Annotated in this window: 48 protein-coding genes, 1 riboswitch and 1 other annotated feature (2 of these 50 running past the window's edge); of the genes, 16 read left to right on the top strand and 32 right to left on the bottom strand. The window is 43.0% G+C overall.

Features of this window, described 5'->3' with window-relative positions; all coding sequences use genetic code 11:
* Positions 1–348: the 3' portion of a carbohydrate ABC transporter permease gene (locus IGJ12_RS07125; protein ID WP_008381527.1), read on the top strand. Its footprint begins 540 nt before the window's first position; 348 of the gene's 888 nt are visible here — the last part of the coding sequence; its start codon lies off the left edge, out of view; the stop codon is at positions 346–348.
* Between the two features lie 62 nt (positions 349–410).
* On the opposite strand, the gene IGJ12_RS07120 is transcribed toward IGJ12_RS07125, so the two are convergent.
* Positions 411–2,624 carry an AraC family transcriptional regulator gene (locus IGJ12_RS07120; RefSeq protein ID WP_430619515.1) on the bottom strand — a complete coding sequence of 738 codons (2,214 nt, stop codon included), beginning with the start codon at positions 2,622–2,624 and terminating at the stop codon, positions 411–413.
* A 162-nt stretch (positions 2,625–2,786) separates the two neighbouring features.
* Between IGJ12_RS07120 and IGJ12_RS07115 the strand changes: the two genes are divergently transcribed.
* The 5 genes from IGJ12_RS07115 (at position 2,787) to IGJ12_RS07095 (ending at position 8,856) form a co-directional block, all read left to right on the top strand.
* On the top strand, positions 2,787–3,767 hold the full coding sequence (locus tag IGJ12_RS07115; RefSeq protein WP_087664232.1) for a LacI family DNA-binding transcriptional regulator: 981 nt from the start codon (positions 2,787–2,789) through the stop codon (positions 3,765–3,767).
* Positions 3,768–3,837: 70 nt separating this feature from the next.
* On the top strand, positions 3,838–5,241 hold the full coding sequence (locus IGJ12_RS07110; protein ID WP_087664233.1) for a tagaturonate reductase: 1,404 nt from the start codon (positions 3,838–3,840) through the stop codon (positions 5,239–5,241).
* 12 nt (positions 5,242–5,253) lie between these two features.
* The gene (locus tag IGJ12_RS07105) at positions 5,254–6,765 is read left to right on the top strand and encodes a UxaA family hydrolase (RefSeq protein WP_430619514.1); all 1,512 of its coding nucleotides are present in this window, start codon (positions 5,254–5,256) and stop codon (positions 6,763–6,765) included.
* Positions 6,766–6,785: 20 nt separating this feature from the next.
* Complete coding sequence (gene uxaC / locus IGJ12_RS07100) at positions 6,786–8,174, top strand: glucuronate isomerase (RefSeq protein WP_430619513.1); 1,389 nt, start codon at positions 6,786–6,788, stop codon at positions 8,172–8,174.
* Positions 8,175–8,184: 10 nt separating this feature from the next.
* A complete protein-coding gene (locus IGJ12_RS07095; protein ID WP_429967137.1) occupies positions 8,185–8,856 on the top strand; it encodes a rhamnogalacturonan acetylesterase in 672 nt (223 codons plus the stop codon).
* Between the two features lie 257 nt (positions 8,857–9,113).
* Here the strand turns inward: IGJ12_RS07095 and IGJ12_RS07090 are convergent, their stop codons facing one another.
* The 5 genes from IGJ12_RS07090 to IGJ12_RS07070 all read right to left on the bottom strand — a co-directional run bounded on the left by IGJ12_RS07090 (position 9,114) and on the right by IGJ12_RS07070 (position 13,308).
* The gene (locus IGJ12_RS07090) at positions 9,114–9,920 is read right to left on the bottom strand and encodes a gluconate 5-dehydrogenase (protein WP_005229917.1); all 807 of its coding nucleotides are present in this window, start codon (positions 9,918–9,920) and stop codon (positions 9,114–9,116) included.
* A gap of 22 nt (positions 9,921–9,942) precedes the next feature.
* Positions 9,943–10,785, bottom strand: a complete 843-nt coding sequence (kduI, locus tag IGJ12_RS07085) for a 5-dehydro-4-deoxy-D-glucuronate isomerase (RefSeq protein ID WP_005229915.1) — start codon at positions 10,783–10,785, stop codon at positions 9,943–9,945.
* A 12-nt stretch (positions 10,786–10,797) separates the two neighbouring features.
* Positions 10,798–11,796, bottom strand: coding sequence for a PfkB family carbohydrate kinase (locus IGJ12_RS07080; RefSeq protein ID WP_430617829.1), 999 nt, complete (start codon positions 11,794–11,796; stop codon positions 10,798–10,800).
* Between the two features lies 1 nt (position 11,797).
* Complete coding sequence (locus tag IGJ12_RS07075; RefSeq protein ID WP_016621203.1) at positions 11,798–12,445, bottom strand: bifunctional 4-hydroxy-2-oxoglutarate aldolase/2-dehydro-3-deoxy-phosphogluconate aldolase; 648 nt, start codon at positions 12,443–12,445, stop codon at positions 11,798–11,800.
* Positions 12,446–12,555: 110 nt separating this feature from the next.
* Positions 12,556–13,308 (bottom strand): IclR family transcriptional regulator, encoded by a 753-nt coding sequence (locus IGJ12_RS07070; protein WP_016613298.1) that lies wholly within the window; start codon positions 13,306–13,308, stop codon positions 12,556–12,558.
* Positions 13,309–13,459: 151 nt separating this feature from the next.
* Between IGJ12_RS07070 and IGJ12_RS07065 the strand changes: the two genes are divergently transcribed.
* Complete coding sequence (locus tag IGJ12_RS07065) at positions 13,460–14,200, top strand: MurR/RpiR family transcriptional regulator (RefSeq protein ID WP_008381545.1); 741 nt, start codon at positions 13,460–13,462, stop codon at positions 14,198–14,200.
* Between the two features lie 18 nt (positions 14,201–14,218).
* On the opposite strand, the gene IGJ12_RS07060 is transcribed toward IGJ12_RS07065, so the two are convergent.
* From IGJ12_RS07060 to recQ, 15 genes are all read right to left on the bottom strand, one after another.
* Positions 14,219–15,592, bottom strand: a complete 1,374-nt coding sequence (locus tag IGJ12_RS07060; protein WP_430619512.1) for a gluconokinase — start codon at positions 15,590–15,592, stop codon at positions 14,219–14,221.
* 220 nt (positions 15,593–15,812) lie between these two features.
* A complete protein-coding gene (locus tag IGJ12_RS07055) occupies positions 15,813–17,144 on the bottom strand; it encodes a 6-phospho-alpha-glucosidase (protein WP_034878889.1) in 1,332 nt (443 codons plus the stop codon).
* Positions 17,144–18,772, bottom strand: coding sequence for a PTS transporter subunit EIIC (locus IGJ12_RS07050; RefSeq protein ID WP_086299549.1), 1,629 nt, complete (start codon positions 18,770–18,772; stop codon positions 17,144–17,146). The genes IGJ12_RS07055 and IGJ12_RS07050 overlap by 1 nt, the downstream gene beginning before the upstream one ends.
* A 164-nt stretch (positions 18,773–18,936) precedes the next feature.
* Positions 18,937–19,515 (bottom strand): hypothetical protein, encoded by a 579-nt coding sequence (locus IGJ12_RS07045; RefSeq protein WP_005236526.1) that lies wholly within the window; start codon positions 19,513–19,515, stop codon positions 18,937–18,939.
* A 15-nt stretch (positions 19,516–19,530) separates the two neighbouring features.
* Positions 19,531–21,174 (bottom strand): hypothetical protein, encoded by a 1,644-nt coding sequence (locus IGJ12_RS07040; protein WP_005236527.1) that lies wholly within the window; start codon positions 21,172–21,174, stop codon positions 19,531–19,533.
* 18 nt (positions 21,175–21,192) lie between these two features.
* Positions 21,193–22,068: a carbohydrate ABC transporter permease gene (locus IGJ12_RS07035; RefSeq protein ID WP_005236529.1), complete on the bottom strand. Its 876-nt coding sequence runs from the start codon at positions 22,066–22,068 to the stop codon at positions 21,193–21,195.
* A gap of 12 nt (positions 22,069–22,080) precedes the next feature.
* A complete protein-coding gene (locus IGJ12_RS07030) occupies positions 22,081–23,028 on the bottom strand; it encodes an ABC transporter permease (protein ID WP_430619511.1) in 948 nt (315 codons plus the stop codon).
* A gap of 57 nt (positions 23,029–23,085) precedes the next feature.
* On the bottom strand, positions 23,086–24,003 hold the full coding sequence (locus IGJ12_RS07025; protein WP_430619510.1) for an ROK family protein: 918 nt from the start codon (positions 24,001–24,003) through the stop codon (positions 23,086–23,088).
* A 13-nt stretch (positions 24,004–24,016) separates the two neighbouring features.
* Positions 24,017–25,018 carry a LacI family DNA-binding transcriptional regulator gene (locus IGJ12_RS07020; protein ID WP_008381553.1) on the bottom strand — a complete coding sequence of 334 codons (1,002 nt, stop codon included), beginning with the start codon at positions 25,016–25,018 and terminating at the stop codon, positions 24,017–24,019.
* Positions 25,019–25,241: 223 nt separating this feature from the next.
* Entirely contained in the window at positions 25,242–27,386 is a 2,145-nt protein-coding gene (locus IGJ12_RS07015; RefSeq protein WP_430619509.1) for a glycoside hydrolase family 3 N-terminal domain-containing protein, read from the bottom strand.
* A gap of 303 nt (positions 27,387–27,689) precedes the next feature.
* Positions 27,690–30,005 (bottom strand): WxL domain-containing protein, encoded by a 2,316-nt coding sequence (locus tag IGJ12_RS07010; protein WP_430619508.1) that lies wholly within the window; start codon positions 30,003–30,005, stop codon positions 27,690–27,692.
* Between the two features lie 45 nt (positions 30,006–30,050).
* The gene (locus IGJ12_RS07005) at positions 30,051–30,416 is read right to left on the bottom strand and encodes a hypothetical protein (RefSeq protein WP_008381556.1); all 366 of its coding nucleotides are present in this window, start codon (positions 30,414–30,416) and stop codon (positions 30,051–30,053) included.
* Between the two features lie 544 nt (positions 30,417–30,960).
* Complete coding sequence (locus IGJ12_RS07000; RefSeq protein WP_005236546.1) at positions 30,961–31,701, bottom strand: MurR/RpiR family transcriptional regulator; 741 nt, start codon at positions 31,699–31,701, stop codon at positions 30,961–30,963.
* Positions 31,702–31,758: 57 nt separating this feature from the next.
* Positions 31,759–32,178 carry a GNAT family N-acetyltransferase gene (locus IGJ12_RS06995; RefSeq protein ID WP_005236549.1) on the bottom strand — a complete coding sequence of 140 codons (420 nt, stop codon included), beginning with the start codon at positions 32,176–32,178 and terminating at the stop codon, positions 31,759–31,761.
* A 57-nt stretch (positions 32,179–32,235) separates the two neighbouring features.
* Complete coding sequence (gene recQ / locus IGJ12_RS06990) at positions 32,236–34,002, bottom strand: DNA helicase RecQ (protein ID WP_005236551.1); 1,767 nt, start codon at positions 34,000–34,002, stop codon at positions 32,236–32,238.
* Between the two features lie 118 nt (positions 34,003–34,120).
* Between recQ and IGJ12_RS06985 the strand changes: the two genes are divergently transcribed.
* Positions 34,121–35,236 carry an NAD(P)/FAD-dependent oxidoreductase gene (locus IGJ12_RS06985; protein ID WP_430619506.1) on the top strand — a complete coding sequence of 372 codons (1,116 nt, stop codon included), beginning with the start codon at positions 34,121–34,123 and terminating at the stop codon, positions 35,234–35,236.
* A gap of 93 nt (positions 35,237–35,329) precedes the next feature.
* Here the strand turns inward: IGJ12_RS06985 and IGJ12_RS06980 are convergent, their stop codons facing one another.
* The gene (locus tag IGJ12_RS06980) at positions 35,330–36,340 is read right to left on the bottom strand and encodes a plasmid pRiA4b ORF-3 family protein (RefSeq protein WP_008381564.1); all 1,011 of its coding nucleotides are present in this window, start codon (positions 36,338–36,340) and stop codon (positions 35,330–35,332) included.
* A gap of 65 nt (positions 36,341–36,405) precedes the next feature.
* On the bottom strand, positions 36,406–37,950 hold the full coding sequence (locus IGJ12_RS06975) for a zinc ABC transporter substrate-binding protein AdcA (RefSeq protein ID WP_008381566.1): 1,545 nt from the start codon (positions 37,948–37,950) through the stop codon (positions 36,406–36,408).
* Between the two features lie 323 nt (positions 37,951–38,273).
* Positions 38,274–38,373, top strand: a riboswitch (TPP riboswitch).
* 94 nt (positions 38,374–38,467) lie between these two features.
* Here IGJ12_RS06975 and IGJ12_RS06970 point away from each other — a divergent pair.
* From IGJ12_RS06970 to IGJ12_RS06955, 4 genes are read left to right on the top strand one after another with little or no spacing between them, the layout of a single operon-like run.
* The gene (locus tag IGJ12_RS06970; RefSeq protein ID WP_005236559.1) at positions 38,468–39,091 is read left to right on the top strand and encodes a YkoF family thiamine/hydroxymethylpyrimidine-binding protein; all 624 of its coding nucleotides are present in this window, start codon (positions 38,468–38,470) and stop codon (positions 39,089–39,091) included.
* On the top strand, positions 39,084–39,686 hold the full coding sequence (locus IGJ12_RS06965; protein ID WP_005236560.1) for an ECF transporter S component: 603 nt from the start codon (positions 39,084–39,086) through the stop codon (positions 39,684–39,686). The genes IGJ12_RS06970 and IGJ12_RS06965 overlap by 8 nt, the downstream gene beginning before the upstream one ends.
* The gene (locus tag IGJ12_RS06960; RefSeq protein WP_008381568.1) at positions 39,683–41,095 is read left to right on the top strand and encodes an ABC transporter ATP-binding protein; all 1,413 of its coding nucleotides are present in this window, start codon (positions 39,683–39,685) and stop codon (positions 41,093–41,095) included. Before IGJ12_RS06965 ends, IGJ12_RS06960 begins: the two co-directional genes overlap by 4 nt.
* Complete coding sequence (locus IGJ12_RS06955) at positions 41,022–41,702, top strand: energy-coupling factor transporter transmembrane component T (protein ID WP_005236565.1); 681 nt, start codon at positions 41,022–41,024, stop codon at positions 41,700–41,702. The genes IGJ12_RS06960 and IGJ12_RS06955 overlap by 74 nt, the downstream gene beginning before the upstream one ends.
* A 62-nt stretch (positions 41,703–41,764) precedes the next feature.
* Here IGJ12_RS06955 and IGJ12_RS06950 read toward each other — a convergent pair whose 3' ends face one another.
* Complete coding sequence (locus IGJ12_RS06950) at positions 41,765–42,283, bottom strand: signal peptidase I (protein ID WP_016613282.1); 519 nt, start codon at positions 42,281–42,283, stop codon at positions 41,765–41,767.
* Positions 42,284–42,461: 178 nt separating this feature from the next.
* Between IGJ12_RS06950 and IGJ12_RS06945 the strand changes: the two genes are divergently transcribed.
* Both IGJ12_RS06945 and proS read left to right on the top strand, forming a co-directional pair.
* Complete coding sequence (locus tag IGJ12_RS06945; RefSeq protein WP_008381574.1) at positions 42,462–44,303, top strand: hypothetical protein; 1,842 nt, start codon at positions 42,462–42,464, stop codon at positions 44,301–44,303.
* 96 nt (positions 44,304–44,399) lie between these two features.
* Positions 44,400–44,604 (top strand) — a binding site (T-box leader).
* Between the two features lie 41 nt (positions 44,605–44,645).
* Positions 44,646–46,079, top strand: a complete 1,434-nt coding sequence (proS, locus tag IGJ12_RS06940) for a proline--tRNA ligase (protein ID WP_430619505.1) — start codon at positions 44,646–44,648, stop codon at positions 46,077–46,079.
* Between the two features lie 47 nt (positions 46,080–46,126).
* Here the strand turns inward: proS and IGJ12_RS06935 are convergent, their stop codons facing one another.
* The 6 genes from IGJ12_RS06935 to IGJ12_RS06910 form a co-directional block, all read right to left on the bottom strand.
* Positions 46,127–47,131 (bottom strand): lipoate--protein ligase, encoded by a 1,005-nt coding sequence (locus IGJ12_RS06935; RefSeq protein ID WP_275626183.1) that lies wholly within the window; start codon positions 47,129–47,131, stop codon positions 46,127–46,129.
* 18 nt (positions 47,132–47,149) lie between these two features.
* Positions 47,150–47,890: an MBL fold metallo-hydrolase gene (locus IGJ12_RS06930; RefSeq protein WP_005236590.1), complete on the bottom strand. Its 741-nt coding sequence runs from the start codon at positions 47,888–47,890 to the stop codon at positions 47,150–47,152.
* Positions 47,891–48,097: 207 nt separating this feature from the next.
* Positions 48,098–48,883, bottom strand: a complete 786-nt coding sequence (locus IGJ12_RS06925; RefSeq protein WP_430619504.1) for a DUF975 family protein — start codon at positions 48,881–48,883, stop codon at positions 48,098–48,100.
* Between the two features lie 9 nt (positions 48,884–48,892).
* Complete coding sequence (locus IGJ12_RS06920; RefSeq protein ID WP_008381585.1) at positions 48,893–49,975, bottom strand: M42 family metallopeptidase; 1,083 nt, start codon at positions 49,973–49,975, stop codon at positions 48,893–48,895.
* Positions 49,976–50,164: 189 nt separating this feature from the next.
* Positions 50,165–52,219 carry an FtsX-like permease family protein gene (locus IGJ12_RS06915; protein WP_005236604.1) on the bottom strand — a complete coding sequence of 685 codons (2,055 nt, stop codon included), beginning with the start codon at positions 52,217–52,219 and terminating at the stop codon, positions 50,165–50,167.
* The gene (locus tag IGJ12_RS06910; RefSeq protein ID WP_005236606.1) at positions 52,209–52,973 is read right to left on the bottom strand and encodes an ABC transporter ATP-binding protein; all 765 of its coding nucleotides are present in this window, start codon (positions 52,971–52,973) and stop codon (positions 52,209–52,211) included. The genes IGJ12_RS06915 and IGJ12_RS06910 overlap by 11 nt, the downstream gene beginning before the upstream one ends.
* Positions 52,974–53,259: 286 nt before the next feature.
* On the opposite strand from IGJ12_RS06910, the gene nrdD reads away from it, so the two are divergent.
* A complete protein-coding gene (nrdD, locus tag IGJ12_RS06905; protein WP_430619503.1) occupies positions 53,260–55,455 on the top strand; it encodes an anaerobic ribonucleoside-triphosphate reductase in 2,196 nt (731 codons plus the stop codon).
* Positions 55,456–55,535: 80 nt separating this feature from the next.
* Positions 55,536–56,132, top strand: a complete 597-nt coding sequence (gene nrdG / locus IGJ12_RS06900) for an anaerobic ribonucleoside-triphosphate reductase activating protein (protein ID WP_005236608.1) — start codon at positions 55,536–55,538, stop codon at positions 56,130–56,132.
* Positions 56,133–56,268: 136 nt separating this feature from the next.
* Here nrdG and IGJ12_RS06895 read toward each other — a convergent pair whose 3' ends face one another.
* Positions 56,269–56,925: a DNA alkylation repair protein gene (locus IGJ12_RS06895; protein ID WP_016621224.1), complete on the bottom strand. Its 657-nt coding sequence runs from the start codon at positions 56,923–56,925 to the stop codon at positions 56,269–56,271.
* A 20-nt stretch (positions 56,926–56,945) separates the two neighbouring features.
* Positions 56,946–57,671: the 3' portion of a DNA polymerase IV gene (gene dinB, locus IGJ12_RS06890; RefSeq protein WP_430619502.1), read on the bottom strand. Its footprint extends 399 nt past the window's final position; the window shows 726 of its 1,125 coding nt (coding positions 400–1,125); its start codon lies off the right edge, out of view — the gene reads right to left on this strand; its stop codon occupies positions 56,946–56,948.

The following is a 57,671-nucleotide window of genomic DNA, read 5'->3' as shown; positions in this document are numbered from 1 at the left end:
GATGGTTGCTCTGATTGGGGCGTCTTTTTCCGTATCATCTTACCTCTTTCCTTACCATCGATTGCGACGATCTCTTTGTTCTACGCTGTTAGTTATTGGAATACTTATCAATCAGCGATTTTGTACATCAATGATTCAGCGAAATGGCCGATCCAAGTGCTCCTTCGACAAATCGTGATTGTCTCCAGCGGGATGAACGCCGATGCCGCTAGTGTCGATGTTGTCCCCCCAGCACAATCCGTGAAAATGGCCGTGATCGTCGTTGCGACTTTGCCAATGTTGATCGCCTATCCATTTGTCCAGAAGTATTTCGTGAAAGGTGCCATGGTTGGTTCCGTCAAAGGGTAGCCAACAGGCAGCAAAGAAAAAAAGCGTTTTTTGATCAACGATCAAAAAACGCTTTTTTTCTTTTAATCTTTGGATCGTTTGCGATACTCTCCGGGTGTCATCTGTTCTTTCTTTTTGAAAAAGCGGATGAGGTTTTGAGAGTTGGTATATTGTAGGTTGGCGGCGATTTCTTTGATGGTCAAATCGGTTTCTCTTAACCACTTTTTCGCGACTTGCAATCGATAGTTTTGTAAGTAATCGGCAAAATTGATGGATAATTCCTTTTTAAACACATTACTTAAGTAATTGGCATTATAATGCAACTGTTCAGCAATGCTATCTAAGGAGAGATCTTGGTCGTATTGTTGGTGTACGATCAAGACCATCTTTTCAGACAAGGAGCGAATTTCTCGATCTGTTTTGGCTTGTGTCGTTTCAACGATAGGTAAAACTAACTCTTGATAGATGATTTGCTCAACTTTGAACAAACTGGTTTGGTTGAGCACGGATTGATAGACTTTACGACTATTCTGCAAGCTAGTATGATCTGCTCCTAGGAGTTGTCCTAGCTGAACGATACTGTTGATCAACTTAAACAAGGCACTTTCAATCGTCAACGGATTTTTGTTTTCATGAATGATTTCGCGTACGACTTCTGTGTAACTCGTTTTGATGGTCGCTAGATCCCCACTACGCATTGCATCCAAAAAGGTGCTTTCTGCTTCTCTAGGGTACTGAACGATCGCGTTATTGTCTAATTGTGCCGCAATGTCGTCAAAAAAGATAATGACTTCTTCCCCTAAATTCATTCGATAGTGCAAGGCTTCTTTAGCGTTATCAACCGCTAATTTGGTTTCTACGAGGCGGTCGTAGGATTGTGAGACCCCACAACTTATTTTGATTTTCAAGTAATCTTTTGCCGCTTGATGGATCTTTTGACAATAGGTCAATACTTGTTTTTGGTCAACTGATTCAGGAAGCTTTAAAATTGTTCCTTGGGTTTCTTGACTGGAGATGATTGGCTGAAAACGCAAATTGGCCGGAATGATTTCAGAAACGAGATTCTCGATGGCAAGCAAGAAAATATCAATAGTCGCTGTTTCTCGTCCACACAAATCATCGATTTGAATCAGTAATACGGCAAAGTGTTCCGTTTCGGATACTTCATACCCAAATTGTGACAGTTTTAAGTGACTATCTGCTTCTGAGATACAGCCGCGAAACAAGTTTAATAGAAACAAGGATTCTAACTCGGGCTTTTGATGTTCAACTTTAACAGCAAGATCGTGGTTTTGATGTAAGACCTGGTCGATATCGGAAATCAACTGATTAACTTCTAATTTCTGACCTTGTTTTTTTGGCTTTAAAAGCTCACCGATCCGATTGATGGGTGAGGTAGCCACGATCGCAATGCGATAGGATACTAATAAAAAGAGGATGATCAAAAGACTGCCAATCACGATCAAACCGCTTCTTAATTCACGGATTGCTTGCGAAACGCTAGCAGGTGCCAGACGGATCACATGATACCACTGATTGTAATCCGATTGTGTGACCACATACTTATTGTTTTCTTTGTCAGTGAAGATGCCATCGCCGTGGGCAGCTGCAATCATTGTTTCTTGTAAGGCAGAATCGATCACTTCACCATTATCGAAAAGCAGTTGTCCGTCCGCATGAAAAATATTCAAAAAGGAATCGTCATGATCTGCCACCAACTGCGCAATGGTATGGTCTTGGATTTCAGCGATCCCCAAAGCAGTGGTTTCCTGTCGAAAAACAGGCAGCGTCATCACCATTTTTAAATAGCCATCTTCTGGCAACCAATACAAGTAGCGTTGGTTGTCAATCAACGCTTGAAAAGCAGCGAATTCAGTATCATCGATCTGTTTTAAGGAGCCTTCTTCGATTTTCCAATGCTGATTCAAATTCACCAATTGGTAGCTGGCGTTTTCGATTCCCATCACACCAATGTAAGCCAGTTGCGAATTGATCTCTCGCACTTGTCGATAATTCGTCACGGAAAATGGCTGTTCCATCGTATCGGAAAAGCTTTGAGTACTGCTATATGTAGAAAAGGCATACTCTACCATCTGAATTTTTTGATCCAGATTTTCTTTGACTTGGTTGACCAAATTATGTTGACTTTGCAGAAACGTTTCTTGAATGTTTTGATACGTTCGATGATAAATGACCCCACTAAACCCAATGATTAAAGCGCTACCAATTAGAAAAATCAAAATAAATATTTTATAAAACAAGTTGGATGTTTGATGATAGCTTAAAAAGAATTTCATAGACTCCCTCCCATTACCTAACTATCTTCTTTTATACTAGCACATCCCAGAAAAAGTTCCTATGTTATTTCGAAAAATGTTTCACGTGTGCATCCTTGGTGTATTGACATTCTCGTGGGAACAAGCTATGCTTGAATCAAGCAAAAAGGAAGAAGGTTTTCTATGGTCACGATCAAAGATATCGCCAAAGTCGCTGGTGTTTCACATACAACTGTTTCTCGTGCGTTAAACGATAGCCCATTAATCAAGCCAGAAACAAAAAAGAAGATCGCAGCCATCGCTGAATCTTTACACTATGTGCCCAATGTCAATGCCAAAAGTCTGGTGAATCAGAAATCTTATATCATTGGTCTTTATTTTTCTCATCTATCCATTGGTACTTCCGATAGCTTTTTAGTCGAAGTGATCAAAGGAATCAGTGATACCCTACCATCCGAATATACTTTGGCGGTTCATGAATTATTGCAATCCGATACATTTGATGAAGAGCCGAATCGCCTCGATGGAGCGATCGTGATGAGTCAAAGTGATCGTGATGACGGCTTTATCGCTGCTCTTTCAAAGAAAAACATTCCCATCGTCGTTTTGAATCGTCAATTGCAGGATGCAACCTTGATGAATGTCACTAGTAATGATGCCCGAGGGGTCTATCAAATGATCACCTATGTGCTTGAACAAGGCTTTCGAAAGATCGCCATGATCGAAGGGATCGCTTCCTTTGGTTCCGCTAGAGAGCGTCGCAAAGGATTTATGAAAGCGATTCAAGAAAAGCAGCTTGTCTGCCCGAAAGAATACTTCGTTGCTGGCGACTTCTCTTTGGAAAGTGGTCAGCTGGGTGCCCAGCAACTACTCGCTTTACCTGAACCACCTGAAGTAATTTTTTGCGCCAATGATGATATGGCGATCGGTGCGATCAACGCCTGTCATCAAGCAGGACGAAAGATCCCAGAGGAGATCGGTATCATCGGTTTTGATGATAGTTCTTTTTCTCCCTATACGTATCCCCCATTAACAACGATCCGCAAACCAGTCTATGAAATGAGTCAATTGGCAGCAACTCTGCTGTTGCAAGCATTTGCCAATCAAGTAGTTGAGAAACAACATTTCTTTGATACCTCGTTAATCATTCGTCAATCGCTGTAAGCCTCTTGTTTTCAAGAGCGCTTACGCAAAAATGTTAACGTGTGCATAACTATTTTTTAAGGAGGATTCTATGAAAAAAATTACCGAACACCCCCATCAAACCTATCCAGCCCGAGTGATTCAATTCGGGGAAGGCAATTTTATGCGGGGCTTTTTTAACTGGCAGCTGCAGCAAATGAACAAACAAGGGCTTTTTAACGGCAGTGCCGTTGTGGTACAGCCGATTGATCACGGCTTGAAAGAGCTGTTGGCACAACAAGAAAATCTTTACACCGTTATCTTAGAAGGACTTGTCGATGGCGCTTTATCTCAAACATTTGAAGTCGTCTCCACCATTTATCAAGTGTTGAATCCATATCAGCAATGGGAAGACTATCTTGCTTTAGCAGAAGACGAGCAACTTGAGATCATCGTTTCTAATACGACGGAAGCAGGTATTGCGTTTCACCCAGAGGATACCTTACACGATACCCCTCCCCACAGTTTTCCCGCAAAACTGACCGCTCTTTTGTATCGTCGTTTTCAACTACGAAAAAAGGGATTTTTGATCATTCCTTGTGAATTGATCGATCGGAATGGGGAAAAACTAAAAGAGATCGTCTTACAATATGCCGCATTATGGTCTTTGGAATCAGACTTCGTCAACTGGTTAGAAAAAGAAAACACCTTCTGCTGCAGCTTAGTCGATCGGATCGTTCCAGGATATCCTCGCGACAAAGTGGCACAATACCAAGAGGTTCTTGGCTATGAAGATGCCGTAATGGTCACTGCGGAACCCTTTATGCTATGGGTGATCGAAGGAAACGGCGTAGCCGAAAAGCTCCCTTTGCAAGAAGCTGGGTTGAATGTGATCGTGACAGAAGATATGACTCCTTACCGTGAACAAAAAGTACATTTATTAAATGGTCCTCATACGGCGATGGTTCCCCTCGGTCTTTTAGCGGGTTTAGAAACCGTTGAAGAAGTAATGAACGACCGTGAATTTGCAGCCTTTTTAGATGGTCTTTTTCAGGAAGAGTTGATTCCAATGCTTGATTTGCCTAAAGCGCAGCTTGCAGCTTATGCGGAACAAATCAAAGAGCGCTTCAGAAATCCTTATGTGAAGCATCATCTGCAATCGATCGCTTTAAACAGCGTCTCAAAATTCCGTGCGCGTCTTCAACCAGTCTTAACTCGTTATGTCCAACAAAACCAGCAGTTACCAAAACGAATCACTGCCGCACTGGCAGGGTTGCTGACTTTCTATCTCACACGACCCTTTCAAGATGATGAGCTAGTGACAACCATATTTCAGCAAGTGAAACAATTACCAGCAGAAGAACAGATCGCCGCTCTATTAAAAAATGAGCAACTTTGGCATGCAGACCTGAGCTTTATGACAGCGACAATCAATGAAATGTGCACATGCCTTAAACAAGACGGACCTCGCCAGTTACTTGCGTCGATTGACACCCCTGAGCCAAGTTTGAAATAAAGGAGAATCTTTATGTCCAGCACATTAACAGAAACACCCGCTCAACTATTGAAATTGCACCCTAAAGACAATGTCGCAGTCGCATTAAAACCACTAGCTGCTAAAACGACCCTTGCATTTGAAGGCCAAACGATCACCCTTTTTGAGGATATTCCACAAGGACACAAAATCGCCCTCAAAAATCTAGCACAATCACAAGACGTGATCAAATATGGCTACCCCATTGGACATCTCTTAGCTGACGTGAAAACTGGCCAATGGTTGCATACCCACAATGTCAAAACCAACCTTTCTGGTACTTTAGCATACACCTATGCCCCCGATTTGCATCCCGTCCGATATCCAAAAAGCGCTGCGACGTTCCAAGGGTACCGTCGAGCAAACGGCAAAGTTGGAATTCGTAATGATTTACTGATCGTGCCAACAGTTGGTTGTATCAATGGCATCGCAGAGATCATTGTTGAAAACTTCAAGAAGAATCATCCAGATCTTGGCACTTTTGATCATATTACGATCCTTAAACATCCCTACGGCTGCTCTCAGTTAGGCCAAGATCATCAAAACACTCGTCAAATTTTAATTGATGCGGTGCATCATCCAAATGCCGGTGGCGTCTTGGTCTTTGGCTTAGGTTGTGAGAACAACACCGTTCCCGAGTTTAAGAAAAACCTGGGTGACTACGATCCAAAGCGCGTCAAATTTATGGTGGCACAGGAAAGCGACGATGAAATTGCGGTCGGCGAAAGCTTATTAGAAGAATTACTGGAAGCAGCAAAAGAGGATCAACGAGAAGCCGTTCCCTTGAGTGAGCTAAAGATCGGGTTAAAATGTGGGGGTTCTGACGGGTTTTCTGGGATCACCGCCAACCCTTTGTTAGGGGCATTTTCTGACTTTTTAGTTTCTCAAGGTGGCAGCACGGTCTTGACGGAAGTACCCGAAATGTTTGGCGCTGAACAAGTCTTGATGGCGCGTGCACAAGATGAAGCAACCTTTGAAAAAATCCTCCATCTAATCAACGACTTTAAAGATTATTTTCTTGCTTACGGTGAACCAGTCTATGAAAATCCTTCTCCTGGCAATAAGGCAGGCGGTATCACTACGCTAGAAGATAAGTCATTAGGCTGTACCCAAAAATCTGGGACTTCCGCTGTCGTCGATGTCTTAAAATATGGGGAAAAACTCCGTAAGCCAGGCTTGAGCCTGCTGGAAGGTCCAGGAAACGACCTTGTTGCCGCTTCTGCACTGGCTTCTGCCGATTGCCAACTCGTCTTATTTACCACTGGTCGCGGCACGCCATTTGGTGCCTATGTGCCGACCATGAAAGTTGCCACGAATCAAGAGATTTATCATAAGAAACCCCACTGGATTGATTTCAACGCTGGCCGCTTGTTGGAAGAGCCGATGGAGGTCGTGCTGGAAGACTTTATTCAAGCGATCATCGATACTGCCAGTGGAAAACCGACTCGTAATGAAGCCAACAACGTTCGTGAGATCGCCATCTTTAAAAATGGTGTGACACTATAACCAAAGAAAAGAGGTTCGACATGTTTTTAAATGAAAACTATTTACTGCCAAATGAAATTGCTCAAACCCTTTACCATGACTATGCCAAAGATCTGCCGATCATTGATTACCACTGCCACTTAGACCCGAAAGAAATCTATGAGGATCGGCCCTTTAAAACTATCACCGAGGCATGGCTAAGTGGCGATCATTACAAGTGGCGGTTGATGCGCGCTTGTGGCGTACCAGAAGAAGCGATTACGGGCAATGCCAGTGATTATGAAAAATTTTTGGCATGGTGTCAAACAGTGCCAAAATTGGTGGGAAATCCCCTTTACAGTTGGACCCATTTAGAGTTAAAGCGATTTTTTGCGATCGATCTTCCCGTTACTGAAGAAAATGCCGAAACTTTGTGGAGGCTATGCAACGAAAAATTGCAGCAAAAAGACTTTACCCGAAGAGCTTTGATTGCTCGCAGTAACGTCGAGATCGTTTGCACCACAGATGATCCAGTCGATGATCTTCACTATCATCACCAATTAAGCCAAACAGAACAACGTTTTCGGGTCTTGCCGACCTTTCGACCTGACAAAGCGTTACAAATCGACCATCCGAATTTTCTTACCTATGTTACCAAACTCGAAAAGAGTGTCGAAAACGCGATCACTACCTACGATGCTTTCTTGACAGCCTTGCGGGACCGTGTAACCTACTTTCACCAGCATCACTGCCGCTTGTCTGACCATGCGCTGGATACTTTAGTGTATGCTGCAGACGAACAGTTATCCCTTGAAACAATTTTTGCTAAAGCATTAGCTGGGGAATCTTTGGAGGAAAACGAAGTCTCGTTCTTTAAAACCAATGTTCTAGTTGAACTGATGAAGCTGTATCACGAACATGGTTGGACGATGCAACTGCATTTCCATGCGTACCGCAACTGCAATCAACGAATGTTTGAGCGCTTGGGACCAGATACGGGCTACGATGGCATCAATGATCAACCACTGACTCAAAGCTTGCAGAAATTATTGAACGCTGCTGATGCGCAGGACCATTTGCCTCAAACGATTCTCTACTCCTTAAATCCCAATGACTATGATGCACTCGTCGCTTTGATGGGGTGCTTCCAGCAAGAAGGCAATAATAAATTGCAGTTAGGATCTGGCTGGTGGTATAACGACACCCGCGCAGGCATGCGTCACCAATTGACGAAATTCGCAGATGGCAGTGTGATCTTTAACTTTGTCGGCATGCTGACGGATTCAAGAAGCTTTCTGTCTTACACCCGTCATGAATATTTCCGACGCGTCTTTTGTGAATGGCTTGCTGAGATCGTTGTACGTGGTGAAGCACCTGCTGATCTTCGTCAGCTAAAACCATTAGTAGAAAATGTCTGTTATCAAAACGCCAACAACTACTTCAAATTTTAGGAGAAAGACAATGGAAAAAATCGTCATCGTCGGTGATTCCACCGCATCGATCAAAGAGCCTAGCGCTCGTCCAGAAACGGGCTGGGGTGAAAAGATCTCACGCTATCTCCCCCAGCATCAAATCGTCAACTTGGCAAAAAATGGGCGTTCCTCCAAAAGCTTCATTGAAGATGGACGCTTGTTGCAGGCAAAAAAAGAACTATATGCTGGTGATTATCTCTTGATTCAATTTGGACACAACGATCAAAAAACAGATAGTCGTGGTACGACACCTGTAGAATATCAGCATAATTTAGCAACCTTCGTGCAAACGGCACGCCAGCAGCAAGCGACACCGATCCTATTGACCTCGATCACTCGTTTGCATTACGTGGACCAACAGCAACTTGATCCTTTGGCAGTCGGTCCTTACCCAGAAGCAATGCGTGCTTTGGCTACCTCCTTGGATGTGGTCTGTCTGGATCTTTTTGCCGCAACACAACGGTTCTTTTCAGCACTGGAACCACAACAGGCGAAACCCTATTTTCTTCATTTAGAAAAAAACCAGCACCCCAATTATCCAGCCGGCATTACGGATAACACGCATTTGAATGACCAGGGTGCTACAGCCGTTGCCAAATTAGTTGCCAAATGTTTGACAAATGCTCCATTACCGCTTGCACAACAAGTTCTTTTAGATTGAAACTCATTGTTCGTGTTGAATCTTCCCCTAACATAAATACGCTACCTGATTTTAAAAAGAGCAACTCAAGCAAAACGCTGCGAAGAACAGTTTCCTTCACAGCGTTTTGCTTTTGATTCTTTTTAAAAGGTTTGATTGCCATTCCTTTGCTTCACCCATTTATCACCAAGCTACCTTTTAAAGCCCTGCATTTCTTAGGTGTTGCACCATAAAAATGGGAACGATTGCAATCGTCCCCATCCTTACTACTGATTGTTTTATTCAGGTTGTTTCCCGATATACGCCAAGATACCGCCGTCTACATATAAGACATGGCCATTGACAAAGTTGGATGCCTCAGAAGCTAAGAAAACCGTTGGTCCTGCTAAATCTTCTGGCTCACCCCAACGGGCAGCAGGTGTTTTCGCTACGATAAATTGATCAAATGGGTGACGAGAACCGTCTGGTTGGATCTCTCGTAATGGTGCAGTTTGCGGTGTTGCAATATAACCAGGTCCGATCCCATTACATTGAATGTTAGCTGAACCAAATTCAGCACAAATGTTTTTCGTCAACATTTTCAAGCCGCCTTTAGCCGCTGCGTAACCAGCCACCGTTTCTCTTCCCAATTCACTCATCATTGAGCAAATGTTAATGATTTTTCCATGTCCTTTTTTGATCATTGACGGTAAGACTGCTTTTGAAACGATAAATGGAGCGTTCAAGTCCACGTCAACGACTTGGCGGAAGTCTTCAGCAGACATCTCCAACATCGGGATTCGTTTGATGATCCCAGCATTATTGACTAAGATATCAATCACGCCAACTTCTTCTTCGATCTGCTTGACCATTTCGTTGACTGCTTTTTCATCCGTTACATCACAGACATAGCCGTGGGCTTCGATCCCTGCTTCACGATAGTTTGCTAATCCTTTATCCACTGATTCTTGATCCAAGTTGTTAAAAACGATCGTTGCTCCTGCTGCTGCTAATGAACGAGCGATCGTAAAACCGATCCCATAGACAGCGCCTGTCACTAATGCGATCTTACCATCTAAACGAAATTGATCCATTGAAAAATCCATAATTGATAAACCCTCTTTCTTTTTATTTTAAGTCGTCCATTGCCACCATATCCATGTCGGTATAGGTGATATTTTCGCCACACATTGCCCAGATAAAGGAGTAGTTACTGGTTCCAACACCCGAATGGATCGACCAGCTTGGAGAAATAACTGCTTGTTCTTCACTAACGACTAAATGCTTCGTTTCATCTGGTTTGCCCATCATATGGAACACTTTTGTGTCTTCGTTGGCAAAATCAAAATACACATATGCTTCCATCCGACGTTCATGGGTATGACTTGGCATCGTATTCCAAGCACTGCCTGGTTCTAAGATCGTGTACCCCATTTGTAATTGACAGCTTTCACAAACATTTGGGTGAATGTATTGATAAATTTTCCGTTCATTTAATGTCAAGCCCTCGCCTGTCTCCATTGGTGTGACTTGATCGATACTGATTTTTACATTTGGGTATTTCTTATGTGCTGGCACGCAAGATAGATAGAATTTCGCTGGATTTGCTGGATCATCAGAGTGGAACAAGACTTGTTTGGTTTCCTTGCCGATATAGTAGCCGTCTTGTTTTTTCATTGGTTCTTTTTGGCCATCGATCGTGATCGCACCAGGTCCTCCAATATTGATGACGCCTAATTCGCGACGTTCTAAGAAGTATTCCACCCCTAATTCGCTGCTTAATTGCACTTCTAACGCTTCTTCCGTCGGTGTCACTCCGCCAAAGATCATCCGATCATTGTGGGTATAAGTCAGCATGATTTGTCCTGGTGTGAAAATTTTCTCTACCAAAAATTCTCTGCGTAATTCCTCGGTACTATAGTGACGAATATCAAGTGGACTATGGGTATAGCGTGTTTCCATGTGTTGCATGTTTTATTCCTCCTATCGGATAATTTTTCCTGAACCTGTTGCAATAAATTCTTGTATCTCATTGGCGCTAAACTGATTACAGTCGCCATGGATCGTATGTTTCAAAGCAGAAGCTGCAGTTGCAAAATCAATGATTTCTTGGTCTTGTTTCTTCGTGACAAGACCATGTAGGATACCAGCTGAAAAGGCATCTCCGCCTCCGACGCGATCAACGATTGGATTGATCTCATGGGTAGCAGAAACGACATAATTGCCGTTGTGCCATAGGCTTCCTGTCAATTGATTGTGACTTGCTGAGAGCACCTGACGACTAGTTGAATAAAAGAGCTGGATATTTGGGTATTTCCGATGCATTTCTTGATAATAGTAGTCATCTTCGACTTCCTCTGTTGGAGCTGATACATCCATAAAGACTTGGGCATCTAACTGTCCTGCCGAGCAATAATCGACATAGGGGAGCACTTCTTGCAAAAAGACGCGTGCTTCAGCGGTCGTCCACAGCTTTCCACGATAATTGATATCGAAACTGATTTTACAACCAGCTGCTTTCGCTTCTTTGATCAACGTCAGCAAAAGTGTCTTCCAAGTCGTTGAAAGAGCGGGCGTGATCCCTGAAAGGTGAACAATATCAACCCCATCAAAAAGGTCAGACTGCCACTCATTTTCCTTCATTTGAGCAAAGCTAGAGCCTGCGCGATCATAAACCACTCGCGCTGCTCGTTCCCCGATACCGGTTTCAATATAGTAAGTACCTAGTCGGGAACCGCCACGAAGCAAGTGACGACAATCGACGCCATAGCTTCGTAAATGATGAAAAACGGCATCTCCTAAAGCATTTTCCGGCACTTTACTAGCAAAAGAAACGTGATGACCAAAATTTGCCAAGGAAATCGCAACATTGGCTTCCCCGCCACCATAATGGGCAGCAAACGTCGAACTATGGGCGATTCGGTCGCCTAACGTTGTCGATAGACGCAACATGATTTCTCCTAGTGTCAGAATGTTTGCCATCTTACTTTCCTCGAATCTCTTTTAATTTTGCCGCATATTGTTTCGCTACTTCTGTTACTTTGTCAAAATCCCCACTTGCTGCTGGCGCTAACAAATTCCCCCCTACACCAACGGCTACAACACCCGCTGCAAACCATTCTTGCATGTTGTCTAAGCTGACACCACCGGTCGGCATAATGTTTAATTGTGGCAATGGCGCTTTGAAGGCCGAGATGATACTTGGTCCATACGCACTACCCGGGAATAGTTTAATGATATCTGCGCCTGCTTTTAAGGCGTCCTTCATTTCTGAAATGGTCATGCAACCAGGCAGATACGGGATTTGATATAAATTACATAATTCAGCCGTTTCTTGATCAAAGGTTGGGCTTACCACATATTCTGCGCCTGCCATGATCGCTAAACGAGCGGTCACTGCATCAAGAACGGTCCCCGCACCAACAACTACCTCTGGATTCTCTTTGAAGGTTGCTACTAATTCAGCGATTACATCCGCCGCTTGAGGCACTGTAAAAGTCAACTCAATGCCGGTGATCCCCCCTGCAACGATCGCTTTACTTGCTTGTAGTGCTTCTTCTTTTGAAGCGCCACGTACAACAGCGATCACACCGCTTTCCTTTAGTTTCATTAAATTCGCTACTTTTTTCATTAAGACCCTCCACTTATTTCCTATTTGGAAAATGGTATTTATTATAAAGAAACTTACACGTTCATTATACCGTTCTCGTTTTTATTTGCAAGGGCTTTCCATTAAAAAGTTTACAACGCTTGCTCAATTTGTTGTTTTGTCGCAATAATCGCATCGATCAATGTCGTTTTGTATTTTGGGGTCAAGCGGTATTTCGGTAGGCTGATAGAAAACGCCCCAACGATCTCCTGATCTTTTGTCAGTGAGGCGCCGATGCAATAGATTTCTTGTTCCATTTCTTCATCATCAAAGGCTACTTGGTTCGCTTTTGCCTGTTCCAATTCTTTCTTCAACTTCAACTGATTTGTAATGGTATTTTCGGTATAAGCGGTTAAAGGCGTTGCTGCCAAGTACTCCTCTACTTGAGGGGCATCAAACTCCGCTAAAACGGCTTTCCCCATGGCAGAGCTATACAACGGTCTTGTGATTCCTACTTTTGAAGACATGCGGATCGTTTGATTCTGAGGCTCCAATTTATTGACATAAAGAATCTCATTGGCGGTCAAGACGCCTAAGTGGATCGTTTCATCCGCCGTTTTCTGCAATGCTTCCAAGTAAGGCAAGCTGATTTCCACTAAATCAAGCTCTTGAATGTTTTGATTGGCATACTTGATCAGCTTAGACCCTAAGCGATAATTCTTCTCTTTGTCGCGTTTGACATAGCCGATCATTTGTAGCGTTTCCAATATTTTCAAAGCTGTGGATGGGGTCAGTTTCGTTGCTTCTGAAATTTCTTGCAATGGTTTACTTGGCGCTTCTGCTAGATAATCTAAAATGGTTGCTGCTTTTAGTAGTACGGTTCCATATGGTTTTTGTGTCATCATTTCTCCACCTTTATTTTCTATATAAGAAATTATAATATCTTTTTAGGAAATGCACAATCTTTTTTCCTATATATCAGCATGACGCGATTCCTATTTTACTTTCTGTCGTTATTCATTGTATGATGAAGACAAGACAAAGGAGTGCCGAACAATGGACTTAAATGTATTGATCAAAGGAAAAAAATTGACTGACAATGAGCTGCAAATTCTTGATTATTTGCTTGCAAATACCGCTGCGATCGATGGACTGCCCTTAAGAGAAATCGCTAAAACGATCTACACTTCCCCAGCAACCATCGTGCGGCTTGCGCAAAAACTAGGTTTTTCTGGCTATCTAGAGCTGCTTTACTTCTTAAAGAATCGCTTGAAAAATCAGACGATCACTGAAGCCGCCATCGATTACCAAATTGACGCTGCCAGTATTGCAGATACGATCGAAGCGATCAAAGAAATCTATGGACAAAACAAGAACAAGTTTATTACGATTTATGCCACAGGTTTTTCGGGGATCGTGGCAGAATACCTCCACAAAAAAATGCTTGTCAACGGCATCAAAACCTTATTAGTCAGTGCTTCTGACTCAGGTGGGATCATTAGTAACAACATTGAGAACATCAGTATGTTGATCACCATTTCTAAATCTGGCGAAACACAAAAAGTGCTGGAAAAGATGGCATTAGCCAATGAACATCACATACCAACTGTTTTGTTTTGTGGTAACGGTGAGCATCGCGCCAATCAACTAGCGACCTTTTCCTTTGAAGTGACAGATGAACGTCCCTACGACACCCAAAACATCCAGTACACCAGTTTCTTTGGCAAACTGCTCTTATTGATGGAATATATCGTTGACGCTTTCACGTGTGTTGAAAAAGAAAACCAGCAACCCTAGTGGATTGCTGGTTTTTGCTTATGCATGAAAATACGTTTTTGCCAGTTCTTGATAAAGCGCGTGGTTCTGCAGATCAGGAACAAATTTTTCATCTGGCTGATCTTGCCGCACAACAGAGCTTTTGTACAAATCATACAAGCCGAATATCGGTTCATTTTCATCGGAAAGATAACAGGTTAGCCCCAACACATCCGCGGTCATTTGACCTAATAGTTTTGTTTGAAAGAAACCACCACTTACAGTGACTGCCCCTTCCAACTGCGCCATTTGCTTTAATAAATCGATGTTCATCAGCATGCCTTCGAGGACTGCCCGTAACATATCTGAGCGATTGTGTTTCAGGGTCAAGCCAGAAAAGCCACCTGTGATTTCATTCGTCCAAAAGGGTGCCCGCTCGCCATTTAAATAGGGGAAAAAACGTAAACCGTTGCTGCCGATCGGTGATTCCTCCATGACTTGCGGCAGATAATGATAAAACCCATCAGGATCTTCTGATAAGGTCTCTTTTGCCCAAGCAAGCACACAACCGCCATTATTCGAAGGTGCCCCTACGACATAGAGGTCTTCTTGCAGATAGTAGCAAAAATTTTGTTTTTGGCGATCAAAGACCGTGGTCTCACTTACTTTACGAACCGCCGCACTGGTTCCGATCGTCAAGCTGTTGCGGATCCCTGTAGAAATATAGCCAGCATATGCTGCCAAACACCCATCGCTAGCCCCACACATCACTTCTACCTCAGGCTTCAAGCCACACCGCTGCGCCATCTCCTTGGTAATCAAAAAACGATCAGTCGGTGCACATAAAGGCGCTAATTGGGTTTTTGAAAGGGATAAATAGTTGAGAATCTTTTGACTCCATTGCTTTTCTTTCAAAGAAAAAAGACCGGTCGCTGATGCGGTACTATAATCGATCCGTGCTTGTCCGGTAAACAACGCCATTGCTAGTTCTTTTAAGCCTAACCATTTCGTCTCTTTGGAATATGAACCACTTGTTTGAAAATAAGCCAGTTTCGCAAAGGGAGACATCGCATGGATTGGTGTCCCTGTCTCTTCATAAAACGTTGCCGCCAGATCCGTTTGACGAAAGGCCGTCATCGTTTGATTCGCTTGATTGTCTGACCAAATGTAAATCTCTTCTGCTGTCTCACCAGCCACTGGCATCAAACTGTGCATGGCGGTACTGAACCCGATCACTGTGATTGCCGCTTTTAATTGAGTGGGAATCGTTGTGACACCACTGATTAATTGGCTACTGATCTGGGTCGCTGATTGGGTCTGTTTTAACCCGTGGCTATGGGTTTTGATTGGTAATGACTGTGAGTAAATGATTTTCCGATCTTCAATGACCCCAAATTTTATGGCTGTTGTGCCGATATCAATCCCTAAAAACATCGCATTGCTCCCTCTCATCTGATTCAATTAGCTTTATTCTACCATAGTTAGTGGCATATTCTAGCATACCTGTCTGATCGTTTTGTTGAGAAGACGTTTAGTGATGATTTTCTTCAGAGAAGTATTCTTCCACAGCAAAAATCAAAAAAAGAAAGATTCTTGGAGAATCTTCCTCTTTCCAGTTATCCCATCAGAAAATGTTTCGCAAATGTGAAACAAATCAAGACAATCCTGGCCAGTAATCACCATTTTCCGAGACCAAATCATCGAGTAACTCTTTGGCTACTTTTGCGCTAGGAATCGTTTTGGAAAGGCTTAACGCTTGCCACATTTTTTGATAGCTCTTTTCCACATATGCTTCGACCACTAATTTTTCCACAGTCACCTGTTGGAACATGAGCGCTTGTTGGAAGGCAGGAATTTTTCCTTGAGCGAGGGCTTCTGGTCCATCAGAACCGACGATACATGGCACTTCCACCATGGCATCATCCGGGAAGTTCGCAATCGCGCCGTTGTTTTCCACAATCATGACCATTCGCTCATGAGTATTAAAAGCGATGGCGCGTGCCAAATCAACGATAAAAGTTGCATGGGCATCAATCTCAAAAGCGATCCCTTCAGCAGATCCTTGTGCAGTGATCTTTTTGGCATGATCGAACACTCGTCTTTCCCGTCCTTCCATCACTTCATTGGAACGCGTATACTCTGGGTGTTCTTTCATGTGTTCGTAGACGTAATCTGGGTATAAATAATACTTCAAGTACGTATTTGGCAGATATTCTGGTGTGAGAGCCAAGAGGTCTTTGGCTTTTTTGTGGGTGTCTTGCCAACTTGGGTCTGTATGTTGGGTATCCACTTCGATCTGCGTCAAATAGCCATGTTCTGCAACATAGTCACGTATGGTTTGAATGTACTCCGTGCCTTCTTTGTCTTTGACACTAGTCCACCAGCCAAAATGATTCAAGCCAAAGTAGCGAACTTCTAACTCTTCTGGCTGCTTGCCAATGATTTGCGACATGCGCCGCAACGTGCCCACGGGCATGTCACAGATATTCAGAACCTTTGACTCAGGACGCAAGACCCGACATGCTTCAGCTACGATTGCAGCTGGATTGGAATAATTCAGCATCCAACAATCGGGGGAATACTGTTCCATGTAATCAATGATCTCCAGCATACCAGTGATGCTGCGCATCCCATAAGCGATCCCTCCTGGACCACAGGTTTCTTGACCAAAGACGCCATGACGCAAGGGGACTTTTTCATCTTTTTCCCGCATATCATACTTTCCTACTCGGATATGCGCCATACAGAAATCGACATCGCTGAAGGCTTCTTCAGGATCCGTCGTAAATGAAAATTCGATTTGAGGTGCTTGTTCTTTTAATAAAATCGCCAGGGCTTCGCCGAGGATCGCTTGGCGTGCTTCATCATTGTCGTATAGTTTCAGCTTTCTTAAAGGAAAGCGTTCTTGATTGTCAAGTAGCATCATAACGATTCCCGGGGTAAAGGTACTGCCGCCCCCTGCGATCACTACTGAAAAATTTTTCATCATTCAATCTCTCCTTCTCTTCCAAGATAATTTTCTAATTCTTCCCGCACTTTCGGCACAGTCAACCCGTAAACGACATGGACATTTTCACCATTTTTGATCACGCCTTTGGCTTGTGTTTCGTCTTTTAGTAGCGCTTCATCCACGAGTTCAGGATCCTTTAGTTTTAAACGTAAGCGGGTATAGCAGTTGTCGATAGTTTTGATATTGTCATCGCCACCTAGCGCTTTGGTGATGATTGCTGAGATACTTGTTTCACCAGTCGGACTAGTGGCGGCTTGGTCACTCGCCATGACCCCGACACCTGCTCCAGCAAGTTGTTTTTCTTTGTACTCTTTCTTCGAATACAGTTTGGTCTCTGTCCCATCTTCTTCACGCCCGACCGTTTTCAAATTCAGTTTCGTGATCAAAAAGCGGAACAAGAAGTAATAAAGAAAGAAGAAGACGACTCCGACGATCAAGTACACTGGCCAGCGAGTTTTCTCGATCCCTAAGGGCAAGTTGTACAAAAGAAAGTCGATGAAGCCATTCGGTCCGATGGCGCGAGAACCAAAGAGATTTAACGCCACCATGCTCAAGCCGCTAAGTGCAGAATGAATGACGAACAAAACAGGTGCCACGAACATAAAAGAAAATTCGATTGGTTCAGTCACACCTGCAATAAAGGAAGTGACGACAGCTGGAATCAAAATGGCTTTGACTTTGACTTTATTTTCTGGTTTTGCCGTTTGATACATCGCCAAACAGGCACCGATCAGTCCAAACATTTTTGAGATCCCACGAGCGTCCCAAATGACACTTTGCGATAATACGCGGACTGCTGGGTCAGCAATTTCCGCAAAATAAATGTTTCGTGCCCCTTCAAAGACTTGACCGCCAACTTCTGCGACACCGCCTAATGAAGTATACAAAAACGGCGTGTAGATCAAGTGATGCAAGCCAGTTGGAATCAATAAGCGTTCCAACATACCGTACAAGAAGATGCCAAAGTTGCCCGTTTGTTGAATGATGCCGCCTAAACCGTCGATGCCAGTTTGTATTACTGGCCATATAAACGTGAAAACGATGGCTAATAACACGACGACCGGAATCAAGACAATAAAGACGAAGCGCGCGCCGCCATAAACTTGAAAGGCGTTGTTAAAGGTCGTATCGATAAAACGATTATGGATCAATGCTACGACGATCCCTAAAATGATCCCCAGAAAGACCCCCATATCCAACACTTGGATTCCTAAAACGATCGCTTGTCCTGAACCTTGAAGGGCATCGGCTGGAACCAACATCCCCCGAAGTTCCATGAATTTATTCATGGCATTCAAGAAGACGAAATAACCTAACAACGCGGTAAATCCCGCTTCAGCTTTTTTCTTATTAGCTAACCCTAGAGCAATCCCGACACAAAAAATAATGCCCAAATTGGTTAAAATCGGTAATAAGGAAGCGGACAAGATACTACCAAAACCGGTGGTTATCGGATTATCCAAAAAGGGAAACTGCTCAAGCAAGCGGACATTTGTAAACACATTCCCAACGGCAATCAATATCCCTGCGATCGGCAAAATCAAAACGGGCACAAACATTGCCTTGGAGAATTTCTGCATCGCATCCATCACTTTTTCTTTCATTGAGGAAACTCCTTTGTAGTTGATTTGTAGGTTCATTATAGGAAACATTTGTTACTAATAGAATAGCAAACGTTTTCAATTCAATGCGTTTCAAAGATTGGAATGTGTTTCATCCTGTCTACTTCCTAGCTAGTGGCGATTACAAGCAACAAAAAAAGAGTGAATCAAGATTGATCCACTCTGTTTAGATGCAACACTTTTTGATAGAAATACAAGGGCCCAGACAGACAAAATAGATAGAAGATACCTGGTGCTGATTGCCATGTGAAGAAATAGCCGATCGCTGCTAGGACTAAGATTCCGATCCCTTTATGGTAGTGCATCATCGTAAAGAAAAAACTACTACGAAAAAGGTCAAACAAGTTTTGCCGATCTTGCATTTTTGATTGCATCACATACAGGTTAATGTTGTAGGACAACAAAAAAGTAAGAAAAATGATGGTCAAAAAAGAGAAAAACAATGAATTCGTCAAAGTAGCAGAACGCCACAAGCTGAGTCCGCATAAAAATGAGAAGAGATTGAAGACCCCTAGTGGCAGAGTCTTCAATAACGCGCTTTTGCTATTTTTCAAAAAGGGTTTTAGCAGTTTTGCTTCAGGATGTTCGTAAGCATCGACCACTGCTCGCAAAGCGGCTGGAAACGTGATGATCGGAAACGATACCACTAAAAACAAGAGATTCAATACCAGCATACGAAAAACGATTTCGCAAAGACGATAAAAACGACTCTCTAAAGCAAACATCACACTCACACACCTTTAGTTTAATTTTTCAATATTTTCAGCGATTTTCTCATTTCGGTAATCAACGATTGCTGACCATCCATTGTTTTCTCGTTCTTTTAGGTAGTCTTCCCAAATCTGACGGCCCGCTTCTTCCGAGTCTGCTTGAATAAAGTTGACCAACGCTTGCACTCTTGCTGTGTTGATGGAAGTGAGGTTTCTTGCTTCAGAACCGGTGCGAGGATCAATGTCTTCGATCTCAAAACGCGGCGCCAATTTGTCTTGCGACCATTCCACCATCTGCCGAATCGATGTTGCTGGTTTTTGTCCCATTTGAATGGCGTAATTGTCATTGCCAACAAACCAATAAGAACCTAAACCAATTTCCTTATCAAAGCGAGCAATATCAGAATTTCGTAACGCTTCTGTTTCTTCTGAGTACTCAACCACGCCATCCACAAGATTGTATGTTTCCCCTTCGATACCAAAGGTAGTGACCATCGTGCCATACTCACTTGCTAAATACGTCAAAAGTTCCATGGCTTTTTGGGGTTCTTTTGTCGACGTCGTGATGAAGGTTTGTGTCCATCCACCAATATTTCCGCCAGTAAAAGTGGAATCATCGCCATTCGAATTTTTCGGACCATCGACGGCAATATAGGTTTGCTCAGGATTACGGGCATTATTATCGGACATAAACTCATTGAGTCCCTTCGTATTCGTATGCAGGTAAGCAAAATAACGCCCTTGTCCTAGTTTTTCCTTCATCGTGTTGTCATTGTCTGAAAACTGGTCATTGTTGATGTATCCCTCATTGTACGCTTTTCTAAATGTCTCGATCCAAGTGATGTACTCCTCATCAGCGTCACGATCATTGAATTGACCGTCTACACTTGGTGCGATACTGAGAAAGTCTTGCAAAGTACCACCATAGGCGCCATCCCCACCATTGGAAATATCTAGTGCAGTCGAAGCAAATGGGACTAGAGCTGCACCATCATCTGCTGTCGGAAATGCTTCTTTTGCCCGTTTTAACGCATCTAAAAATCCTTCTGGCGTCGACATATCGGGTTCACCTAACGCTTCGTAAATATCTTTGCGGACAATGAAAACTTGGTCTCCCACTACATTGCCGTCCTCATAATCTTGTGCAGTCGTGGAAAAGCTCGGGTATCCATAAATGTTGCCATCTTCTAAAGTAAACCATTGAACAGATTCCGGTTTCGCTGCATGTTCTAAGAAGTAAGGGTCATATTTTTCTGCCAAAAGATTCAATGGCAAGGCAAATTTTGTCGCTTCATTTGCAGCAGACAGGTTTTTATCGAAGGTCATGATATCTGGAAGATCGCCACCAGCTAGCATCGTATTAAGGTTCTCGTCATTTCCTGAAATAAATTCGACATTGATATTCATGTCTTCTTTGATTTTTCGCGTCACAGTGTCTTTGCCCCACCCCGGCTGAGCATACCAATCAAAATTGACATACCATTTTAAGGTCGCTTCATGGTCGGTGTCTTTTTGCCAGCTTGGTGTATCTTTGTCTGCTTCAAAGCGAGCTTCTGGCAGATCTTCTACCTCAGCAGCTCCTTTTGACTCGCTGCTGGAATTACCACAGGCACCTAATACCATGACTGATGTACATACGAGACCGATCCCTAAAAATAATTTGCTTGCTTTCATTTTTTTCTCTCCTTTTGTCTATTCTTTTACTGATCCAAGAGTCATCCCTTGAATAAAGTACTTTTGTAAAAATGGGTAGATCACGACGACAGGAACCGTCGTTACCACCATGGTTGCTAATTGCAATGACTGTGAAGTTGTATTTCTGACAACATTGGTTCCGGTCGCCACTGCGGGCGATAGATTTTCCGAAACGATCCGAAATAGTAGCATTTGTAAAGGATATAAACTACGATCATCCACATAGATATTGGCGGTCATGTAGTCGTTCCACTGAAAGACGCCGTGGAATAATGCAATGGTTGCCAAAACTGGAAGGGACAATGGCAAAATGATTTTCACGAAAATAATAAAAGGATTGGCGCCATCCATCATGGCAGATTCTTCCAGCGAAAATGGAATGCTCCGGAAAAAATTCATCAAAATCACCATATCGTAAAAAGAAAATAAGACAGGAATGATGTAAACCCAAAAATTATTTAACAACCCTAATTCTTTGAATAAGAGAAAGGTTGGGATCATTCCTCCGGAAACGAACATCGTTAAAATCCCCATGTTCATGTAGATTTTCCGTCCCATTAAGTTTCTGCGACTCATCCCATAGGCGACCATCGCCGTTAATGCCGTATGCAAAACAACGCCAATCACTGTTTTTGCAACTGAGATAACAAAAGCTTTATAGATCGCAGAATCTTCAAAAACGGTGTAGTAACTTTCTAGTGAAAATTCCCGTGGCCAGAAATAGATCCCCCCTCTTGCGGCATCGGTTGCATCATTGAACGACAAAGCGACGATATTCCATAATGGCAACGCAATGATGGCTAAAAAGAATACCATGAAAATCACATTGGCGGTATTGAAGATCTTCTCATCTTTTGAAAATGTTTGTTTCATACTTTTCCTCCTCTAAAAGACTGATTCATCACTGATTTTTTTGGTCAAAAGATGACTTCCTACTACGAGGATCAAAGAAACAACCGACACAAACAGGCCAACGGCGGTCGCATAGGAGAAGTCTCCTTGTTGGATCCCCATTTTATAGACAAATGAATTAATGACTTCACTGGACTGATAATTGACAGGGTTTTGTAAGACGAGTGTCTGATCGAGGTTTGAACCCAATAACCCCCCCACTGACAAAACAAATGTCAAGGCGATAATATGACGGATCGAAGGAATCGTGATCCGCGTGATCTGCTGGAACTTCGTGGCGCCATCCATTCTAGCTGCTTCATAAAGAGCTGGATTGATCCCCGTCATAGCAGCGATGTATAAAATCGTATTCCAGCCAACTTCTTTCCAAATATCGGAAATGACTGCAATCGCCCAATATTTTTCGGGATCGGTCAAGAAGCGGATCGGTTCATCGATCAACCCAAAACCTAACAGTAGATTATTGACCAGACCGGTATCAGACAACCACGTAATAAACATGCCACCTAAGATGACCCAAGAAAGAAAGTGCGGCAAATAAGACACCGTTTGAACGACCTTCTTCAAGCGCACATGAACGATTTCATTGATCAATACCGCTAAACCAATCGCCGCTGGAAAGCCAATCAGTAGTTTAAAAAAGCTGATGCCCAATGTATTACTCATCACCGTCCAAAACATTGAATCACTAAAAAATTCTTGAAAATATTGAGTACCGACCCACTCCGCATTTGCGATCGAATCAAGAACTGAGTAATCTTTAAACGCGATAACGATCCCATACAATGGGATAAAATTAAAAATAATCATCAAGATAATACCTGGCCAAACCATCGCTTGATAAAAGCTTTGGCTTTTTAGTTTTCGCAAAAATGACCTTTTCTGTGGGGTTGCTTTTAGCATGACACCTTTTGATTCCATTTTTCCACCCTTTCTAAAACGCTTACTTTTTCACCCAAAGGAAATACATGCTTTCCTTTATTGGTTCATCAATTGATAGACCGCACCAATCATACCAGCATCATTTTTTAATTTTGCTCGTTGAATCGGTGCAATCGTGCGACCTTCTAAATAACCAATACTTTCATGGCGAGCTTTTAGCTGGCTCATGGTCTCTTCAAGCCTTGTCATGAAACCATCATTTTCACTGACCCCACCACCAACCAAAATCAGCTCGGGATCAAATGTACTGATCAAATTCAGTAAGCCCACTGATAAATCTTGGAAAAATTGAGCAATCACTTGGTTCGCTACTACTTCTCCTTGTTCTCCTCTCTGGAAGATCTCGACTGCATCTTGAGGCAGATCACTTCGCCCTTGTTGCTGAAGTGCCAGTTGATACTGATGGCAAAGACCACCCACGATGGCTGCTCGTTGATTCAAGGAAACTGACTCTAGATTTCCCTGTTCAGGCAATGTGTCGATCAGCATCCACCCAAATTCACCTGCCATGCCATGACTGCCTCGATAGAGCTGATTGTTGACGATGATCCCGCCACCAATACCAGTTCCCACAACAAGACAAAGATAGTTCTCACAAGCCTGTGCATGCCCAAGCCATTTTTCAGCAATCGCTGCAGCATTGGCATCATTTTCAATAAGGACTGGCAGCTTGACACGTTTCTCTAATTCCAACTTTAGGTTGATTCCATAAAGCGGTTTGATTGATCCTGCCGTGATCATCGTGCCATCTTTTTGGATGATGCCCGGTGCGCTAATACCGACACCTTCGATCATTGCGTCTTGCTGCAGCGATTCGATCAATGCTGTGATGGATTGCAAAAATTTTTCTTTTTCATGAATGGTTGGCATCTGTCCTTTCTTCACAATTTCACCCGTTCTCAAAATCACACCATATTTGATAGCCGTTCCTCCAACATCAATTCCAATAAACATTGCTTCACCCTCATTATTCATTTACTTGTTTTGTCGATTGATTAATACTCAATTCTCCTGGTAAAACGTAGGAGACACCACATGCATTTTCCTCAATCATTTCGATCAAGTGGTTTACTGCCGTGACCCCTTGCAATTGGATTGGATTTTTCACAGTCGTCAACCGAGGCATGAAATAGTCCAAGAGATCGATGCCATCAAAGCCAATTACGCTGAAATCATCCGGCACCCGCCACTTGGTCTCATGGATCGCCTTGACCGTTCCGATCGCACTAAGATCATTTCCCGCCAGAAACGCTGTGGGTAAATCTTTCTGCTCTAGCAAAAACTGTTGCACGCGGACTCTCGTTCGTTCTTCTTCAAAGAACCCCTGCAATTGATAGTCCGACCGTTTAGAAACCCCTGCCTCGTTTAATGCTTCTAAATACCCTCTTAAACGCTCATCACTATCATAAACACCAGTAATACCACTGATAAAGGCAATTTTTTTGTGGCCAAGTGACAAAAGATACTCGGTGGCTGCTTTCCCTTTTTCGAAAGAATCAAAGACTACACTGCCGAAGTTCTTCTCTTGAATGTTTCGATCGATAAAGACGGCTTTGATTTGTTCTCGTTCCATCGCAGCCAAATCCTGCTTCGTTAAAAAATCTTCAAATCCAATAATGCCATCAACAACACCACCTAAAATACTATTGAGGACAACGCGCTTATCTGCAGATAAAAACACGTTGACTGCATACCCATGTTTTTCTGCCTCTCTGGCAATGGCTTCAACTAGTACGCTAAAGTAGGGGCCCTTAATGCTGGTGGTGTAAAAACCAAGCATCTTGGTTTTCGTGTTTTTTAATTGTTTGCCCATCAAATTTGGGACATAATGCAACCGCTGCGCGGCAGCCATCACACGTTCTTTCGTTGCGGGCCGAACAACATCGACACCGTTTAATGCTTTAGACACGGTCGCAATCGACACGTTTGCCTCCTTTGCCACTTCCCGAATCGTGATTCGATTTGTCAAATGATTCTCCCCTCCTGAAGGATTCTTCCCAAAAATAAAAACGTTTTTATTTTGCTGAAAAAATCAACGACCACTCTAAGGTTGGCCATCCGATAAACCAACTATATATAAAAACGTTTTCACCCACAATGGTTCTAGGACTAGTTGGCGCATGTACCAGCACCTTGAAACCTGTGCCACTTTGGTACAAGTTGTACCCGAAAAAAAAAGCCTCGAAAGGCTTTTAAATCGTGAGCGTACCAATCAACTTCGCTGAGGCAGCAGCAAAGCCAAGGTATAAGGAAATCGTACCAGGATCACTTTCTGTCGAGAAATCGGAATGAACATAAGCAAAATCCTCTGGTGTAACATAGAATGAATGCTGCCTTTCTTCGGCTGCAGCAAGATGGATTTTTTGCCATTGTTTCAATTCCCTCATCGGTCGTGCTACTTCCGTAACATCGTCTCTGCTATAGAGTTGCAATATCGTTGTATGCGGCACATCGCCCTCATTTTTCAGTGTGCAACTGATCTCAAATGGCGCACCATTTTCCTGAGGAATAATGATTTGGGTGTGGGTAATCGTGCATTTACTATAGCCTATGCCCGAGCCAAAAGAAAACAACGGCTCATTTTTTTCATCCATATAGCGCGAAATATATTTTTGATCACTATTCTCTTCTGTCAGTGGCCGACCTGTAGAGAGTTGAGCATAAGTCAACGGCAACTGTCCTTCTGCCCTTGGAAAACTCATAGCTAAACGTCCTTGCGGTTCAGATTCGCCCATCAACAAATCTGCCAATGCATTACCGCCTTCTGATCCAGGGAACCAGGCAATCATGATTGCTTGACAAAGAGGCTCGATGGCGGTCAAAACCAGTGGTCTGCCACAGAAAAGAATCGTTGCGATCCTAGGATTGACCTGACTTACTGCTTCAATCAATGCTTCTTGCTTTCTTGATAAAGAAAGTTTGGTCAGACTTGCCGCTTCTCCCGCTTCCTCGCTGGTTTCCCCCAGAGCCAATAAAACGACCTCAGCTCCTTTAGCGACTTTACACGCCTCATCAAGAAAGGCGCTCGTCAACATTTCCCCATCAGGGTACGGTAAGACAGTTAAGTCAATTTCTTTTTGAGAAAGACCTTCCGCTAAGGAGACCGCAGCCTCTGGTTTGCCGATCCACGACCAAGCCCCCAAAAGATCCTTTGAATCTGCTTTGGGACCGATCAGCGCGACCTTTTGTTTTTTCTGCAAAGGCAACAGTGCCTGGTTTTTCAGAAGAACCGTTGTTTGCTTTGCTGCTTCTCGTGAAAGAAGACGGGTTTCCTTTAGGAGTCTAGGCGTTAAGTTTTCCGGTGCTAACCCTCTATAAGGGTCTTCAAAAAGGCCTAGCTTGTTCTTTAAATGTAGCACATGAAAAACCGCCTTATTCAACTGCTCTTTCATAGCAGGATCTGCCTGAATGATTTGCTCTAGTGCGTTCAAATAGCAATCACTCATCATATCCATTTCGACACCTGCAGTAAAAGCTTTCTGTGCGGCTTCCTTTCGATCAGCAGCTACACGATGCGCCATCAATTCCGCCACCGCTGCCCAATCTGAGATGATCAAGCCATCAAACCCAAGCTTTTCTCGCAATACTTCCTGCAACAATGGTTGATTGGCTGTGGCCGGCACACCATGGATCGTATTAAAAGAAGTCATGACCAATTCTGCACCAGCTTCATTCGCCGCCTGAAACGCGGGCAGATAATTTTGGTAGAGCTCCAGATCAGACAAATCGACAGTATGGTAATCCCGGCCGCCTTCTGCAGCGCCATAGCCGATAAAGTGTTTGACACAAGCAGCAATTCGCTGTTTATTTTCTGCAAGGGAAGCAGTTCCTTGATACCCTCGTACATAAGCAGCCGTCAACACCGCAGATAAGGTCGGATCTTCCCCATTACTTTCCAAGACCCTTCCCCAGCGCGCGTCTTTAACATGATCCGCCATCGGTGAAAACGTGACATGGACACCAGCTTCTGCCGCTTCTTTTGCTGAAGCTTTAGCAACCTCTTCCACTAACTGCGCATCAAAGGAAGATGCTAAGGCCAGTGGAATTGGGAAAATCGTTTCATACCCATGGATAACATCTGCCATAAAAACAAGAGGAATCTTTAAGCGACTTTTCTCAAGATAAGACGTTTGGATGGCATACACTTGTTCAGCGGTATGAGTGCCCAACACAGAACCAATCGAAAATAATTGGTCTTCACTCATGTGCCATTGTTGCATCGGACCGGTGATTTCTCCTCCTTGCGCAAAAAAATCTGGCGTCAATTGGACCAACTGGCCCACTTTTTCAGCTACAGTCATTTGGTCAATCAGTTCTTTTAGTTTTACGGTTTCCACTATTATTCTCTCCAATCATTAGGCTCTCTTCTTTTGCTTATCGAACTTGCGGCATTTGCTCCTTCTTAGCAGAAGCAACATGTTGCCGATTCCTTTCATTCAGTATAATTAAAAACGTTTTCAAAAAAAGACGATCTTCATACTTTGGTGCAACTCATGGCAAAAAGGAAAAATCTTCATCATGGTACAAGGTGTACCATGAATAATGGATAACACCAAATCCCCTGATACATCCGACATTATGTCTTCTCCGATGCTAACAAAAAGAAGCTGCAATTCGCTGCAGCTTCTTTTTGTTTATTGTTAAGGAACAAATGAAAGTTCCCAAAGAATGGTTGCTGAATATCTCGTGGCCTGAGGAGTCGCACTAATTGGCACCTCAAGTTTGACACTTTGATCCATTGTTTCTCGATCGCCAAAGCGCTGGACCCAAGTGCCTCTGCCTTGGTTGGCACCTGCTTGTGCGATTATCTCCGCATTTCCAACAGTCAGTGCTGCTTGCTGTTTATGAGTAGGTGGCTCAGACACGTTTTCTCGAGTCGTTACTACATCGATATTGTCTAATAAAATTCTAGCACCAGTCAGTTGATGCCCTTCATCACTTTCAAAAGGCTCTCGTAAGGTTGCACGGAGGGTCCATCCAGAATTTTCCCGCCTCCGATCTGAAACCTGCACATAATTAGGCCGTAGATTATCATTTGGATCAGCCGGCTGAAGCAGTTTCTGCGGCAGGGCATCGTAGGTCGTCGTTTCTGACCGAATGCCAACTGTCCCAAACTGGAATTGGGAAACAAAATCCAAGCTGACAAACCCTTGTTCTTCATCAATCTCAGGCGGATTCTCAGGATTTACTTGCGTATCCGGATCAAGAGGGTCTACTGGTTGCGGAGTACTTTCCAAACCATAAACCAGCCAGTATTCTTGTTCAGCTCGGGTGACTCTTGTTTCCAGCGGCTGACCGTCCCGCTCGTAAAGATATTGATAATAAGGAATTGTCAAAGGCAAGATATCAACCGATTCATTTACGAATTCTCCTTGATAGGTTGGTTCCCTCAATGCTACCCCTTCTTCATCTATGTGATTGATCTTGATGTTCGATGGCACGCGATCAAATAAAAAAGTAACATTCTGATGGAAAGGCTGCGGCATAATAGCAAATGTACCTGGGTCAAAGTGTTCTGTGACATACTCAACCCCGTAATAGTCATACCCTAACTGATAGGGTTCATCGCTCTCTCGGTTCTTGGGGTCAAGGGTATGAAGGAAACGTAATGGTAGTTCTAATGTTTCAGTTGGTAGAATATCCTCCCCTGTCTCTCGATCTCGATAATCCACATGGACGGTTCCGGTACCAATGTAATAATTCATCTCTTCAAAATAAAAGGTATGGCGATCACTTCTCGCACCAGTACTACCAGATATAATAAATGCCATTGCAGAAATATCTGATGGCTGCCAATCACTGATGTCACGTTCCCATATCATATCTCTATAAGTAACTTTAAACCAGCGACCTTCATTATTTGGCTGATATTCAATCAGGATCGGGTCATCTGCTCCATTTCTAGCACCCGTAGTTGCTGCTGGAGCATCACCTTCCATATATGTTTCCAGTAATAATGGTGTACTATGATAAATAAAGCCAGCAAAGGGCGCTCCATTGACAGCTATAGGATCCCTCTCAACGATAAAACCATCCTCGCCAAAAGAACCACGGCTATCATTATAGTTATTGTCTAGCTTAAAAGCGAACGCATCCCTCAAACCTCCGATTCCAAACGCATTGCCATCATAACCTATTCTATTGGTCTCAGAATTGTGAAAGCCAAATACCATCCCATCAGCACCAAGAGGTTTAGACCCAATATTGGCTTTACCTTTAAGCGTAAATGGCTGATCCAGACTAATTCTGTCTTTTAACGTAACATAACCGACTGACCTAGATATATCTTCTGTTAGTACTAATAGCCCAGTTTCATCATTGTAAGTAGCAGTGCCTTGGACATCAAAGTGTTCTCTAAAATTGTTTTTGTTAATTGTCACTTCGACCATCTGTCCACTTCTATCATCAGCTTCTGGCCCTCTCGCTTCCGCATCCGCAGCTTGATCTGCTTCCGCAGAGTCATTCTCTTCTTCCGTCGAATCAGTGTCTTCGGCCTCCGTATGATCTAAGATCAGCAGGCGCTGCGTAGCAGTCTCGGCAACGATGATCTCATATTCTCCGATCGTATCCACAAGAATCGGTAAGACAAAAGTCGTTTGTGGGGTCTCGCTGTTCAGCTGCCACACACCTTCGTGGTCTGTTGCTACCACCGTCATTTCATCGTTCAAAGCTTCCTGATCAATGATTATTTCCTGAGGCAACGCGATGTCCACCGTTTCGAGGGCAACTTCTGAGTAGAAAATAAAATCTATTACGTGCTCGACCTCGCCTTGGATCAGTTCCTCCGCAAAGGAGATTTCTCCACTCACTTCATCGTCGGCCCTCTCCTCGTGTTCTTCCTCTGGTGTCCACGAAAAAATCGTCTCGGCATTCATGATTGTTAATGTTGTAATCAGTGGGAGTAAGGCAAGTAGAACCAGCAACCACTTATTTTTTTTGCGAAAAAATGAGTTCATCGCATTCACTCCTAAATGTCATTTCTCTTATTTTCCCCATGGGATCTAGCCCCACTTAGGGAATGTTGATTTCCCTTTTTTGATAAGTTGTTTTACTACGTATATGTTAAGTGCGGTGATCAGCAAGAGACTTCCAAGAATCACCCAATCCAACCGTTGAATGAAGTTTGTCTGGGGCAGCTGCCCGCCGGGTTTACCCGTGTCTTGCGGTGGACGCGGAACAGGACCGGTTGGTGGAGATGGTTCTGGTTGATCCAAAGGCTCATAAATCCCGGTAAACCCCACTGTCCCCTCCGTTTCCGTTGAACGTCTCTCCTCGCCAAAACTCGTTCTTGTAAACCCGAAAGCGAACAATAAGACCAAACATACTTTCAAAGCCCTTCCTCTAATAGATGCACCGTTGATATCCATTCTCCCTCCTCCTTGTGAGTTGTTCATTTCGAAAACGATCGTTTTTGAGACGTGTTATTTTATTAAAGCCAATCTCTTTACAAAAGCCTAAATAGTACTGTTTATATGGAATTCATTCTATCTTGATCGTAGTCGTACTTGATATCTCAAAAACCATGGTTTTCAAACATGTCATACTAATTATATCGATGTTCTACTTAGAATAAAATTCACGATATTCCTCGATCGATGAATATCCTGCATGAAGTTAAAAAAAACATACGTTTCATTCATATGTTATTGTTGCAACTATTTTAGAAACTTGCCATCTCCCTTTTATACAACAAAAAGCTCAATGATCTTAAATTACGTTATTCCTTTAATCCTCGACACCTTGAATCGACGCTTCATGTCAGGCGTCCCTCTCATTTTCTATCAACAAGACTGAACCGTAATTAGCTTGCTAAAATGTAAAAAACAAACAGGTCCAAAAGTCATCAAAAGAAAAGTCTCTTGATCCATTAAACCTGTTTGTTTTTTTCATTTATTAAAGGAAAAATGTAGCTTATTCCCCTGCGGATAAAGAAAACTGACGAACCGTCTCCGACAACGCTTCGACTAAGAAAAGGCAAGGAATTTGCGTCGTCAAATCTTCATACTTGTTGATGCGTTTCACATCAACTGAATAGTCTAAGACATAATCGGACATTCGCCCCAGTGTGCTGTTGGCGTCACTGGTGATTGCTACAGTGGTGAAGTCAGGATTATTACGAAAGCCATTGACCACTTCAATGATCTCGGTGGTCGTTCCGGTGATTGAAAGGACCACGATCATATTGTCTGACGTATGCTTCAGCTTCGCAAAGATTGGATAGGTATTATCCACCAAAGCATAACTGTTAAATCCGATCGTGGCAAAACGGCGGGCAGCATATTCACACATTGAACCTGACGCACCGATGCCATAAAAAATAATATTCTCACATTCCAGCATTCGTTCAGCGATTCGCCGGATTTTTCCTTCGATGTCTCGCGGGAAGCGTTCCGGATCCAAAACGGTCATACTACTAAAAAAACTGACAGCATCTAACTCAGGTGCTTTGAACTGGGTACGAAATTCTGTAAAGCTCTCATACCCTAATTTACGGATAAAGCGCATAACAGAAGAAGCTGAGGTGTGGGATTCAAGCGCGATCTCACGGACCCGCATATAGGGAATCTTATCACTTTGGCTCGACATATAATGATAAATCGCACGATCGGTCTCTGATAACTCATTGAAATCGATTTTTCCAAAAAAAGACATAGTAAACGCTCCTATTTTCTCATTCTCCTATCAATGTACCACAAGCTAGCAAAAACATCACAACTGTTTGATAAGAAATAATTCCATCGGCTGTTCAAATCCAGGACTTGTCAAAAGTAACCCACCGGCATCTTGGTAACCAAGGTTGCGATAGAAATGCTGTGCCTGCTCGTCGACTTGCGTGGAAGTCAAACAAAGAGCATGGCCGGCTGCTTTTTGCTGTTGTTCCCAATAAGTAACCAACCGTTTCCCAAGTCCCTTGCCTTGATGCGCTTCTGCGATCACTAACATGGTACAAAAAGGAATCGTGTCCCAGAAAAAATTGTAGCGCAGTAACCCTACTGGCTGTTCATCTGCAACTATTACATAAGCAGTTTTTTCCATTATCTTTTTGGCGAAGACTTCCTTTGGTAAGTGAGTATCCAAAGAAAACCAAAACGCTTGATCTGCAGCTATTGCCGGTCGAATCGTAATCACTGATTTTTCGTCCCTTCCTGCTGTTTTTTTGTCTTATCGTAGAGAAAATGGTCTATTTTAATCACTTTCCGTCTTTTCGTATTCAGAAAGCAATGCTAAAAAGGCATCGCCATACTTATCCAATTTGTTTTGGCCAACCCCTTTGATCTGTAAAAAATCGATCGGCGTTTTTGGCTGAACTTCCGCCAATTCTCGCAGTGTTTTATCAGAAAAAACGACATACGGCGGCAAATTTTGTTCTTGTGCGAGATTCAATCGTAAGGTGCGCAGTTGATCGAACAGTTCATCATCAACCACTAACTGTTTGACTTTGGTTTGTTTTCTATAAACTTTTGCTTTTCCAAGCAACACATCAATCCCCGCATTGGTCACACTTAACAAAGGGTATTGCCCTTCTGACGGCAAAAGATACCCTGATGCTGTTAAATAATCGATCAGCTGATTGACTTCCTTTTGAGACCAATCTTTCATTAATCCATAAGTTGGTAACTTTTCAAAGCCCCACTGTTTGACTTTTTGGTCGCCAGAGCCCGTTAGCACTTTCCCCACCAAGGCTTTCCCGAAGCGTTCGCCCATTCGTTTCACACATGACAACACTTTTTGTGTATCCACTGTGATATCCACTTGTTCTCTTTCATCAAGGCAATTGCTGCAACGACCGCAATCGGGGCCATCTTCTCCAAAATAACGCAAAATATAGCGCTGTAAGCACAGTTGGGTATGTCCGTATTGGCTCATCTCCCGCAATTTCAAGTATTCGTTTTGGCGATAAAGAATATCTGATTCGGATTGATCGATAAAGAATTGCTGAATCTGCATGTCTTGTGGAGCATAAAGTAAGATCGCATCACTGGGTTCGCCGTCTCGTCCGGCACGCCCGGCTTCCTGATAATAAGACTCCAAATTTCCAGGTATCTGGGCATGGATCACGAAACGGACATTGCTTTTGTTGATTCCCATCCCGAATGCATTGGTCGCTACCATCACTTGCAGGCGGTCATAAAGAAATTCTTCTTGGAAAAATGAGCGCTCTTCTTCTGAAAGTCCGCCATGGTAATACCCGACGGACACGCGTTCATGTTTCAACAGGTGATAGATCCGTTCCACTTCCTTGCGGGTACTGGCGTAAATGATACCTGATTGTCCTTGGTTCATTTTCAAATACGTTGTGATGTAGGTATCTTTTTGATCCTTGACGACTTGAAAAGCCAAATTTTCCCGAGCAAACCCGGTTTTGACTTGATTTTCTGCCGGAATTGAAAGTAAGTTTTCGATGTCTTCGGCAACTTTGGGTGTAGCTGTCGCGGTAAGGGCAACGATCGTTGGCTTCTGCTCCCAGTTTTCGATCGTTTCGGCGAGTCGCAGATAGCTCGGGCGAAAATCATGTCCCCATTGGGAAATACAGTGGGCTTCATCAACGGCCAATAAAGCGATCGGCATCTGCCGCAATGAGTAGCGGAAAGATTCTGAGTCTAAGCGTTCTGGCGAAACATAAAGCAGTTTGATTCGCCCTTGGCGTGCTTCTTGCAAGCGTTGATTGATCTGTGCTCCTGTCAAGGAAGAATTGATATACGCTGCTGGGATCCCCATATCAACGAGGCTATCTACTTGGTCTTTCATTAATGAAATCAAAGGGGAGATGACCAAGGTCACTCCATCCAGCAAGAGCGCTGGCAATTGATAACAAATGGATTTCCCTCCACCTGTGGGCATGATTCCCAAAACATTTTGTTGTGTTAAAATAGATTGAATAATCGTCTCTTGACCTTCACGAAACTGTGAATAGCCAAAATGTTCTTTTAAGACTGTTTGAATAGTTTGCATAATACCCTCTTTTCCATTTCCTTATTATACGCAATTAAGTACGCAAAGAAAACGGCATTAAGAGAACTTTCGCTTTTTATTCGCTTTTCAATGAAATCAACCAAAGGAGTCTTCTACTATGAAAAAAGTTATGATTATCGGCGGTGGGATCATCGGTTTGACCCTCGCCAATTATCTTGATAAAACCAAATTTGACGTGACTGTCATTGATTCCCTCATCGGTCAAGCAACATCTGCCAGCGCTGGCATCATTTCCCCTTGGTTATCCAAACGCCGCAATAAAAAATGGTACCAGTTAGCACAAGACGGAGCCGCTTTCTTCCCGAAATTGGTACGGGATTTTGCTTTAGATGAATCCATCTATGCCCCATGTGGCACTTTAGTAGTGCGACCAGAAAAGGCGCTTCAAGAACTGGCAGAATTAGCTGAAAATCGACGTAAGGCGGCACCAGGAATCGGCGAAATCGACTTACTGACGGGCTCACAAACCAAAGAGGTATTGCCATTACTAAAAGAAATGCCCTCTTTACGAATCACAGGCGGTGGCCGCTTAGATGGTCAGGCTTATCTTGCCCACTTAAAAGCAAACGCTCAGCAGCAGCAAGTGACTTTTATTGAAGAAAAAGCTGAGATCGTCAGAACCGACAACCATTGGCAAATCAAAACCAAGGATCACTTTCTTGAGACCGAGATTCTTTGCCTGACAGCTGGACCGAGATTACTAGACTTGTTATCACCTTTAGGGTATCAGGTTGATATCCGTCCGCAAAAAGGCCAGTTGCTCTCTTTTGCCACCAACCTGCCGACAAACAGTTGGCCGGTCGCCATGCTAGAAGGCGAAGGCGACTTGATTCCCTTCTCTAATGGTCAAATTTTATTAGGCGCTACTCATGAAAATGATGCTGGTTGGGATTTGACACCTACTGAAGCAGCCCAACAGCAATTGATGACAGGAATCGGTGCTTTTCTTGAAGACCCCGAAGCACTCTTTGCTGCCCCAATGACTATGCGAGTCGGCACACGCGCTTACACCTCTGATTTTGCGCCTTTCTTTGGGGAAGTGCCTGATGAAACGAATTTGTTCGCCGCCAGCGGGCTAGGTTCTTCCGGTTTAACGACGGGACCTTACATCGGTTATCTTCTAGCAAATCGGATCAATGAGGTACATGCGCAACCAACAGACTTCTCGTGCTACACCAAACCGATGACAGAGTATATCAAGAAGCGCCTTTGATAGGAAACCACTAAAAAACCACCAGAACCGTTACGGTCTGGTGGTTTTGCTGTTTGATTCTTGTAAAATTACGGACAATTTCCTAACTACTAGTTAAACATATTCTCCTGTTTCCCAATAATCGAGTAAAACTTCATTGATGATCTCACGATCCAGTGGTTCACGGATATCATCATCAAAGGCATCTTCGATCGGGACATCGCCCACAGCTTTGATACAAACCGGGACGACCGGATTCGGATGATCCTCTGCTGTCAACACTTTTTCAATCTTGATCTTATGTGTCCAATCTGCCCCCATATCATAAATATAGGTCATGGACTTACAATACTGAAAATCTTGGTCAATAGCGGACGCATCCGTTGGAACGGAATTGCCTAAGCCGATCGATTTCGAGCCGGCAATAAACAAATACAAATGTTGATTCATCCACTCAAAGGCAATCTGGATCAAAATATGTAGCTGTTCATAGGTCAGCCCTGCAGGAATAATCAAACGACGCCAAATTGGCGGACGGTATCCTTCTAAATCAATACGGACCTGATAGGCGACCGGCGTATCTGCTGCGTCATCAAAGGCCGTATGTTTTGTTGGAAATGGGACGATTTTTGGCGAGATTGCAGCAATCCGTGGGTCATCAACGGGCAATAGATCATGTTCTTCGGGATCGGTGTCTTTAATCATTGCTAACATCGCTTCTTTCTTTTCAGCTGACCAAAACTGTGGTTTGGACATCCGAGCGAAAAAGATAGGTTGTTTTTCAGCCAATACAAAGGCAATTTCTAGGTATTGCGATTTGGTAATATGCTTTTCTTTATACATGCAGTAATAAAAGTCTTCAATGGCTGTTTTGGCAAACGGAAGAAAATTTAGACTGTACGGTACTTCTTGAGGCAGCATTTCAGTATATACCCATTCAACAAAGACTTTGTCTTTTAGTTTGGTCATGCCGCCATCTGTTTCCGCGCAAAAGATCAAGTAAAAAACAGGATCTAAGTAATGCTCAAGATCGTCGTCACTAACCACACTGGGTCCGCCATACAAATCAACGTGATCCATCATCCGGTCAATCACTTTCGCTAATTTCTTCAATGTTTTTTCCAAAAAAATCTCGCTCCTTCCTATCAAGTTTACTTTGACGAAAAGAGCGAGGATTGTCAATCTTTTTTTTAATGGGAGAGCATTTCCTGTGCAATTTCTAATCCGCTCATCCCCGTTGGGTAATAGGTCGGCCAATGCTCCATTTCCTCTAGTAACGCTTCATGACTCTCGTTGCCAAAGTAGATATGGAAATGATGTGAAGCACCTGGTGCGATCATATGGTCGCTAAATTGGATATATTTGAACGCCGCATCTTCATCGGTGCTTTCAAATAAGAAGCGTACGCCACGATTACCAGCTGAGTAGTTCAAAACCTCTTTGCCAGTATACACATACTTGGCTTCTTTCTCTGTACCATCATCAAAAATAAATGTCATTGTATTGTCTGTGATCTTGATCTGAGCAACATCCGTTTGATACCCTGTCGTATAATACTCTTTGTATTCGTCAGCTGTCATTTTCTTGTCCATTTTTGCTTTATAATCAAACACTTGATCCAATGTTCCGTCTTGTAAAAATGGGTAAACGGATTGCCAGTCTCCTGCCCAGTCAGATAAAGGACGGTCTTGTACATCGGCATCCTCAAAGTAGCCGTTATAAACTGTTTTTTCTTTTTCGGCTTCAGCCATTTCTTTGTCATTTGCTACATCGGTGGTTTTTCTCAAGGCATCGCGGTTTTGCTCCATAATTGAAATGTAGTCTTCCCCGTTATCCATCTGCTCTTGGGTCAAGCCTTCTAATGGGTTCAAAACAGCTAATTCGACTCCTGCTTCTGACGCTAACGTCCGGGCAATGCTGTCTTTGGCATTTTCTTCAAAATAGATCGTCTGAATGCCTGTTTCTTGAACGAACTCTTTTAGTTCTGCGATCCGTGAAGCGGAAGGCTCTTCACTTGGTGAAAGACCGGAGATCGGAACTTGGGTCAATCCGTATTCTAAAGCTAAATAACCAAAAGCGGCGTGCTGCGTTACAAAATGATTTTGCGCCGGATTGCTAAATGCTTCTTCATACGATTCATGAAGATCTTGTAATTGTGCTAAATAATTTGCCGCATTTTCAGCAAAGGCTGTCGCTTTCGCTGGATAAGCCTCACTCAGCTGGTCACGGATCGCCTCTACTTGTTTCATGGCTAAGCTTGGGGCTAACCAGACATGGGGATCTAATTCATGAGAATGACCATCATCGCCGTGGTCATGATCGTGATCGTGGTCGTGGTCATCGTCACCGGGTAACAGGACCATTCCTTCTGTGGCTTTAACCACTGTCACATCCCCGTCATTTAACGTGGCTTCAATCGAAGGAACCCACATTTCCATGTTCTCGTTGTTGTAAACGAAAACATCCGCATCTTGGATCTTTGCCATATCCTTTGCAGAAGGTTCATAATCGTGGGAATCAGTGCCTGCGGGCATCAATAATTCAACCTCCCCTTCATCCCCTACAACTTGACGAGCAAAATCATACATCGGATAAAACGTAGCCATGACCTGGATTTGTTCATTATCAGAAGCAGCGTTGCCTGATTGTTCAGTTGCATCAGAGCCTCCTTGTCCACAGGCCGCCAAAGCTAGGGCTACTGTTGATAACATCGTTATTTTAAAAAACTTCTTCATTTTCAAAATACACTCCTTTTTATTTTTCCATATTTCCTTTTCCTCGGCAAAACACTGATAAATCAATTACGATTTACAAAAACAAAACGTAACGTTTACGTTTTACCATCGGTTTTCTACTTTACACAACTATTTACTCCTTGTCAACAGCTTTTCAAGATGTTTTTTTATATGTAAAAACTTTCATATGTACCACTGCTGATATCATTATTAACTTACTGAATGGATCGGTTGATTCGGCAACAATCGGCAAATGACGAAAATCGCTATCTATTGTCCTTTGTCGCCTCCTGTGCTACACTCGAGGGGTAATTGAATACAAGATTATCCACTAGGGGCGCTTTATGCTGAGATAGACGTATGTCTGGTCCCTTAGAACCTGATTTGGTTAGTACCAACGTAGGGAAGTGGCAGCGCATGATTTTTCGCGTTCCCATTTTTTCTGTCTACGTGTGGATAGAAAAAGGAGGAACGCTTTTTTTGTAGACAGAAAAACCATCGAGAGGAGAAGAGAAAAATGACAAATGAACCAATCGCCTGTGCGGCAGATGGGATCGATATCACGGGGTGCCGAGTTAGCTTGTACCCAATGAAAGACCATTTCGCGCAACAAATTTTAACAAGTATCGAAAAAACGAATACGAGCGCTGTTTGGCAGCAGACCGATCTGTTCAGTACCCTTTTTCGAGGGGAAGCGCCTAGTGTCATAGACGCAGCAGAGGCGCTATTTATCAACGCCTACGAATCAAAGACACACCTCGTGGGTGAGTTTACTTTTTCCAAAGGCTGTCCCGGAGACACTGCGGGTGACACATTCTTGAATGGCGAACAGGCGCAACCCAATAAAGGAAAGAACCTTGCGAATGGTGACTTTTTGGTTGATTGCAAATATTCGTTTTACGTATTTGGCGAAAATCATTATATGGAAGAAATCGCCACGATCGTCCAACTGGCAGAGACTCATGGCTTGAGCCCTCGTTCCGCTCACTATGTGACGATGCTGACCGGATCAGCAAGCCAACTCTTTGCTTATTTTGAAGCCGCATTAGCTTATGCCCATGACCATCTCCCCCACTATGTTCTGGAAGCGACTGTTTCGGTCAATAGCCCTTCAAAAAAGGAGGCGATGCCACATGACTAAGTGGGCTTTGAAAGATGTCATCATGGTAGGAATTGCTTCGTTGATTTTTGGCGTGATCTATCTTGGGGCTGTCCATTTCGGATTGTTGTTAGGTACGCTTCTAACGCCCTTTGGATTATCTGTCTTAGCCAATGAGTTTATCTTTGGTGTTTGGTTCATGGCGGCAGCTTTTGCCGGATATGTGCTACGTAAGCCGGGAGCAGCTACGATCACTGAAATGATTGCGGCTCTTTTAGAAGTGTTTATGGGAAATTTTTATGGACCTATCATTTTTATTAGCGGTTTTGTACAGGGGATCGGAACAGAAGCCGGCTTTGCATTAGGCCGCTACCGACGCTACGGGTGGTTCCCTTTAGTTACTGGAGCCGTGGGCGCCACGATCACGAGTTTTCTTTGGGGAATCATTCGGTCAAATTTCATTAACCTACAATGGCAGTTGCTGTTGGCGATCTTTCTTATTCGCTTGCTTTCTTCGTTATTCTTTTCAGCCTTTTTAGTGAAGATCGTCTGTGACCACTTGACACGGATGGGGGTCCTCAACAGTTACCCCATTGCTGAAGATCAAACGGTCATCGTCAAACGGAAAACCGCATGAGCCTGTCGGTAAAAAACGGCAGTTTTTTGGTGGATCAAAAGCGACTTGAATTGACTCTGTCTTTGGCCCCTGGTGAAACAAAAGGGATTTATGGTGCTTCAGGAACAGGAAAAAGCACCCTTTTCCATCTCTTAGCGGGACTAAATGAGAAGGGGTTTGATGGAGGGACGTATACGATTGACGGCCAAACGATGAACCAGCTTTCCATCCGGGAAAGAAGCACGTCCGTCAGCTTATTGTTTCAAAATCCTGATATGCAATTTTGCATGGCAACACCTCGAGAAGAGTTGCTTTTCTGTTTAGAGAATCAATGTATTCCCCAAAAAGACATGCCAAACAAAGTGGCTGAAGCTTTGGCATTTTGCGAGATTACCCACCTTGCTGATCAACCTTTCACGACCTTGTCTGGTGGTGAAAAACAGCTAGCCGCATTGGCTTGTTGTCTGATATTAAAAAGTCGTTACTTGCTTTTGGACGAACCCTTTGCCAATTTGGATTCGGACACAAGTCAAAAAGTCATACGAAAACTGCAGCAAATCCAACACAAAAATGCTCTTGGTATTTTATTGATCGATCATCAAATCAAAGAGACCGCTAACTGGGTCGATGAGTGGCTGCTGATTGAAGAGGAATTCAGAACGATCAATCAAGCAGCGCTCCGCCAACTTGATCAGCACCTACGCAAGTCGCTGCCGCTTGTGAACATTAAATCGACTTCTAACGAAAAACGGCTTTCATTTCAAAATTTCCGATTACCCATCCGAAACCATGAAATTGTTTTCCCAGATCTTGCCTTTGATAAGGGCTCACTGATTGGAATCACTGGACGTAGCGGCAGCGGCAAGTCTTCGTTTTTAAAAGCTATTTTACAGCAGCAGGCCTATAAAGGGGATATTCTTTTGGCAGGTAAACCAATCAAGAAGTATCCGTCACCTTTTCGCTCCATCAGTTGGATCATGCAAAATCCGCAAGACCAATTTTTGGCAGCTACCGTTGCGCAAGAGCTTAGCCAAGGAAGCGCCCCGACCGAGAGCGACAAACTACTCGAAAAATTGCGTCTGCAAAACAAGAGTGCCCAGTCGCCTTTTCTACTGAGTCAAGGACAGCAACGGCGCTTGGCTGTTGCCTCCTTACTGCAGCGCCCGGTCGACCTACTGCTAGTAGACGAGCCGACATATGGTCAAGATGTCACACAAGCTTGGCAGATCATGGAGCTATTAGCTGCTAAAGCAACCACTGGCACGTTAGTTTTGATCGTTAGTCACGATGTCTTATTGTTGCAACAGTTTTGCTCGCAAATCATTGATTTCAATTGCTATCAAAAGGAGGTCGCAGATGCGTACACTCAATCCCACAGTCAAGTTATTCGCCATTTTAGGACTCGCCTTAGTGGTTTCTTTTCAAAATAATTTCAGATTGAATTTATTGCTCTCTGTCCTATTCTTCGTTATTACTGTAAAAGAGCGCTCCTTGAAAAAAAGTCTTTTGCTCTTTTCTGCATTAACACTGGCAGCTGTAGGGGTCTTTTTCACTGGTCTCCTTTACTATCAAGACCATCAAGGCGCTCCCTCCTCAACGGCAGCTATTCACTATGGGCTTGACATGGCGAGCCGAATCTACTGCTTCGGTATTCTGGGCAGTTCTTTCAGTGTGACGACCACGATCAATGAATTGATTTATTCGCTGCAGCAACAGCTGCACCTGCCTGCCGTTTTTGCGTACGGTCTGCTCGCTGCGTTTCAAATTGCTCCGATCATTCCAGCAGAGTATCAAAACATCCGCAATAGCATGCGTTCCAGAGGAATCTCAGTCAATTCGTTTTCTTTCAAAATGTTGATTCCTTTACTCGTCAAATCCATTCGCTGGTCCGAACTTTTGGCGACGGCAATGCTTTCAAGAGGTTTCGACGGTGAAGGAACGCGAACTTATGCCAAGACATTTCGAATCACTTTTATGGATACGCTGTTTTTATCCTTATGTTTGATGGTGGGACTTGGCGGAACACTCATCCTATAAAGGGGAAAGAGACAAAAAGACAAAGAAACGTAAGGGTTTCTTTGTCTTTTTTCATTGATTTATTAAGAAGTGATCGTCTTTTTTACTGAGCCAGATTTGATTTGGTAAAACGTAACAAACATCGTTGTTGCTAATATATACAAGGCGAAAAGAAGATACATGTTTTTAAACAGCTGGATCGTCGTTTGGTTCAACCAGGCCCCTACTTTGGGAATATAAAATATCGGCTGGCCAATCAATTGACTTTTTTGAATTTCGTTTGGTTCCATCTGATTTTGATTGTCGCCAATGGTGTAGAGCACCGATTGATTTTCCCCAACCGCAACGATTCGCCGCGTCCGCATCTGTCTACCTTGATCAACATAATACGTTACTTCGTTGCCAACCACTAAATTATCTTCAGAAGCTTTTTTTACAAAAAGGAGTGTCCCTTCAGAATATGTCGGTTCCATTGCATCACTAGCAACAATAGCCATTGTGAAACCAAACGCATGTGGGATCACCACAATTAGTACAGACAGCAGCATGAACATCAGTACAAAAAGTGAGAGCATGATACTTTGTTTTGGAAAAAGCTTCATTTTCTATTCTCCTTCTAAATCTCAGTTTCTTTTATGATTCTATAACATAACTCTATTTTTTTCAAATATTTAAAAACGTTTCATTGAATTTTTATACGAAGATTACTCGATTATTATTTGACTTTATTTAATTATTTATATTATGCTAAAGGCGATTAAAAAACAGAGGAGAAAAAGTATGCCTTTTTTAAATAACAAGTTTTTTTTAAAGCGTTGGATTCCCTTCATCCTTCTGGTCCTATTTTTACTGGGAAGTATTGTCTTTTTTCTCGTTCTTTTTTTATTCCCAACTTCTGATATCCATGCAGTGGAGAAAAAGGAAGACTGGATTTTCTATGCTGAGGACAATCCCGAATCTACTTTTATTAGCCGTTATGTGAAACATTTACCTAGTGTAAAAGCCAATGATCGTTTTGTGATGAAGCGAAAAATGACCAACGATTATAAATACCCTACAATGTTACTAATTGGCGATCATCAACACATGACTGTCTATCTCGATGATCAAGAAATTTACACCAACGATGAGCCCAATGATCCACTGACTCTCAATCATCCAGGCAAAACATTGTCTTTTATCACCTTGCCTGAGGATTATGTTGGTAAAACCTTGAAAATATACGTGACTAGTCCTTTTGACACCTATTCTGGCTTCCCAGCAGAAGTCTTTTTTGGCCCTGCAAATGCACTGATCGGCTATGTCTTCAGTCTGTCAATTTTAAATATTTACATTCTTTTATTTACTGGTTTTATTTGTATCATCAATTTATTTTATGTCTTAGTTTCTTTTATCAATCAACGAAGGCTGAAAATATCTTCTCTCTTATTCAGCGGCTTTGCCTTAACAGCAGGCTTGGAAGCGGGCTTCAGCGATATGCTTGGTGGACTACTGTTTCCCCCGATCGTCAACTCCGTAATGTTAAATATTCTTTCTATTATTACACCAATGTTCTTGATCGGCTTTTACTGCACGAATATGCATTTTATTCGCAAGTACTACCAGAAATGGTTATACTTCCACTATTCATTCGGTCTGTTAGCGATACTTTTCGCACTTTTCCAAGCACAAAGTTTGCCCGTCATCATGAATTATATGTTCTTGTTGAATATTACCAGTACCTTCATTACTTCTTTTGCAGCAATCTATGAAGCATTGAAAAAAAATCCTTTTTATGTCATTTGTGCGCCTTGGATCGTGATTGCGGCTATTGGTCATTGTTTCTTGTATATTCAGGATATTTTAGTTTTGCCACAATCTGATATTAATTGGCGTTCGATCATCTTTTTCTTATTAATTATCATTTTTACTTGTTATGGATTCCTCGAACTTTTTTTTGCCAGCGAGGGCAAAAACAAACAGATCGATACAGCAGACATCAAAGTGCGTTTATATGAGAACCAACAAGCAATCAGCCCTGAACAAACGTTAAAATGGCAGCAAGTTTTACGGACCATCAAACAAAGAACCCATACGGTCAAGGATATGTTAGAAGATCAGCAGTTGGCAGCGGCCTATGAAGGCCTTAGTGAGATTGAAGAACAGATCAAGCAGCAGTTAACGAGTCCTTCCGTTGAAAAAGAATCACTCACGACGATGCTGCTTGCTAATTATAAACACACAGCTGCTCAAAAAAGGATCACCTTTGCCTGTGATGGCATCATAGAACCACTGGAACAATTGGCGGAAAATGATCGTCTATCCTTGATCGCTCATTGCCTAGAGTACGCCATCCGATACACTTGTGCGGTCACTGATCCTCAAAAGCGAAGACTCGCGTTGAGGGTGAATGACACGAACGGCCAGTTGCATATCGACTGCCAAATGCCGCTTCTCTCAAATGAAGAAGCAGAAAAACTACAGAACAATGAAACCAAACGACAGGCGATGCAGGCTGACATGCAAATGCTAGAACAACTTTGTTTAGCCTACCAAGGAAGTATCCGGATTGAAGAAACTGACGGGCTTCACCTCTTGCATTTGACACTTAGGGCGAAAATAGATCCGCTGTCTTTCGACTGACCGTCTTGCTACATTAGTTTTAAAGGAGCGATTTTAAGAAAAAGCGAAAAAACTCTTGCTTTTTTCGCTTTTTCGCTTTAGCATGATAAAGAACAGCAACAAGCATTGGAATAGTAGTTTTATGATGGTCTTAGAGAGTCGATGGCAGCTGAAAAATCGACACCCACTGATAAAATGAACCTACCCAATGGCAATGACCGCAAAACGGTCGGTGGAAAGGCCTTATCCTTTACGAGTTGGATTATCCCGATAGATAATCAACAAAGGTGGTACCGCGAAATCCAAGCATTTCGTCCTTTTTTAGGACGAGATGCTTTTTTATTTTTTTAAGGAGGAAAAAGAATGACACAAAAAAATGATTTTACAGAATGGTATATCCAAACGATCCAAAAAGCCGAATTGATGGCTTACTCCCCAGTGAAAGGTTCCATTATTTTCCGTCCTGACGGCTTCGAACTTTGGGAGCATATCCAAGAAGAGTTCAATCGATTCTTGAAAAAAGAGGGCATTCGTAATGCGTACTTCCCAATGCTGATTCCGCAAAATTTCTTTATGAAAGAAGCCGATCATATTGAAGGTTTTGCGCCTGAATTGCCATGGGTCACAGAAGTCGGCAATGAAAAATTGGAAGAACCTTTGGCCTTGCGTCCAACCTCAGAAACCATGATTGGCTCTGCCTTTTCTGATTGGATCAACTCCTACCGTGACCTGCCTTATGAAATTAATCAATGGGCAAACGTCTTTCGTTGGGAAAAGAAAACATTGCCTTTCTTGCGTACCTCAGAGTTTTTATGGCAAGAAGGCCATACCGCTCATGAAAACGAAGAAGATGCACGTCAACGCACCATGAAAATCTTGGATGAATATGCCCGCCTTTGCGAAGAATTCCTAGCGATCCCTGTTTATCGCGGACAAAAAACCCCTTCTGAGCGTTTTGCTGGAGCAGTTGATACTTATTCGATCGAAGCGATGATGAAAGACGGCAAAGCAGTCCAAGCAGGAACCAGCCACTACATGGGGACAAAATTTGCTGAAGCATTTGATATTACGTATTTAACGAAAGAAAACAAGCATGTCCATGCCCACACAACCTCTTGGGGTGTCTCTACCCGCTTGTTGGGGGCCTTGATCATGACCCATGGCGATGAAAATGGGTTAGTTTTCCCACCAACCATTGCACCAACCCAAGTTGTGTTGTTACCAGTCGGTCCATGGAAAAAGAATCCAGCCATCTTAGAAAAATTAGAAGAACTGTATGCCAACTTTAAAGCCAAGGGCATTCGTGTTCGATTGGATGATTCTGATAACTCACCTGGCTATAAGTTCAATGAATGGGAACTAAAAGGCGCTTGCTTGCGAATCGAATGTGGCCCAAGAGATTTAGAAGCTGGCAAAGTGATGGTCAAAGTCCGCGACTTGGCTGACAAGCAAACAGTCGCCCTTGAGCACTTGGAAGCCTTCGTTGATCAAGAACTGCAAGCAATGACCCCACGCTTATTGGCAGCTGCGAAGGAACGTAACAAAGATAATGAGTACACCAACATCGATACATTGGATGAACTAAAAGCCCATATCGAAACGTGCAAACAAGAAGACAAAGTGACTGGCTTTGTTTTGATCGGTTGGGACGGCTCGGAAGAAACGGAAGCGAAAATCAAAGAAGAAACCGGCTTTACTACCCGAAACATTCCGTTTGAAGCACCAATAGAAAAAACAGTCGATATCGTCAGTGGCAAACCTGCCAAGCATACCGTTTGGATCGCCCGCGCATACTAATAGAAAAAACGAAGCAGCCAGATTGAAAAGGCTGCTTCGTTTTTTGATTAATAAATCAATGAAAGAAAATCTTCAGGCGTGATGTTGCCAAAATATTTTTTAACATCAATGTTGGTGATGACTTGTGCCAAATCTTCCTTGGCATAACGAGTTCCGATCAGGGCTTGTTCGACATCTGCAATGTCCCCTAGTCCGAAAAAGTCGCCAAAGATTTTTGCATCCGTGATTTTTCCTTCTGCCACATTCAAACGAACTTCGATGGAGCCGATTGGGAAGCGATGACGGCGTTCAATATCAAAAGCTGGAGATTTACCGTAATTCCAATCCCAGTTGCGATAATACTTATCGGAAATCTCATTGATCTTGACCCAATCCTCTTCAGTCAGTTCATAGGTTTTGACTTCTTCCACGGAATCGACACCAAAAATCTTCAATAAGATTTCTTGACGGAACTCTTCAGTCGTCATGTCTTGCTTCTCTTTTGGCAAGAATGGTTTGATGTTGGTCACTCTTGAGCGGATCGATTTGATGCCTTTTGATTCGATTTTGTCTTTGCGGACTTTCAAGGCGTTGACCACTTCATTGATGTCACTGTCAAACATGATCGTCCCATGAGCAAACATCCGGCCATTCGTTGCGTACATCGCATTCCCAGAAAACTTCATGTCATTGATCACAAGGTCGTTGCGCCCTTTTAGTTGCGCCCCTTCAACCCCCATCTCATGCAAGGCTTGGACGATTGGTTTGGTCAGTTTTTCAAAATCTCTGAAAGAATTGCCATCGTCAGGCATAATAAAGCTGAAATTCAAGTTTCCGAAATCATGATAGACTGCACCGCCGCCGCTGAAACGACGAACGACATGAATCCCATGTTCATCCACATATTCCTTATTGATCTCTTCGATCGTATTTTGATTGCGTCCAATGATAATCGATGGTTCATTAATGTAAAAAAGTAAGATTGGTTCATCCACTTTCATTTCTTGAAGAAGAAAAATCTCGATGGCTAAATTGATGCGTGGGTCGTTCAGTTCATTCGGTACAAAAAGCATACTATTCGTTCCTCCTAATTAGATGATTTCTACTATTTTTTGAACAGCCGCCAACTCAACAGGGATTCCATTGGCAGCTAGTGCAGCCTCTTCTCGTAACTGTTCTAAGTCACCGTGTTGCGGCAAATGCGTCAACATTAATTTTTTCACCTGCGCTGCATGGGCGATCTCCCCTGCTTCTTTTGAAGTAAAATGAGCCTTGTGCCGCTCATTTCCTGCAAAAAGATAGGTATCTGCCAAGAATAAGTCAGCCCCTTCAGCAAACGGAACGAAAGATTCTAAATAGCCAGAGTCTCCAGTAAAAACAAAGACCTTGCCCGTACTTTTCTCAACAAATCGCATGGCATAGCAAGTGACTGGATGGATCGTTTTCATAAAGGTAATCGTGAACGGGCCCAATTCCAACGACTCAGACTGAAGGTAATCAAATCCTTGGGTCACTCCCGGCATCGTCAGACTTTCAAAATGAACCCTGTCCTCCCCATGACCGTAGATCGGCAAAACCTGCCGTTCTTCGTTTTCGGGATATAATTGCCAATAGTATTGTAATACCCCCAGATCCGCAATATGATCGTGATGGTAATGTGTCAAAATCACTGCATCTAAGTCTAAGGGATCAAGGATCTTTTCTAATTGGACCAAGGTGGTACTTCCCGCATCAAGCAGCAAATGAAAGCCATCTGACTCTACTAAATAGCCAGTAGTCCCTTCACCATTATACGGATAGGCACCTAAACAACCTAAGACAGTTATTTTCACATGTGTTTCCTCCTCTTTGGCTCCAGCTGATTTTCTACTTCTTTTATGCTATCACATCTCAGCTGATTTGACTAAAATCCGACCATTTTTTTTGCTAAAAAGGATCAAGAAAATGAGAAAAAAACGACGTCTATTGATGAATCCCTTGAATGAGTGTTCTACTCTATCCTTAAGGAACCATTCCAATGGTACGTCGTCTTTTTTTGCTTATCTGATCAGCGCTCGTTGTTCATTGATCAATTCTTCATAGAATGCTGCGTTGACCGCATACGCATAGGCGTTTGCCCACAACATCCCGATCAAAAGCGCCAAGAAACCCAGAATAAACCAACCAATCAGTGATAACTGCAGCCAAATGTATTGCCCCAGATGCGGCCGTAAGAGAGCAAAGGCTACTTTGATAGACTGAAGAACCCCTAATTCCGGTTGATCATAGCGCAGATAGATTGCTAATTGGATCACACCAGTAACGACTTGTGACAAAAAGAAGAACAAAATGATGGAGAGAAAGGTCCCAATCACAAAAGCGACCGAACCATTAAACATAGCCACATCAACAGAGATTCCCCGATTAAAATTTAATACCAAGTCCAAATACTGATTGAGTCCTGATAAGACAAACTGCGGCAAGAAAATCGCAAAACTCAAAAGATAATTTAAAAGCGCGCTCACTAGGTTTAATAGCAAAAACGGTACATACAGACGCTTATCAAAGACTAGAAAAATATCCGCCACCTGGATTCCTCTGCCACGAACCAGATAGAGTGCCATGATACTCAATGCTACCGAAAACGCAAAGAAGACAAAATTATCCAAGATCAGATCGATCCAGCTCCCTGCATTGTTTGCACCAAAAGAAGTCCCAATACTGCTAAAAAGCGAGCTGACCACCGCTTGAACGGCAACCGTCGCTAAAATACTTAAGACGAACGTTCCCCAGAATCCTCGCAAGGAGTTTTTAGCCGTCTCACGAATCATTTTGTTTGATCTCATAGGCTCACCTTAATAACTGCGCAATGCTTTAACGGTTTTATCATCTAAGCGGCGGACCACTTCCGTTACAAGCTTGACTGTATTAAAGTAATCATCCTCATGAATGACGGAAGTATGCGAGTGCAAGTAACGAACGGGCACTGTAATAGCGATCGAAGGAACCCCATCACGAGTCAAATGCATTTGTCCGGCATCAGTTCCTCCACCAGTGATTACGGTATATTGGAAGGGAATCTCCATCTCTTCGGCGACATCGATCACAAAATTCAATAATTTCTTGTGAGGAATCATGGAAGCATCGAAAATCAAGACTTGTGGGCCTTTGCCTAACACAGAATCCGCTTCTTTTGGTGTCATTCCAGGTGTGTCCCCAGCGGTACCAGTATCTAGTGCGATAGCGATATCAGGATTCACTAAGTGAGTGCTTGTTCGCGCACCTCGTAGTCCAACTTCTTCCATCACGTCACTGCCGGCAAACAAGCAGTTTGGATGTCCTTCTGCTGCCAAGGTTTCTAATACCCGCAGTGATACCGCCGTACCGATTCGATTGTCCCAGGCTTTTGCTAGCAAAAATTTGCTGTCGTTCATCCGTTTGTATTGGATATAGGGGGTGATCATGTCTCCAGGACGGATGCCCCAGCCTTTGGCTTCTTCTTCGCTTGACGCGCCAATATCGATGAACATATCTTTGATATCGTAAGGTTTGTTTCGAGTTTCTGGACTCAACACATGGGGTGGTTTTGAGCCGACTACGCCGTGGATCACTTTGCCTTCATTGGTTTTGATCTCCACTTGCTGTGCCAGCATCACTTGCCCCCACCAGCCCCCAAGGGTTTGAAATTCAATAAAGCCTTTTTCTGTGATTTTTGTTACCATAAAGCCGACTTCATCCATATGTCCCGAAATAAAAATTTTCGGACCGCCGCCATCACCAACATGTTTGGCAATGACACTTCCTAAACCATCAAAAAAGATATCTTCAGCAAAGTCTTTGGCATATTCTTTAAAGACTTCACGCACTTCCTCCTCATTCCCAGGAACCCCACGTGCAGTCGTTAGGTCTATTAAAAGCTGTTCTTCTTTTTTCTCCATTTCGCTTCCTCCTTTGTCTCGTTGATTATGATTATACCATTCTCTTAATCTGGTACCAGAGGGAAATACAAAAAGATTGGTTAAATAAAAAAAACGATCCTCGTTTTGTAGTGATCCTCAAGGTTAGATTTTTTGGTCTAACCTTTAAGGTTCGCTTCAATTCTAGGGATCGTTTTAGAAAGAATTCAATCAAGTTTCAATAATCCGCAGACACAGCTTGACGGTAATCAAATAGGCAAACAGATAGACGACTGCTGCCACTGCTGCAAACAAATGAGCAACCCAATACCCGGGACTATCGATGATCTGTGTGAAAGTATTGATGGCAAATACCGCATGCAAAATCGCCAATAAGGTGCCAGGCATAAAAATCCAAATGTTTTGCCAGTACACCAACTTGCGCACTTCATTACGGGTGTAGCCTAATTTTGTCAATAGTCGATAATTGTACTTTTCCCGCTCCGTGTTAGAAAATTGCCGAACGATCAAACTACTAGACGTGGTGATCAAAACGATCACCCCAACAAATAGCGATACGAACAAAATGATTCCTGCTTGTCGTCGCACCCCGCGCATTGTTGTAAAGCGATTGGCTAACGTTAGCCGATATGCGGTCGTCTGACCACTATCACTACTTGAATCCCGAGCGGTCTCTGGATAAAAGCGTACGTTTTTTTGGTCGTCGCTAAATTCATAGGTCAATGGATGCGCCCACTCGATTGGCAGCTCTTCATCCAACAACTGTGTCAGCGCGTCTGTTTGCACCTTTTCGGTCTGTAAATAAGCAATGGTATAGGTGAATCCTTTGATTTGTTGGTACGCCTCATCTTGAATGACAAGGACATTGGGTAAAGAATAGCGTAAAGCACTATCACCAAAATAATCTTGTTCGGCTTGAATGAGTTTAAAATTATGCTGACTGCCGACTTTGACTTCATCGCGATATGTGATAAATGAGCGAGTTACGTCGTATTGACTGTCAAAAAGTACAGCTTGCTTATCAGTACTCAGTCGAATCTCAGGAGCACCCGGAACCAGTTTTCGCAGACGCTGATAATCCGAAAGTGCCACCAGATTCACCATCATATTTTCGACACTTTCATCTTGCAACTCTCCTAGGTAGCGTGTCTGCACCGTCATATTGGTCATTTTGTAGGGAATTGCTTGTTCCGCTGTAATTGGCACATCCGACTTTTCTAAAAGGGTACGCAAGGCCCCTGCCTGCTCTCCTGACACCTGAAAGGAAGTTGGATAGATACGGTTCGTTGCTTGGTAATTCAAAGAGATGACCCCCATTGTTCCCCCTATCAATGAAATCGCGATTGCAGTGATAATCGTCAAAAGGGCGTAGCTTTTCCACGTCCTTTGCAAGTAAGCACGCACGTTATTGTAAGCAATCAACTTCGCCCCTTTGATAAGGCGTTTTTTTGGTTTACTCAAAAAATACAACAGTGCTGGCAAGGAACAATCAAAAAAGAGATAGGTTGCCGTTATACAGCAAAATAGAATCAGTAAAGGGATCCATAGAATCGCTGAAAAATCTTGCGTATACGTGATATAGTTGGTCCATGTTTCCCTTAGGGTCAATGACAGATAATACCCTACCCCAAGTAAAATCAGACCTAGGACCCCCATCAATGTACGAAACGGAGTCATTTTCATTTTTTTGATCGGTAAGCGGTATTCGGTCTTGATCAATTCACTCATTGGGGTACGCCAAACAAAAAGGATCACTTGAATACTCAATATAATCATTGCGGCGATAAAGACAAAGACCGTCGAAAAAATCGATTGCGGTGAATTAAAGAAATGACTGGTCAAATTTAGGCCCATCGCCCGAATCAAAATCATTGAGAAGAATTTTGAAAAAATAATTCCCATAAAGATACCGGTCACTAGAGAGAAAAAATTTAGTAAAAACGTTTCCCGTAGCAACAGCCAAGCAAGACGACCTTGCCGCAACCCCAAAAGCTGGTAAACACTGATTTCTTTTTGTCGCTGACTAAGAAAAAAATGATTGGCACTCAGCATAAAAAACAAGACGACAAAGGCAACCACACTGCTGCCGAATCCTAAAACCCCTTCAATGCGGATGTCTTGCTGGACCCGTTGATTCAGCAGACGATCATTCATCAAGGCGTTAAAGGAATAAAAAATCATCACGGCGGTCATCATACAAATAAAATACACCATATAATTGCGAAACTGCCGCAAAAAACTCCGCCAGCCGATTTTAAACAACATGGCGCGGACCGCCTCCAATCGTAGCCTGCATATCGATGATTTTTTCGAAAAATTCCTGACGGCTGCCTTTTTTGACAACTTCCGCAAAGAAGACACCATCGCGAATGAACAGAATCCGATTGCAGTAGCTGGCGGTAAAAGGATCGTGGGTGACCATCAAGATCGTCGTTTTTTCTTGTTGATTGATCTGCGCTAAATACCGTAACAATTCTGTTGCCGCTTTTGAATCAAGGGCTCCCGTGGGTTCATCAGCAAAAAGGACCGCCGGACGACTGATGATCGCCCGAGCAGCAGCGACCCTTTGTTTTTGCCCTACAGACAATTCTTCTGGGTAGCGATCCAACAAGTGTTCGATCCCTAACAAATTGGCCGTCTCCTCGATACGTACTTGGGTTTCCTTCACGGGCAAACGATCAATCGCTAAAGGCAGCAAAATATTGTCTCTGGCTGTCAATGTCTCTAAAAGATTAAAATCTTGAAAGATGAAGCCAATCTGCTGACGGCGAAAATCGCTGAGGGCTTTTTCCGACATTCGGGTAATGTCTTTGCCATCGATATAGATCGAGCCTAAGCTAGGTCGCATGATTGAAGACAAAAGATTCATCAAGGTCGTTTTCCCAGCACCGCTTGGCCCCATGACCCCAACAAATTCTCCTTGATCCACTGCAAAAGAAAGGTTATCTAATACTTTGGTTTGATTGAAACGGGTGCCGTAACTTTTTGTCAGATGCTTCACATCGATCATATTTTTCACACAGAACCCTCCTTTAAAAAAATTCTCTCCTTATGGTAGCATACTTTATCATTGAATACTTCTGCTTCAAAACAGAGAAAAAATAAATTTAAAAAAGTTTTTATTCATTATGTGAAACATGGAACAACCAAATCCTTAATCTTATCAAGTTTTCTCGGAAACACCTAAATGAATATACACCATATATTGTGTATATCCAAAACACAAACCCTTTACGACTACTATATATAGTTGCTCATTTCTACAATTTGTTTTATTATATTGTGGAAGATAAGGAGTGGTAGAAATGATGAACATTAAGAGAAATCCTGAGCAAGGGTTGGAAAGACAGTCCGCTTTGCGTCAGTTAAAAATCGTAAAACGTGATGGACGGCTTGTCGATTTTGATGATCAAAAAATTTATGATGCGTTAGTGAAAGCCCTGAGAAAAATCAACGGTGAGCTTTCTCCCATCGACCACGAAAAAATCACCGAGATCGTTGACAGTGTCGATCACGAGATCGCGGAACGTTTTCGTACAAATGTAAAAATCTATGAGATCCAAAATATCGTCGAGCATATCTTGTTAGCAAAGAACGAGTATGCCTTGGCTGAAGAATATATCAACTACCGGACCCATCGTGATTTCGAACGCAGCAAAGCAACAGACATCAACTTTACGATCAATAAATTGATGAATAAAGATCAATCGGTCGTCAATGAAAATGCCAATAAGGATAGTAACGTGTTCAACACACAACGTGATTTGACCGCTGGGATCGTAGGAAAATCGATTGGTTTGAAAATGCTGCCTCCTCACGTGGCAAATGCCCACCAAAAAGGCGACATTCATTACCATGACTTGGATTATCATCCATATACCCCAATGACTAACTGCTGCCTAATCGATTTTAAAGGCATGCTAAATAATGGATTTAAAATTGGGAACGCCGAAGTGGAATCGCCAAAATCGATCCAAACGGCCACCGCTCAAATCTCACAAATCATTGCAAATGTAGCATCGAGTCAATATGGTGGCTGTTCTGCTGATCGAACAGATGAATTATTGGCTCCTTTTGCTGAGTTGAATTACCAAAAACATTTAAAAGATGCCGAAGAATGGATTGAGACACCCGAACGTCGGGAAGCTTACGCGAAGAGCAAAACCCGCAAAGATATCTACGATGCAATGCAAAGTCTAGAATACGAAATCAATACGTTATTCACCTCTAACGGACAAACGCCGTTTACTTCCCTTGGCTTTGGTTTAGGAACCAACTGGTTCGAACGGGAAATTCAACGAGCGATTCTCCAAATTCGCATCAACGGGTTAGGCAGTGAAAAGCGTACCGCTATTTTCCCGAAATTGATTTTTAGTATTCGCCGTGGGGTCAACTTGGCACCTAACGATCCGAACTATGATATTAAAGAACTGGCTTTAGAATGTGCCACTAAACGGATGTATCCGGATATTTTGAATTATGATAAATTGGTTGAATTGACTGGCAGCTTTAAAGTGCCGATGGGCTGTCGTTCTTTCTTGCAAGGCTGGAAAAACGAACGTGGTGAAGAAATCAATGTCGGTCGGATGAATCTAGGTGTCGTGACATTGAATATTCCACGGATCGCCTTAGAAGCAAATGGCGATCAAGAAAAATTCTGGTCACTGCTGGAGGACCGTCTGCAAATCGTTAAAGATGCCCTTGTCTATCGAGTGGAACGCTGTAAAGAAGCGAGTCCCGCCAATGCGCCGATCCTTTATATGTATGGGGCTTTCGGTGAGCGTTTGGATCGCAAAGACAATGTCAACGAATTATTCAAAAACAAACGTGCCACTGTTTCGCTTGGTTACATTGGTTTATACGAAGCTGCTTCGGCTTTTTACGGTGGAACTTGGGAACAAGACCCAGAAGCAAAGGCCTTTACGATGGCGATCGTGAAAGAATTGAAAGCTCATGCCGATGCCTGGGGCGATGAATACGGCTATCATTTCAGTGTGTACTCGACCCCTAGTGAAAGCTTGACCGATCGTTTCTGTCGCTTAGATACCGAAAAATTCGGTGAAGTTGAAAATATTACCGACAAAGAATATTATACCAATAGCTTCCACTATGATGTGCGGAAAAATCCGACACCATTTGAGAAACTTGATTTTGAAAAGGACTATCCAAAATACTGTTCTGGTGGCTTTATTCATTACTGTGAATATCCAGTCTTGCAGCAAAATCCAAAAGCGTTAGAAGCAGTTTGGGATTACGCATATGATCGGGTCGCTTATCTTGGAACAAATACCCCTATCGATCACTGTTACGAGTGCGGATATGAAGGAGACTTTAATCCAACCGAACGAGGCTTTGAATGTCCACAGTGTGGCAATCACGATCCAAAAAGTTGTGATGTTGTCAAAAGAACCTGCGGGTATCTTGGAAATCCTCAAGCTCGCCCGATGGTCAACGGTCGTCACAAAGAAATCTCTGCTCGGGTCAAACATTTGCAAGAATAATCATAAAAGGAGTGTTAGATTTCTTCTACACTCCTTTTATCGAACAACCCCTGTAATTCACAATAGAAAGAAGTTTTCGTATGAGAAATCCTAAGCCCCAAGAATGGAAAGCAAACGAGTACAGTCAAAATTATATTGCTGATTACAAAGCCTTCAACTTTGTGGACGGTGAAGGCATCCGAAATAGTTTATATGTGAGCGGCTGCCTGTTTGCTTGTGAAGGCTGTTTCAACAAAGCCGTCCAAAACTTTCGCTACGGCACACCTTTTACCCAAGAGCTAGAGGATCGAATCATTGAGGATCTGCGACATGACTATGTTCAAGGACTGACCCTCCTAGGCGGCGAACCTTTCTTGAACACGACGGTCTGTCTGAAAGTTGTTGATCGCGTTCGCGCCGAATTTGGTCATAGCAAGGACATTTGGAGCTGGTCAGGCTACACTTACGAAGAACTGCTCTTGGAGACCCCTGACAAACTAGAACTTTTATCCAAAATTGATATTTTGGTGGACGGCCGTTTTGAACTCAGCAAGCGAAACCTAAACTTGCAGTTTCGTGGTAGCAGCAATCAACGAATCATTGATCTTGCTGCATCTCGAGAACAAGGAAAAGCGGTTATCTGGGCAAAGTGCAAAGATGCTGAAGCAAGCTACGAACAAATCAAAAAACAAATTTAACGACTCAAAACACCGTGCATCTTGAGATGACCCCAAAAGTTAGACCAAAAAATCGAACTTTTGGGGTCACCACATCTTCCTTCAAAGATGATGCACGGTGTTTTTTTTGTTATATAAAAATCAGTGACCAAGCTTTTTAAAGGTACTTACTTGCTTCACGAACCGTCAAAGGCGCCAGACTTTTTTGATGGCGTAGAAGAAAATCTTGGACCCACTGAGGATTCGTCTTGGCATAGTCTCGCAAGCTCCAGCCAATGGCTTTGTTGATAAAGAATTCAGAACTCCCCAAATTGTTGACAAGGATCTCTTCAAGTAATGGTCGATCCATCTGTTCTTTTTGCAACAATTGGTGAAGAATCGCCACTCGCCGTAGCCAAAGATTATCCTCAAGACTCCAACGAAGCATCTCAACCTTTAACGCTGGCAGTCGGCGAACAAGCTTTCTGACGACCTCACTTAGTGCGTCCACGCTATCCCACCAAGATTTCGTTATGACTAACTGTTCAATTTTTGCTAGATCAACGGCTGATAAAAAGGGCTCCAGCGCCACTAAATAATCAATCGCAAGGTACTGGTGTTCCCGATAGCTGCTTTGCCAACATTGATCGATAAATTCCCAATCGATTCGTTTCATTTGTTTTGCTACTTTAAAGGCTGCTTTTTCCTGCTGACGGCGCAACGGTGTAGGGATGCCTAAAAACTCAAACTGATGCCGCATATAGGCGGCCATTTTTTCCCTTCGTTCTTCATCAGCCAAAGCAATCATCGTTTCATATACTTGATAGATCGTCATATTGGTCCTCCTTTTTAGGTCTACTGATCGTCAGATGTTTGCCATAAAGGCAGTACGATATTTTCATAGGTCAGAGGATCGAGATTTGTGACGGTGATTCCCAAAAGACGAATGCCTTTTTCAAGACCTAAAATCTCTTCCCAAATGAGACTGGCTTCCGAAAATAGCTGTTCTTTTTTATGAACGTAAATCGGCAAAGTCACTCGTTTAGTGATCGTAGAGTAATCACTGTAACGGACTTTCAACACGACTGTTTTGCCATGTTTCTGTGTGCGCTTTAGTGATCTCTCAACTTCTTCTGCGATGGCGCGTAATTGACTTAAGACTTGTTCTTCACTCGTTAATGGATTGCCATATGTATGCTCCTTACCGACTGATTTTCGTTCTCTGGTCACACTGACTGGTGAATCATGGATTCCTCTAACTTTACGATACAAAGAATACCCCATTTTGCCAAATTCGCGGATCAACGCCATCTCACTCCAAACGTATAGATCTGCTCCTGTAAAAATGCCTAACTCATGCATCCTGGGGACAGTTTTCTTCCCGATCCCATGAAATTTATCGATGGGTAGTTGTTGTAAAAAGGCCACTGCCTCATCCGGCATCACCACTGTTAACCCTCGTGGTTTATGATAATCCGAGGACAATTTTGCCAAAAACTTGTTGTAACTGACGCCTGCCGAACAAGTCAAATGGGTCTCATGCCAGATGTCTCGCTGAATCAGACGAGCGATCTTAATTGC

The organism is Enterococcus sp. DIV0802b, from assembly GCF_050543535.1.
Lineage (GTDB): Bacteria > Bacillota > Bacilli > Lactobacillales > Enterococcaceae > Enterococcus_D > Enterococcus_D entomosocium.
The sequence above is the reverse complement of the archived record's forward strand: the minus strand, read 5'-3'. Positions and strand labels throughout refer to the sequence as shown.

Bases quoted from the DNA above. Each gene is read 5' to 3' on its own strand.
- IGJ12_RS06935 (WP_275626183.1), bottom strand. From the start codon at position 47,131: ATGCTTTTTGTACCGAATGAACTGAACGACCCACGCATCAATTTAGCC.
- IGJ12_RS07025 (WP_430619510.1), bottom strand. From the start codon at position 24,003: ATGTTTATTGGAATTGATGTTGGAGGAACGGCTATCAAATATGGTGTG.
- IGJ12_RS07075 (WP_016621203.1), bottom strand. From the start codon at position 12,445: ATGAAAAAAGTAGCGAATTTAATGAAACTAAAGGAAAGCGGTGTGATC.
- IGJ12_RS07105 (WP_430619514.1), top strand. From the start codon at position 5,254: ATGTCCAGCACATTAACAGAAACACCCGCTCAACTATTGAAATTGCAC.
- IGJ12_RS07055 (WP_034878889.1), bottom strand. From the start codon at position 17,144: ATGAAAAATTTTTCAGTAGTGATCGCAGGGGGCGGCAGTACCTTTACC.
- IGJ12_RS07005 (WP_008381556.1), bottom strand. From the start codon at position 30,416: ATGGATATCAACGGTGCATCTATTAGAGGAAGGGCTTTGAAAGTATGT.
- IGJ12_RS06925 (WP_430619504.1), bottom strand. From the start codon at position 48,883: ATGAGATCAAACAAAATGATTCGTGAGACGGCTAAAAACTCCTTGCGA.
- IGJ12_RS07010 (WP_430619508.1), bottom strand. From the start codon at position 30,005: ATGAACTCATTTTTTCGCAAAAAAAATAAGTGGTTGCTGGTTCTACTT.
- IGJ12_RS06965 (WP_005236560.1), top strand. From the start codon at position 39,084: ATGACTAAGTGGGCTTTGAAAGATGTCATCATGGTAGGAATTGCTTCG.
- IGJ12_RS07000 (WP_005236546.1), bottom strand. From the start codon at position 31,701: ATGTCTTTTTTTGGAAAAATCGATTTCAATGAGTTATCAGAGACCGAT.
- IGJ12_RS07115 (WP_087664232.1), top strand. From the start codon at position 2,787: ATGGTCACGATCAAAGATATCGCCAAAGTCGCTGGTGTTTCACATACA.
- IGJ12_RS07090 (WP_005229917.1), bottom strand. From the start codon at position 9,920: ATGGATTTTTCAATGGATCAATTTCGTTTAGATGGTAAGATCGCATTA.
- IGJ12_RS07030 (WP_430619511.1), bottom strand. From the start codon at position 23,028: ATGGAATCAAAAGGTGTCATGCTAAAAGCAACCCCACAGAAAAGGTCA.
- IGJ12_RS06985 (WP_430619506.1), top strand. From the start codon at position 34,121: ATGAAAAAAGTTATGATTATCGGCGGTGGGATCATCGGTTTGACCCTC.
- nrdD (WP_430619503.1), top strand. From the start codon at position 53,260: ATGATGAACATTAAGAGAAATCCTGAGCAAGGGTTGGAAAGACAGTCC.
- IGJ12_RS07060 (WP_430619512.1), bottom strand. From the start codon at position 15,592: ATGTTTTTAGGGATTGATATCGGCACAACAGCCATAAAATTTGGGGTC.
- IGJ12_RS07040 (WP_005236527.1), bottom strand. From the start codon at position 21,174: ATGAAAGCAAGCAAATTATTTTTAGGGATCGGTCTCGTATGTACATCA.
- IGJ12_RS07050 (WP_086299549.1), bottom strand. From the start codon at position 18,772: ATGAAAGAAAAAGTGATGGATGCGATGCAGAAATTCTCCAAGGCAATG.
- IGJ12_RS06945 (WP_008381574.1), top strand. From the start codon at position 42,462: ATGCCTTTTTTAAATAACAAGTTTTTTTTAAAGCGTTGGATTCCCTTC.
- IGJ12_RS07095 (WP_429967137.1), top strand. From the start codon at position 8,185: ATGGAAAAAATCGTCATCGTCGGTGATTCCACCGCATCGATCAAAGAG.
- IGJ12_RS06950 (WP_016613282.1), bottom strand. From the start codon at position 42,283: ATGAAGCTTTTTCCAAAACAAAGTATCATGCTCTCACTTTTTGTACTG.
- IGJ12_RS07080 (WP_430617829.1), bottom strand. From the start codon at position 11,796: ATGGCAAACATTCTGACACTAGGAGAAATCATGTTGCGTCTATCGACA.
- IGJ12_RS07065 (WP_008381545.1), top strand. From the start codon at position 13,460: ATGGACTTAAATGTATTGATCAAAGGAAAAAAATTGACTGACAATGAG.
- IGJ12_RS06970 (WP_005236559.1), top strand. From the start codon at position 38,468: ATGACAAATGAACCAATCGCCTGTGCGGCAGATGGGATCGATATCACG.
- recQ (WP_005236551.1), bottom strand. From the start codon at position 34,002: ATGCAAACTATTCAAACAGTCTTAAAAGAACATTTTGGCTATTCACAG.
- proS (WP_430619505.1), top strand. From the start codon at position 44,646: ATGACACAAAAAAATGATTTTACAGAATGGTATATCCAAACGATCCAA.
- IGJ12_RS06920 (WP_008381585.1), bottom strand. From the start codon at position 49,975: ATGGAGAAAAAAGAAGAACAGCTTTTAATAGACCTAACGACTGCACGT.
- nrdG (WP_005236608.1), top strand. From the start codon at position 55,536: ATGAGAAATCCTAAGCCCCAAGAATGGAAAGCAAACGAGTACAGTCAA.
- IGJ12_RS07110 (WP_087664233.1), top strand. From the start codon at position 3,838: ATGAAAAAAATTACCGAACACCCCCATCAAACCTATCCAGCCCGAGTG.
- IGJ12_RS07070 (WP_016613298.1), bottom strand. From the start codon at position 13,308: ATGATGACACAAAAACCATATGGAACCGTACTACTAAAAGCAGCAACC.
- IGJ12_RS06915 (WP_005236604.1), bottom strand. From the start codon at position 52,219: ATGTTGTTTAAAATCGGCTGGCGGAGTTTTTTGCGGCAGTTTCGCAAT.
- IGJ12_RS07035 (WP_005236529.1), bottom strand. From the start codon at position 22,068: ATGAAACAAACATTTTCAAAAGATGAGAAGATCTTCAATACCGCCAAT.
- IGJ12_RS07120 (WP_430619515.1), bottom strand. From the start codon at position 2,624: ATGAAATTCTTTTTAAGCTATCATCAAACATCCAACTTGTTTTATAAA.
- IGJ12_RS06975 (WP_008381566.1), bottom strand. From the start codon at position 37,950: ATGAAGAAGTTTTTTAAAATAACGATGTTATCAACAGTAGCCCTAGCT.
- kduI (WP_005229915.1), bottom strand. From the start codon at position 10,785: ATGCAACACATGGAAACACGCTATACCCATAGTCCACTTGATATTCGT.
- IGJ12_RS06960 (WP_008381568.1), top strand. From the start codon at position 39,683: ATGAGCCTGTCGGTAAAAAACGGCAGTTTTTTGGTGGATCAAAAGCGA.
- IGJ12_RS06955 (WP_005236565.1), top strand. From the start codon at position 41,022: ATGCGTACACTCAATCCCACAGTCAAGTTATTCGCCATTTTAGGACTC.
- uxaC (WP_430619513.1), top strand. From the start codon at position 6,786: ATGTTTTTAAATGAAAACTATTTACTGCCAAATGAAATTGCTCAAACC.
- IGJ12_RS07045 (WP_005236526.1), bottom strand. From the start codon at position 19,515: ATGTTTGCTTTAGAGAGTCGTTTTTATCGTCTTTGCGAAATCGTTTTT.
- IGJ12_RS06895 (WP_016621224.1), bottom strand. From the start codon at position 56,925: ATGACGATCTATCAAGTATATGAAACGATGATTGCTTTGGCTGATGAA.